At 70.2% G+C, this 54,267-nt stretch carries 56 protein-coding genes, 1 tRNA gene and 1 riboswitch (1 of these 58 cut by a window edge); of the genes, 27 read left to right on the top strand and 30 right to left on the bottom strand.

The window, feature by feature from the left end; genetic code table 11:
- Nucleotides 1-239 precede the first annotated feature (239 nt).
- Nucleotides 240-1,028: a phosphatase PAP2 family protein gene (locus tag VEA98_RS02965; RefSeq protein WP_324810984.1), complete on the top strand. Its 789-nt coding sequence runs from the start codon at nucleotides 240-242 to the stop codon at nucleotides 1,026-1,028.
- Between the two features lie 130 nt (nucleotides 1,029-1,158).
- On the opposite strand, the gene VEA98_RS02960 is transcribed toward VEA98_RS02965, so the two are convergent.
- Together VEA98_RS02960 and VEA98_RS02955 are read right to left on the bottom strand one after the other, a co-directional pair.
- Nucleotides 1,159-1,584: a hypothetical protein gene (locus VEA98_RS02960; protein WP_324810983.1), complete on the bottom strand. Its 426-nt coding sequence runs from the start codon at nucleotides 1,582-1,584 to the stop codon at nucleotides 1,159-1,161.
- Between the two features lie 110 nt (nucleotides 1,585-1,694).
- Nucleotides 1,695-2,423 (bottom strand): glycosyltransferase family 2 protein, encoded by a 729-nt coding sequence (locus VEA98_RS02955; protein WP_324810982.1) that lies wholly within the window; start codon nucleotides 2,421-2,423, stop codon nucleotides 1,695-1,697.
- Between the two features lie 79 nt (nucleotides 2,424-2,502).
- Between VEA98_RS02955 and VEA98_RS02950 the strand changes: the two genes are divergently transcribed.
- From VEA98_RS02950 to VEA98_RS02940, 3 genes are all read left to right on the top strand, one after another.
- A complete protein-coding gene (locus VEA98_RS02950) occupies nucleotides 2,503-4,164 on the top strand; it encodes a glycosyltransferase family 39 protein (RefSeq protein ID WP_324810981.1) in 1,662 nt (553 codons plus the stop codon).
- The gene (locus VEA98_RS02945) at nucleotides 4,161-5,078 is read left to right on the top strand and encodes a hydroxymethylglutaryl-CoA lyase (protein ID WP_324810980.1); all 918 of its coding nucleotides are present in this window, start codon (nucleotides 4,161-4,163) and stop codon (nucleotides 5,076-5,078) included. Before VEA98_RS02950 ends, VEA98_RS02945 begins: the two co-directional genes overlap by 4 nt.
- A gap of 66 nt (nucleotides 5,079-5,144) precedes the next feature.
- A complete protein-coding gene (locus VEA98_RS02940; protein ID WP_324810979.1) occupies nucleotides 5,145-5,546 on the top strand; it encodes a GFA family protein in 402 nt (133 codons plus the stop codon).
- Here VEA98_RS02940 and VEA98_RS02935 read toward each other — a convergent pair.
- Nucleotides 5,543-6,754: a glycosyltransferase gene (locus tag VEA98_RS02935; protein ID WP_324810978.1), complete on the bottom strand. Its 1,212-nt coding sequence runs from the start codon at nucleotides 6,752-6,754 to the stop codon at nucleotides 5,543-5,545. The two genes, VEA98_RS02940 and VEA98_RS02935, sit on opposite strands and share 4 nt — an antisense overlap.
- 236 nt (nucleotides 6,755-6,990) lie before the next feature.
- On the opposite strand from VEA98_RS02935, the gene VEA98_RS02930 reads away from it, so the two are divergent.
- From VEA98_RS02930 to VEA98_RS02920, 3 genes are all read left to right on the top strand, one after another.
- Complete coding sequence (locus VEA98_RS02930; RefSeq protein ID WP_324810977.1) at nucleotides 6,991-7,698, top strand: hypothetical protein; 708 nt, start codon at nucleotides 6,991-6,993, stop codon at nucleotides 7,696-7,698.
- A gap of 102 nt (nucleotides 7,699-7,800) precedes the next feature.
- Entirely contained in the window at nucleotides 7,801-8,097 is a 297-nt protein-coding gene (locus VEA98_RS02925; protein WP_324810976.1) for a hypothetical protein, read from the top strand.
- Nucleotides 8,098-8,115: 18 nt separating this feature from the next.
- Nucleotides 8,116-8,685 carry a hypothetical protein gene (locus tag VEA98_RS02920; RefSeq protein ID WP_324810975.1) on the top strand — a complete coding sequence of 190 codons (570 nt, stop codon included), beginning with the start codon at nucleotides 8,116-8,118 and terminating at the stop codon, nucleotides 8,683-8,685.
- Nucleotides 8,686-8,835: 150 nt separating this feature from the next.
- Here the strand turns inward: VEA98_RS02920 and putA are convergent, their stop codons facing one another.
- The gene (putA, locus tag VEA98_RS02915; RefSeq protein WP_324810974.1) at nucleotides 8,836-12,012 is read right to left on the bottom strand and encodes a bifunctional proline dehydrogenase/L-glutamate gamma-semialdehyde dehydrogenase PutA; all 3,177 of its coding nucleotides are present in this window, start codon (nucleotides 12,010-12,012) and stop codon (nucleotides 8,836-8,838) included.
- 114 nt (nucleotides 12,013-12,126) lie between these two features.
- On the opposite strand from putA, the gene VEA98_RS02910 reads away from it, so the two are divergent.
- A complete protein-coding gene (locus VEA98_RS02910) occupies nucleotides 12,127-13,212 on the top strand; it encodes a glycosyltransferase family 1 protein (RefSeq protein ID WP_324810973.1) in 1,086 nt (361 codons plus the stop codon).
- 52 nt (nucleotides 13,213-13,264) lie between these two features.
- Here VEA98_RS02910 and VEA98_RS02905 read toward each other — a convergent pair whose 3' ends face one another.
- From VEA98_RS02905 to VEA98_RS02885, 5 genes are all read right to left on the bottom strand, one after another.
- The gene (locus VEA98_RS02905; protein ID WP_324810972.1) at nucleotides 13,265-14,317 is read right to left on the bottom strand and encodes a substrate-binding domain-containing protein; all 1,053 of its coding nucleotides are present in this window, start codon (nucleotides 14,315-14,317) and stop codon (nucleotides 13,265-13,267) included.
- A 233-nt stretch (nucleotides 14,318-14,550) separates the two neighbouring features.
- The gene (gene lpdA / locus VEA98_RS02900) at nucleotides 14,551-15,945 is read right to left on the bottom strand and encodes a dihydrolipoyl dehydrogenase (RefSeq protein ID WP_324810971.1); all 1,395 of its coding nucleotides are present in this window, start codon (nucleotides 15,943-15,945) and stop codon (nucleotides 14,551-14,553) included.
- Between the two features lie 174 nt (nucleotides 15,946-16,119).
- The gene (locus VEA98_RS02895) at nucleotides 16,120-17,835 is read right to left on the bottom strand and encodes a 2-oxo acid dehydrogenase subunit E2 (RefSeq protein WP_324810970.1); all 1,716 of its coding nucleotides are present in this window, start codon (nucleotides 17,833-17,835) and stop codon (nucleotides 16,120-16,122) included.
- Nucleotide 17,836: 1 nt separating this feature from the next.
- A complete protein-coding gene (locus tag VEA98_RS02890) occupies nucleotides 17,837-18,904 on the bottom strand; it encodes an alpha-ketoacid dehydrogenase subunit beta (protein ID WP_349255646.1) in 1,068 nt (355 codons plus the stop codon).
- A 59-nt stretch (nucleotides 18,905-18,963) separates the two neighbouring features.
- Nucleotides 18,964-20,199 carry a 3-methyl-2-oxobutanoate dehydrogenase (2-methylpropanoyl-transferring) subunit alpha gene (locus VEA98_RS02885; RefSeq protein WP_324810968.1) on the bottom strand — a complete coding sequence of 412 codons (1,236 nt, stop codon included), beginning with the start codon at nucleotides 20,197-20,199 and terminating at the stop codon, nucleotides 18,964-18,966.
- 145 nt (nucleotides 20,200-20,344) lie between these two features.
- On the opposite strand from VEA98_RS02885, the gene VEA98_RS02880 reads away from it, so the two are divergent.
- The 4 genes from VEA98_RS02880 (at nucleotide 20,345) to VEA98_RS02865 (ending at nucleotide 24,176) form a co-directional block, all read left to right on the top strand.
- Nucleotides 20,345-20,833, top strand: a complete 489-nt coding sequence (locus VEA98_RS02880; RefSeq protein WP_324810967.1) for an Lrp/AsnC family transcriptional regulator — start codon at nucleotides 20,345-20,347, stop codon at nucleotides 20,831-20,833.
- 77 nt (nucleotides 20,834-20,910) lie between these two features.
- Complete coding sequence (locus tag VEA98_RS02875; protein ID WP_324810966.1) at nucleotides 20,911-22,194, top strand: hypothetical protein; 1,284 nt, start codon at nucleotides 20,911-20,913, stop codon at nucleotides 22,192-22,194.
- 12 nt (nucleotides 22,195-22,206) lie between these two features.
- The gene (locus tag VEA98_RS02870; RefSeq protein WP_324810965.1) at nucleotides 22,207-23,148 is read left to right on the top strand and encodes a pirin family protein; all 942 of its coding nucleotides are present in this window, start codon (nucleotides 22,207-22,209) and stop codon (nucleotides 23,146-23,148) included.
- A gap of 41 nt (nucleotides 23,149-23,189) precedes the next feature.
- The gene (locus VEA98_RS02865; protein ID WP_324810964.1) at nucleotides 23,190-24,176 is read left to right on the top strand and encodes an LLM class flavin-dependent oxidoreductase; all 987 of its coding nucleotides are present in this window, start codon (nucleotides 23,190-23,192) and stop codon (nucleotides 24,174-24,176) included.
- On the opposite strand, the gene VEA98_RS02860 is transcribed toward VEA98_RS02865, so the two are convergent.
- From VEA98_RS02860 to rpmH, 5 genes are all read right to left on the bottom strand, one after another.
- A complete protein-coding gene (locus tag VEA98_RS02860; protein ID WP_324810963.1) occupies nucleotides 24,173-25,138 on the bottom strand; it encodes an alpha/beta hydrolase in 966 nt (321 codons plus the stop codon). The genes VEA98_RS02865 and VEA98_RS02860 overlap by 4 nt on opposite strands.
- Nucleotides 25,139-25,326: 188 nt before the next feature.
- Nucleotides 25,327-25,968 carry a ribosome biogenesis GTP-binding protein YihA/YsxC gene (gene yihA, locus VEA98_RS02855; RefSeq protein ID WP_324810962.1) on the bottom strand — a complete coding sequence of 214 codons (642 nt, stop codon included), beginning with the start codon at nucleotides 25,966-25,968 and terminating at the stop codon, nucleotides 25,327-25,329.
- 1 nt (nucleotide 25,969) lies between these two features.
- Entirely contained in the window at nucleotides 25,970-27,772 is a 1,803-nt protein-coding gene (yidC, locus tag VEA98_RS02850) for a membrane protein insertase YidC (protein ID WP_324810961.1), read from the bottom strand.
- A 5-nt stretch (nucleotides 27,773-27,777) separates the two neighbouring features.
- Nucleotides 27,778-28,182, bottom strand: coding sequence for a ribonuclease P protein component (gene rnpA, locus VEA98_RS02845; RefSeq protein WP_324810960.1), 405 nt, complete (start codon nucleotides 28,180-28,182; stop codon nucleotides 27,778-27,780).
- A 25-nt stretch (nucleotides 28,183-28,207) separates the two neighbouring features.
- On the bottom strand, nucleotides 28,208-28,342 hold the full coding sequence (gene rpmH, locus VEA98_RS02840; protein ID WP_003164000.1) for a 50S ribosomal protein L34: 135 nt from the start codon (nucleotides 28,340-28,342) through the stop codon (nucleotides 28,208-28,210).
- A 119-nt stretch (nucleotides 28,343-28,461) separates the two neighbouring features.
- Between rpmH and VEA98_RS02835 the strand changes: the two genes are divergently transcribed.
- The 5 genes from VEA98_RS02835 to VEA98_RS02815 all read left to right on the top strand — a co-directional run bounded on the left by VEA98_RS02835 (nucleotide 28,462) and on the right by VEA98_RS02815 (nucleotide 32,889).
- Entirely contained in the window at nucleotides 28,462-29,184 is a 723-nt protein-coding gene (locus VEA98_RS02835) for a TVP38/TMEM64 family protein (RefSeq protein WP_324810959.1), read from the top strand.
- A 40-nt stretch (nucleotides 29,185-29,224) separates the two neighbouring features.
- Nucleotides 29,225-30,685 carry a HAMP domain-containing sensor histidine kinase gene (locus VEA98_RS02830; RefSeq protein WP_324810958.1) on the top strand — a complete coding sequence of 487 codons (1,461 nt, stop codon included), beginning with the start codon at nucleotides 29,225-29,227 and terminating at the stop codon, nucleotides 30,683-30,685.
- A gap of 104 nt (nucleotides 30,686-30,789) precedes the next feature.
- Nucleotides 30,790-31,248 carry a cell wall hydrolase gene (locus VEA98_RS02825; protein WP_324810957.1) on the top strand — a complete coding sequence of 153 codons (459 nt, stop codon included), beginning with the start codon at nucleotides 30,790-30,792 and terminating at the stop codon, nucleotides 31,246-31,248.
- Nucleotides 31,249-31,318: 70 nt separating this feature from the next.
- Nucleotides 31,319-32,134 carry a cytochrome b/b6 domain-containing protein gene (locus VEA98_RS02820; protein WP_324810956.1) on the top strand — a complete coding sequence of 272 codons (816 nt, stop codon included), beginning with the start codon at nucleotides 31,319-31,321 and terminating at the stop codon, nucleotides 32,132-32,134.
- A complete protein-coding gene (locus VEA98_RS02815) occupies nucleotides 32,131-32,889 on the top strand; it encodes a molybdopterin-dependent oxidoreductase (RefSeq protein WP_324810955.1) in 759 nt (252 codons plus the stop codon). Before VEA98_RS02820 ends, VEA98_RS02815 begins: the two co-directional genes overlap by 4 nt.
- Nucleotides 32,890-32,899: 10 nt before the next feature.
- Here VEA98_RS02815 and VEA98_RS02810 read toward each other — a convergent pair whose 3' ends face one another.
- Nucleotides 32,900-33,946 (bottom strand): ribonucleotide-diphosphate reductase subunit beta, encoded by a 1,047-nt coding sequence (locus tag VEA98_RS02810; protein WP_324810954.1) that lies wholly within the window; start codon nucleotides 33,944-33,946, stop codon nucleotides 32,900-32,902.
- Between the two features lie 257 nt (nucleotides 33,947-34,203).
- Between VEA98_RS02810 and VEA98_RS02805 the strand changes: the two genes are divergently transcribed.
- On the top strand, nucleotides 34,204-34,854 hold the full coding sequence (locus VEA98_RS02805) for a glutathione S-transferase family protein (RefSeq protein WP_414642130.1): 651 nt from the start codon (nucleotides 34,204-34,206) through the stop codon (nucleotides 34,852-34,854).
- Between the two features lie 254 nt (nucleotides 34,855-35,108).
- Here the strand turns inward: VEA98_RS02805 and VEA98_RS02800 are convergent, their stop codons facing one another.
- Nucleotides 35,109-37,292, bottom strand: coding sequence for a response regulator (locus VEA98_RS02800; RefSeq protein ID WP_324810953.1), 2,184 nt, complete (start codon nucleotides 37,290-37,292; stop codon nucleotides 35,109-35,111).
- Between the two features lie 141 nt (nucleotides 37,293-37,433).
- Here VEA98_RS02800 and VEA98_RS02795 point away from each other — a divergent pair, with 141 nt between their 5' ends.
- Complete coding sequence (locus VEA98_RS02795) at nucleotides 37,434-38,210, top strand: hypothetical protein (RefSeq protein ID WP_324810952.1); 777 nt, start codon at nucleotides 37,434-37,436, stop codon at nucleotides 38,208-38,210.
- A gap of 60 nt (nucleotides 38,211-38,270) precedes the next feature.
- A complete protein-coding gene (locus VEA98_RS02790) occupies nucleotides 38,271-39,044 on the top strand; it encodes a metallophosphoesterase family protein (RefSeq protein WP_324810951.1) in 774 nt (257 codons plus the stop codon).
- Here the strand turns inward: VEA98_RS02790 and VEA98_RS02785 are convergent.
- The 5 genes from VEA98_RS02785 to trhA form a co-directional block, all read right to left on the bottom strand.
- Nucleotides 39,023-39,388, bottom strand: a complete 366-nt coding sequence (locus VEA98_RS02785; RefSeq protein WP_324810950.1) for a VanZ family protein — start codon at nucleotides 39,386-39,388, stop codon at nucleotides 39,023-39,025. The two genes, VEA98_RS02790 and VEA98_RS02785, sit on opposite strands and share 22 nt — an antisense overlap.
- Nucleotides 39,389-39,422: 34 nt before the next feature.
- Nucleotides 39,423-39,986 (bottom strand): TMEM165/GDT1 family protein, encoded by a 564-nt coding sequence (locus VEA98_RS02780; RefSeq protein ID WP_324810948.1) that lies wholly within the window; start codon nucleotides 39,984-39,986, stop codon nucleotides 39,423-39,425.
- Between the two features lie 183 nt (nucleotides 39,987-40,169).
- A riboswitch (yybP-ykoY riboswitch) is annotated at nucleotides 40,170-40,270 on the bottom strand.
- A gap of 160 nt (nucleotides 40,271-40,430) precedes the next feature.
- Complete coding sequence (locus tag VEA98_RS02775; protein ID WP_324810946.1) at nucleotides 40,431-40,781, bottom strand: hypothetical protein; 351 nt, start codon at nucleotides 40,779-40,781, stop codon at nucleotides 40,431-40,433.
- Between the two features lie 2 nt (nucleotides 40,782-40,783).
- Complete coding sequence (phaR, locus tag VEA98_RS02770) at nucleotides 40,784-41,380, bottom strand: polyhydroxyalkanoate synthesis repressor PhaR (protein WP_324810944.1); 597 nt, start codon at nucleotides 41,378-41,380, stop codon at nucleotides 40,784-40,786.
- A gap of 57 nt (nucleotides 41,381-41,437) precedes the next feature.
- Nucleotides 41,438-42,139: a PAQR family membrane homeostasis protein TrhA gene (trhA, locus tag VEA98_RS02765; protein WP_414642129.1), complete on the bottom strand. Its 702-nt coding sequence runs from the start codon at nucleotides 42,137-42,139 to the stop codon at nucleotides 41,438-41,440.
- 194 nt (nucleotides 42,140-42,333) lie between these two features.
- Between trhA and VEA98_RS02760 the strand changes: the two genes are divergently transcribed.
- Entirely contained in the window at nucleotides 42,334-43,512 is a 1,179-nt protein-coding gene (locus VEA98_RS02760; RefSeq protein WP_324810940.1) for an acetyl-CoA C-acetyltransferase, read from the top strand.
- 13 nt (nucleotides 43,513-43,525) lie between these two features.
- Here the strand turns inward: VEA98_RS02760 and VEA98_RS02755 are convergent, their stop codons facing one another.
- The gene (locus tag VEA98_RS02755; RefSeq protein ID WP_324810938.1) at nucleotides 43,526-44,230 is read right to left on the bottom strand and encodes a Crp/Fnr family transcriptional regulator; all 705 of its coding nucleotides are present in this window, start codon (nucleotides 44,228-44,230) and stop codon (nucleotides 43,526-43,528) included.
- Nucleotides 44,231-44,354: 124 nt separating this feature from the next.
- Nucleotides 44,355-44,912 carry an inorganic diphosphatase gene (gene ppa / locus VEA98_RS02750; RefSeq protein ID WP_324810936.1) on the bottom strand — a complete coding sequence of 186 codons (558 nt, stop codon included), beginning with the start codon at nucleotides 44,910-44,912 and terminating at the stop codon, nucleotides 44,355-44,357.
- 219 nt (nucleotides 44,913-45,131) lie between these two features.
- Here ppa and VEA98_RS02745 point away from each other — a divergent pair, with 219 nt between their 5' ends.
- Nucleotides 45,132-45,830, top strand: a complete 699-nt coding sequence (locus tag VEA98_RS02745; protein ID WP_324810934.1) for a DUF599 domain-containing protein — start codon at nucleotides 45,132-45,134, stop codon at nucleotides 45,828-45,830.
- A 233-nt stretch (nucleotides 45,831-46,063) separates the two neighbouring features.
- Here the strand turns inward: VEA98_RS02745 and VEA98_RS02740 are convergent, their stop codons facing one another.
- On the bottom strand, nucleotides 46,064-46,939 hold the full coding sequence (locus VEA98_RS02740; RefSeq protein WP_324810932.1) for an N-formylglutamate amidohydrolase: 876 nt from the start codon (nucleotides 46,937-46,939) through the stop codon (nucleotides 46,064-46,066).
- Between the two features lie 137 nt (nucleotides 46,940-47,076).
- Between VEA98_RS02740 and cpdR the strand changes: the two genes are divergently transcribed.
- From cpdR to VEA98_RS02725, 3 genes are all read left to right on the top strand, one after another.
- Nucleotides 47,077-47,433, top strand: a complete 357-nt coding sequence (cpdR, locus tag VEA98_RS02735) for a cell cycle two-component system response regulator CpdR (RefSeq protein ID WP_056616494.1) — start codon at nucleotides 47,077-47,079, stop codon at nucleotides 47,431-47,433.
- A 167-nt stretch (nucleotides 47,434-47,600) separates the two neighbouring features.
- Nucleotides 47,601-47,675 (top strand) — tRNA-Val (locus tag VEA98_RS02730).
- A gap of 59 nt (nucleotides 47,676-47,734) precedes the next feature.
- Nucleotides 47,735-48,880 (top strand): DNA cytosine methyltransferase, encoded by a 1,146-nt coding sequence (locus VEA98_RS02725; RefSeq protein ID WP_324810930.1) that lies wholly within the window; start codon nucleotides 47,735-47,737, stop codon nucleotides 48,878-48,880.
- Here VEA98_RS02725 and VEA98_RS02720 read toward each other — a convergent pair whose 3' ends face one another.
- Both VEA98_RS02720 and VEA98_RS02715 read right to left on the bottom strand, forming a co-directional pair.
- Entirely contained in the window at nucleotides 48,881-49,120 is a 240-nt protein-coding gene (locus VEA98_RS02720) for a DUF6894 family protein (protein ID WP_324810928.1), read from the bottom strand. It abuts the gene before it with no gap.
- Nucleotides 49,121-49,122: 2 nt separating this feature from the next.
- Nucleotides 49,123-49,371 carry a DUF6894 family protein gene (locus tag VEA98_RS02715; RefSeq protein ID WP_324810926.1) on the bottom strand — a complete coding sequence of 83 codons (249 nt, stop codon included), beginning with the start codon at nucleotides 49,369-49,371 and terminating at the stop codon, nucleotides 49,123-49,125.
- Between the two features lie 189 nt (nucleotides 49,372-49,560).
- Between VEA98_RS02715 and VEA98_RS02710 the strand changes: the two genes are divergently transcribed.
- Together VEA98_RS02710 and VEA98_RS02705 are read left to right on the top strand one after the other, a co-directional pair.
- Nucleotides 49,561-50,283 carry a Crp/Fnr family transcriptional regulator gene (locus VEA98_RS02710; protein ID WP_324810924.1) on the top strand — a complete coding sequence of 241 codons (723 nt, stop codon included), beginning with the start codon at nucleotides 49,561-49,563 and terminating at the stop codon, nucleotides 50,281-50,283.
- A gap of 198 nt (nucleotides 50,284-50,481) precedes the next feature.
- A complete protein-coding gene (locus VEA98_RS02705) occupies nucleotides 50,482-51,216 on the top strand; it encodes a Crp/Fnr family transcriptional regulator (protein ID WP_324810922.1) in 735 nt (244 codons plus the stop codon).
- Between the two features lie 6 nt (nucleotides 51,217-51,222).
- Here the strand turns inward: VEA98_RS02705 and VEA98_RS02700 are convergent, their stop codons facing one another.
- The 4 genes in view from VEA98_RS02700 to VEA98_RS02685 are tightly spaced (at most 6 nt apart) and all read right to left on the bottom strand, a layout consistent with a single transcriptional unit that may run on beyond the window.
- Nucleotides 51,223-52,245, bottom strand: coding sequence for a Gfo/Idh/MocA family oxidoreductase (locus VEA98_RS02700; RefSeq protein ID WP_324810920.1), 1,023 nt, complete (start codon nucleotides 52,243-52,245; stop codon nucleotides 51,223-51,225).
- Nucleotides 52,242-53,228, bottom strand: coding sequence for an MDR/zinc-dependent alcohol dehydrogenase-like family protein (locus tag VEA98_RS02695; RefSeq protein ID WP_324810918.1), 987 nt, complete (start codon nucleotides 53,226-53,228; stop codon nucleotides 52,242-52,244). Before VEA98_RS02695 ends, VEA98_RS02700 begins: the two co-directional genes overlap by 4 nt.
- On the bottom strand, nucleotides 53,221-53,772 hold the full coding sequence (locus VEA98_RS02690) for a DUF1003 domain-containing protein (RefSeq protein ID WP_324810916.1): 552 nt from the start codon (nucleotides 53,770-53,772) through the stop codon (nucleotides 53,221-53,223). The genes VEA98_RS02695 and VEA98_RS02690 overlap by 8 nt, the downstream gene beginning before the upstream one ends.
- A 6-nt stretch (nucleotides 53,773-53,778) precedes the next feature.
- Nucleotides 53,779-54,267, bottom strand: the final stretch of a protein-coding gene (locus tag VEA98_RS02685) for a bifunctional glycosyltransferase/UDP-glucuronate decarboxylase (RefSeq protein WP_324810914.1). It continues 1,623 nt past the right edge of the window; 489 of the gene's 2,112 nt are visible here — the last part of the coding sequence; its start codon lies off the right edge, out of view — the gene reads right to left on this strand; it ends in the stop codon at nucleotides 53,779-53,781.

The following is a 54,267-nucleotide window of genomic DNA, read 5'->3' as shown; positions in this document are numbered from 1 at the left end:
AATGGTCACTGCCCTGAACTGATCGAATAAGTCGCTCGCACCGCCGACCACATCATGTAGTGGCCGAAGTGCTCCCCAAGCCCACATATGGGGCGCAGATGGCTAACGACCCGTCAACGGGGTTGACGATCACTTTCTGGGCGAATCGGCTTCAAGGCGGGGGATGAGCCTGTGGACAGGCCGCACGGACGGGCGTCACAGGGGTGTCACGCCGGCGCCCGATTTTCGATCACGAACGCGTGAGGGGAACGTCCCGCAAGCGGGACCGTTTCGGCCCGATGACCCCCGACCAGATCGCCGCCTTCGCCCGACGCGCCCTTCGCATCGCGCGCACCGAGATCGCCGCGGTCAGCGCCCTGTTCATCGTCGCCCTGGGGGTGATGACCTTCGTCGAACTGGCCGACGACATGACCGAGGCCGACGGCCGGGCCTTCGACCAGGGGGTGCTGGAGGCGATGCGGCCGCATGCCATCGCCGATCCATGGGGCCCGGGCTGGCTGGAGACGGCGGCGATGGACCTAACCGCCTTGGGCGGCACGGCGGTGCTGAGTCTGTTCGCGGTGATCGTCACCGGTTTCCTGATTCTGCAGCGCAAGCGGCTGTCGGGCCTGCTGCTGGCCCTGGGCCTGATCGGCGGCGTCGCCCTGAGCGAGGGACTGAAGGCGCTGTTCGGCCGCGACCGGCCGCCGGAGGCGCTGCGGGCGGTGGAGACGATGAGCGCCAGCTTCCCGTCGGGCCACAGCCTGCTGTCGGCGGTGTTCTACCTGAGCATCGGGGTGATGCTGACCCGGGCCTTCCCGCAGAAGCGGCTCAAGGCCTATGTGATCGCGGTGGCGGTGCTGCTGACGCTGCTCGTCGGCCTGACCCGGGTCTATCTGGCGGCGCACTGGGCCACCGACGTGCTGGCCGGCTGGAGCGTCGGCGCGGCCTGGGCCATGGCGCTGTGGCTGATCGCCTACGGCCTGCAGCGGCGCCAGACGGCGCGGCCGCAGGCGCCGCATGTGTTGCCGGTGGATGAGGAGGGGTAGGCAGCAGGCAACAGGCAGCAGGCAGCAGGACGAGCGCGGTTTCTTCGCTTGCCCCGTCCACCGGCCAATGAGGATTCTGCTGCCTGCTGCCTGCTGCCTGCTGCCTGCTGCCTGCTGCCTGCCGCCTGCCTCAGCCCGCCCCGAACTCCAGGTCCTTGCGGGCCGAGATGATGGTGACGATGAAGCCGGCGAGGACGTCGAGCATGATCATGGTCAGGATCAGGAAGAAGGTCGAGGTGGCGAAGCCCTTGATCAGCAGGAAGGCGACCAGGCAGGCCACGAACAGGATCATCGACAGGGCGTGATTGACGATGGCGACCTTCTGGCTGGAGGTCGACTTGAGCAGTTCGAAGAACAGCAGGATCAGGGCCAGGAACAGGATCAGGTCGCCGCTGCCGATGTTCCAGCCGCTGCCCGAGACCATCGGAATGGTGAAGATCGGATCGCGCAGGGCCTGTTCGGCCGCCGCGACGCCGCCGGTTCCAACCACGCCGCTGAGGATGACGACGGCGTAGATGACCACCGGAATGATGAGCAGCGGCAGGGCGATCAGCATGGCTGGGGCTCCAGGACGTCGGCGCGGGGCGCGATACGGTCGCGCTTGTTAACGATGAATACCCCTGTTCGCTCCGTACCGCTACGGTTGCTCGCCTGAGGGGCGAGCGGTCAGAATTCGGAAATGGCGCCGGGCCGTCGCGAGCGCGACTTCAGCCACATGACGCCGAGCAGGTCGGAGAGCGAGGCCACCAGCCGTCCCCAGTTGGTGTATTTCGATCGGCCGGTCTCGCGATGGCGATGGCCGACGTCGAGATAGCGGTTCTCGAACCCCTCGCGGATCATCAGCGCCGGCAGGTAGCGGTGGACGTGATCGAAATAGGGCAGGCGCAGGAAGACCTCGCGGCGGAAGGCCTTGAGGCCGCAGCCGGTGTCGTCGGCGTCGTCGGCGAGCAGGCGCTTGCGGATGCGGTTGGCCCAGCGCGAGGCCCAGCGCTTGGCCTCGGAATCCTGGCGGCTGGCGCGCACGCCGCCGACCAGGGCGACGGTCGAGGGCGAGGCGGCGAGCAGGTCGGCGAGGCGGGGCGCATCGGCGGGCGGGTTCTGGCCGTCGCCGTCGAGGGTGACGACGATGGCCCCGCGGGCGGCCAGCACCCCGGTGCGGACGGCGCGGCTCTGGCCGGCGTTGGCGCCGTGGCTGAGCACGCGCAGGGCCGGCAGTTCGGCCATCAGGCCGCGCAGTTCGGCCAGGGTGCCGTCGCGGGAGGCGTCGTCGACGAAGACCATCTCATAGGCGCGCCCGGCGAAGGCGGCGGCGATCTCGCGGGCCAGCGGGCCGGCGGCGCCCTCCTCGTCATGCACGGGAACGACGACGGAGATGTCGGGAGCGGCTTCGATCATTCAGGCTGTCTAGCGGGTTTCGCGGCGGCGGGGGAGGGATGGCTGACGCGGGCCGAAGCGGCGTGTTAGGAAGATGAACATGACGCGCCCCGATCTCGACCGATTCATCGCCGGCTGGCGGGGCCCCGTGATGGCGGCCTTCATCGCCCTGTTGGCCGGGCTGCCGGTGCTGGCGCTGCTGCCGCCGCTGGACCGCGACGAGAGCCGCTACGCGCAGGCGACCTCGCAGATGCTGGAGAGCGGCGACTACGTCGACATCCGCTTCCAGGACGAGCCGCGCTGGAAGAAGCCGGTCGGCATCTACTGGATGCAGGCGGCGGCGGTGGCGGTGACCTCCAGCGTCGAGAACCGGGACATCCAGGCCTACCGCATCCCGTCGATCCTCGGAGCCATGCTGGCGGCGGCGGCCTGCGCCTGGGCCGGGGCGGCGATGTTCGGCCAGAGGGCCGGCTTCCTGGCCGGGGCCATGCTGGGGGCGACCTTCCTGCTCTCGACCGAGGCGGGCATCGCCAAGACCGACGCCATGCTGTGCGCGGCGGCGACCCTGGCCATGGCCGGGCTGGCGCGCATCTATCTGGCGACCAGGGCGGGGGCGGCGCCGCGAAGGCCGCACAAGCTGATGTTCTGGCTGGGGGTCGGGCTGTCGATCCTGATCAAGGGGCCGGTCGGGCTGATCGTCGTGGTTCCGGCCATCCTGCTGCTGTCGCTGTGGGACCGGGACGTGAAATGGCTGGGCCGGCTGGGCTGGGGCTGGGGCCTGCCGCTGACGGCGCTCATCGTCGGGCCGTGGGCCATCGCCATCACCATCGCCACCGACGGCGGCTTCTGGCGCGAGGCGATCATGGGCGACCTGGCGCCGAAGCTGGCGGGCGGGCACGAGAGCCACGGGGCGCCGCCGGGGTATTTCCTGCTGCTGGCGCCGGTGCTGCTGTTCCCGATGGCGCTGCTGCTGCCGGCGGCGCTGGCGACGGGCTGGCGCCGGCGGGCCGAGCCGGCGGTGCGCTTCCTGGTCTGCTGGCTGGTCCCGGCCTGGCTGATCTTCGAGCTGACCCCGACCAAGCTGCCGCACTACACCCTGCCCACCTTCGGGGCGATCGCCCTGCTGGCGGCGGCGGCGCTGACCCGGCCGATCGGCTCGATCTCACGCTATTCCGGGGCCGTGCTGTCGGTGATCAGCGGCCTGGCCATCGCCGCCGTCACGGTCTACGGCCTGACCGAGTTCGGGCGCTCGACGGCGCAGACCTGGGCGACCATCACCATCGTCTTCGCCGTGCTGGCGGCGCTGATCGGGGCCTTCCTGCTGCTGCACCGGGCGGCGGTGACGGCGGTGGTCGTGTCGATCGCGCTGGGGCTGGTCGCCCATGCGGGCCTGGCCGGGACCCTGCGCCAGCTGAGGCCGCTGGCCGTGGCGCCGCAACTGCAGAAGGTGCTGGAGCGGGCCGATCTGCATCCGCGGCAGGGGCGGCCGGGGCCGGTGGCCATCACCGGCTTCCATGAGCCCAGCTTCGTCTTCCTGACCGGCCGCGAGACCGAGCTGACCGACGCGGCGGGCGCGGCGCGCGCGCTGGCCGAGGGCCGGCCGGTGATCGTCGAGGGACGCGACGCCGACGCCTTCCGCCAGGCCTCGGCCGAGCTCGGCGTGACCGGGCGGGCGGTCGGGGTGGTGAACGGCCACAACTATTCGCGCGGCGACGACGTCAGCCTCACCGTCTATGCGCCGTCGGGGACAGGTCCGCAGTGAGCCGCCGCATCACCCTCGTCGAGGTCGGGCCGCGCGACGGGCTGCAGAACGAGAAGGCGGTGCTGGAGCCCGCCGTCCGCGCCGACCTGGTGCGGCGGCTGGAGGCGGCGGGGGCGCGGCGCATCGAGGCGGTCAGTTTCGTGCATCCGAAATACGTGCCGCAGATGGCCGGCGCGGAGGAGGTCATGGCCGCCCTGCCGCATGAGGCCCGGCGCAGCCGCATCGGACTGGTGCTGAACGGCAAGGGCTACGACCGGGCGCTGGGCACGGCGGTGGACGAGGTCAATGTGGCCATGTCGGCGACCGACGGCTTCGGGTTGAAGAACCAGGGCATGGGCGTCGACCAGCAGGTGCAGATGCTGGCGGACATCGTCGCGGGGCGGGCCAACGCGGCCGGGCAGCCGGGGGCGACGCCGTCGCTGTCGGCGACGCTCAGCTGCGTCTGGGGCTGCCCGTTCGACGGCGAGGTGTCGGTCGATCAGGTCGCCGATCTGGTCGGCCGGATCGGCGAGCTCGGGGTGGCCGAGATCGCCCTGGCCGACACCATCGGCGTGGCCGATCCGTGGCGCGTGACCAAGATGGTCGAGGCCGCCCGCAAGGCCGCGCCCGACGCCGTCCTGCGGCTGCATTTCCACGACACCCGCAACACGGGACTGGCCAACGCCTATGCCGGGGTGGAGGCGGGCGTCGATGTGCTGGACGCCTCGGTCGGCGGCATCGGCGGCTGCCCGTTCGCGCCGGGCGCCACCGGCAACATCGCCACCGAGGACCTGGTCTACATGCTGGAGCGGGCCGGGTTCGAGACCGGCTACGACCTCGACGCCCTGATCGAAACGGCGCGCTGGATCGGCGAGAAGATCGGCCGCCCGGCGCCGAGCGCGCTGAGCCGGGCGGGGGGCTGGCCCAAGCGATGAGCGGCGGAAGGGTCAGCTGACAGGCCGGACCCGGGTCCGGCGGTGCGATCGCGGAGGAGAGCGAGCATGGACCGGTTCACCGGCGGGTGCCTGTGCGGGGATGTGCGGATCGCGGCGACGGGGCGGCCGTACCGGGTCGGGCTGTGCCACTGCATGGATTGCCGCAAGCATCATGGGGCGCTGTTCTATGCGGCGGCGATCTTCCCCGAGGACGCCGTTACGATCGAGGGCGAGACGCGCGACTACGCGGGGCGGCATTTCTGCCCCCGCTGCGGCTCGTCGCTGTTCGCGCGCAGCGGGGATGAGGTCGAGCTGCATCTGGGGACGCTCGACGCGCCGGATCAGCTGACGCCGACCTATGAGAACTGGACCGCCCGGCGCGAGTCGTGGCTGCCGCCGTTTCCGGGGATGAGGCGGTATGAGCGCAACCGCACGGCGGCGGGCCGGCACGACGATGGGACCGGCTAGAGGGCGTCGAGCAGCCAGCGCGCCGCCACCGCCGCGCCGTCGGCGCGGATCGTCCCGGCCAGCCCGGCGGCGCGGGCGCGGGTCTGCGGGCGCAGCGCGATGTCCAGGGCGGCGGAGAGGGACCCGACCGTCGGCGTGGGGCCGTCATGCGCGGCGCCGACGCCGAGGGCGGCGACGCGGCTGGCGAAATACGGCTGGTCGGCGACCTGGGGGACGATGACCTGGGGCGCGCCCGCGCGGGCGGCGGCGGTGGTGGTGCCGGCGCCGCCGTGATGGATGACCGCCGCGACGCGCGGGAACAGGGCCTGCTGGTTGACGTCGCCGACCGCGAAGGCGTCGGCGCGGTCGTCTTCGAGGCCGAGTTCGGCCCAGCCGCGGGACAGGATCACGCGGCGGCCGTGGGCGCGGATGGCCTCGACCGCCATGCGGCCGGCCTGCTTCAGCGCCTCCATCGGCATGCTGCCGAAGCCGAGGTAGACGGGCGGTTCGCCGGCGTCGAGGAAGGCCAGAAGGTCTGACCCGAGCGGACGGTCGTCGGGCAGGATCCAGGCGCCGGTCTGGACCGGGTCGATGAGGTCGGTCGGCTCCCACGGCGCCAGCACCGGGTCGGCGGCCAGCAGGGGCCGGCGGGTGAAGACGCGGTCGCGGACGTGGTCGAGGACCGGGAGGCCGAGGGCGGCGCGGTGTCCGTTCACCGCCTCGCCGAACAGGGCGTCCATGGCTGTGTCGTTGAAGGCCCACAAGGCGGTGTTGTCGGTGACGCCGGGCGGGTTCGGATGGCCGGGATAGGACAGCGGCGGGTGATGGCGCGAGGGCAGGACGACGGGACAGAAGCTCGTCAGGACGAAGGGGACCCCGCGCGTCTCGGACACGGCCTGGGCGGCGGCTGTCGAGGGAAACAGGCCGGTGGCGACGATGGCGTCGCAGCCGTTGGCGGCGGCGTCGATCGCCTCATACTGGCCCCGCACCACCTCGGCGGCGGTCTGCGGCAGCTTCCAGCCGGAGCGGCGCGCCATCTCGACGAAGGCGCGGATCGGCATGAAGGCGGGGGCCAAGGGGACGCCGGCGCGGTCAAGGAGCCGGAGGAACTCGGGGTCTGCGGGGGCGGAGACGACGGCCTCAGCGCCGAGGGACTGGAGCGCCACGGCGAGCGCCGCGATCGGCTCGAGGTCGCCGCGTGATCCAAAGGTCGACAACAGTATGCGCATGGAACCCTCCCGTCCGGTTTTCGAGGGCTCGACAAACTGCGCATAAATCGTCGCGCCGCAATTCTTGAACTCAACTCATTGATCACCACTTCCAGTTCGGCCCGGAGCGGGAGGCGTGTTCACGCCCCGCCGGAGCCGCCCCCCTCAACCGTGTTTTCGCGCCGCCGTGATGGCGTTCGGGCGGGTTCGCCCCCAGGGTGCCAGGCGCGCGACCGGCGCGCGGCGCGGAGGGCGGCATGGGACGGCTGATCGAGGAACTGGACTATCGCCCCACGGCGATGGGGCCGCTGGTGCTGCGGCGGCGCTGGGTGGCGGCCATCGACCGGGACGTGGTCGAGGTGATCCTCGGCGACGAGCACCTGATGTCGAGCCTGTTCACGGTGGGGGAGATCGAGCTGGCGGTGCGCGGGCTGGCGGCGTCGCGGGGCGAAGGCCTGCGGGTGCTCGTCGGCGGACTGGGGCTCGGCTACACGGCGCGGGCGGCGCTGGCGCATCCGCGGGTGGCTTCGGTCGAGGTGGTCGATGCGCTGCAGCCGGTGATCGAATGGCACCGGGCGGGGCTTGTGCCGATCGGCGACAGTCTCGGGACCGAGCCGCGCTGCACCCTGTCGCACGGGGATTTCTTCGGCTGGTTCGATGCGCCGCGGAGCGAGGGGGAACGCTATGACGTGGTGCTGCTCGACATCGATCATTCGCCGCGCCAGCTGCTGCATCCCGAACATGCACGCTTCTATTCGCCCGAGGGGCTGGCGCGCGTGCGGGACGCCCTGAAGCCTGACGGGGTGTTCGCCATGTGGTCGGACGAGGGCCCGGACGACGATTTTCTCGCGGTGCTGGCGGCGGTGTTCCCGGCGGCGCGGGCCGAGGTGGTGGCGTTCGACAATCCGCTGACCGGAGGGGCCTCGACCTGCACGATCTATGTGGCGGGGCCGGCCGGGAGGTGAGGGAGTCCGGCGCGCTTTTCAGCGAGGCCTCACAATTCGCTCATGCTTCACAGGATGTCTCCCGGCACGGTCCGGACGTCAATCACGACGGGGAGACGAGCGATGAACGTGACGAACGAGGACCTGGATAGGCTGTGGGAGACGCTGCGGATGATCGGCTGGGGCGCCATCGCCCTGGTGATGCTGACGCCGGCGCTGGCCATGCAGTTCACCGAGGAGGTCAACTGGACCGGTGAGGATTTCGTCTTCGCCGGGGTGCTGCTGATCGGCGGCGCCGGCCTGATCGAACTGGTCGCCTGGCGGGTGCGCAACCCCGTGATCCGCATCGGCTTCGCCCTGTGCGTCGTCGCCGTGGTGGCCCTGATCTGGGTCGAGGCCGCGGTCGGCATATTCCACTAGCGGACGGGAGTTTCGGTCATGAACGGAGACGCGAAGATGGGGATTTCGGAGAGAGACGCGCGGCTGGCGCGGGCGCTGCGGGGGATTGTCTGGGGCGGGGCGGCGTTTGCCTGGCTCGTGCCGCTGGTCGCCCGGTTCACGGTGGACCTGCCGTGGACGACGGAGGATTTCGTCGCCTGGGGGATCATGCTGCTGGTCGCGGCGGGGGTCTGCGAGGTGGGGCTGCGGTTGTCGGGGCAGCTGGCCTACCGGGCCGGGGTGATCGTGGCGGTGGGGACCAGCTTCCTGATCACCTGGTCGAACCTGGCCGTCGGCATCATCGGCAACGAGAACAACCCGCTGAACCAGATCTTCTTCGGGGTGATCGCCATCGCCCTGATCGGGGCCTTTCTGGTGCGGTTCCGGGCGAGGGGCATGGCGCTGGTCATGGCGGTGACGGCGGCCGCCCAGTTCGGCACGGCCTTCGTCGCCCTGGCCTATGAGTACATCGTCTTCGGCATCGTCGGCGTGTTCGCGCTGGGCTGGCTGCTGTCGGCGTGGCTGTTCCGGGAGGCGGCGCGGGGGGAGGCGCGGGCGGCGGAGGTTTAGTCTCCTCACCCGCTCATCCCCGCAAAGGCGGGGACCCGGTTCTGTCCAGCGAGACGCCGGTGCTTCAGGACGGCCAGCGCCGCGCATCACCGCAACCGGTCACCCAAAGCACTGGGTCCCCGCCTTCGCGGGGATGAGCGGATCAGTTGGTCACAGGTTCAGCAGCGCCGGGTCGCCGCCCTGGGCGGAGATGTTGTTGCTGATGGCCTTTTCGGCGGCGTAGCGGATCAGGCTATAGGGGCCGCCGGCCTTGGGGCCGGTGCCGCTGAGGCCCTCGCCGCCGAAGGGCTGGACGCCGACGACGGCGCCGATGATTGAGCGGTTGATGTAGACGTTGCCGGCGGGGACGAGGCGGGCGACCTCGTCGGCGAAGGCCTCGATGCGGCTGTGCACCCCGAGGGTCAGGCCGTAGCCGCGCTCGGCCAGCTTGGACGCCGTCTGCTTGAGCTTCGACGGTTCGTAGCGGCAGACGTGCAGGATGGGGCCGAACACCTCGCGTTCCAGATAGTCGGGGGTCGGGACCTCGGCGATGGTCGGGGCGAACAGGTGGCCCTTGTCGGCGCCGGCGGGGAGTTCGGCGCGGGCGACAATCTTCGCATCGCCTTCCAGCCGCTTGAGGTGATCCTCGAGCATCTTCTTGGCGTCGGCGTCGATGACCGGGCCGATGTCGGTGGCGGGATCGGCGGGGTCGCCCACGACCTGAGCCGCCAGGGCGCCCTTGAGGCCCTCGATCAGGGCGTCGGCGGCGTCGTGCGGGACATAGAGCAGGCGCAGGGCCGAGCAGCGCTGGCCCGACGAGCCGAAGGCCGACAGGATGACGTCGTCGATGACCTGTTCCTTCAGCGCCGTGGTGTCGACGAACATGCCGTTGAGGCCGCCGGTCTCGGCGATGAAGGGGATGATCGGGCCGGGGCGATTGGCCAGCGAACGGTTGATCAGGGTCGCCGTGTCGGTGCCCCCGGTGAAGGCGACGCCATCGACCCCCGGGTGCGCCACCAGCTTGGCGCCGACGGTCTCGCCGCGGCCGGGGACGAGGGCCAGCAGGTCGGGGTTGAGCCCGGCCTTGTAGTAGAGGCGCACGGCCTCGGCGGCGACCAGCGGGGTCTGTTCGGCGGGCTTGGCCAGGACGGCGTTGCCGGCGGCGAGGGCGGCGGCGATCTGGCCGGTGAAGATGGCCAGCGGGAAGTTCCACGGACTGATGCAGGCGAAGACGCCGCGGCCGTGCAGGACCAGCTGGTTGATCTCGCCGACGGGGCCCTTGAGCTCCTGCGGCCCGCCGAAGTCGCGCTCGGCCAGCATGGCGTAGTAGCGGCAGAAGTCGGCCGCCTCGCGCACCTCGGCGACGCCGTCGTTGAGGGTCTTGCCGGCTTCGCGCGAGAGCAGGGCGACGAGGCGGTCCATGTCGGCCTCGAGCGCATCGCCCATGGCGCGCAGGATGGGGGCGCGCCCGGCGCCGCCGACGCGGTCCCACCTGACCTGGGCCCGGACGGCGAGGTCGACGGCGGCGTCGATGTCGGCCTCGGTCGCTTCCGAGACGTGGCCGAGCAGCTGGGTGGTGTCGAACGGGTTGGTGACCGGCTGGGGGTTGGTCCCGGCCTTGAGCTTGCCGCCGAGGATGGGGCCGGAGGTCAGCTTTTCGCTGTCGACCTTTTCGAGGGCGAGGACGTGCCGCTCGCGGTCGGCGGCCTGGGAGTAGTCGCGGCCCAGCGAGTTCTGGCGGTCCATGTACATGTCCTTGGGGGTCGGGATCTTGGCGTGGCGGTCGGGGTGGGCCTCGACGGACGAGATGGGGTCGGCGGCGACGGCGGCGGCGGGCACCCGCTCGTCGAGCAGGGCGTGGACGAAGGAGGAGTTGGCGCCGTTCTCGAGCAGGCGGCGGACCAGATAGGGCAGCAGGTCCTCGTGCCCGCCGACGGGGGCGTAGGCGCGGACGATGATGGTTTCTTCCGGCGGCCGCGAGGACCCGGGGGCCCGACCGCGGAAGCTGTCTTCAGCCGCATCGTAGAGGTCCTCTCCCATGCCGTGGAGACGCTGGAATTCGATTTGCACGTCAGCGTCGCTGGCCATCCGCCGCACCGCCGCGAGGGTGTGGGCGTTGTGGGTCGCGAACTGGGCGTAGAGGTGCGGAGCGGACTCGATCAGCAGGCGCGCGCAGACCAGGTAGTTGAGGTCGGTCGCCGCCTTGGTGGTGAAGACCGGATAGTCGGTGCGGCCGAACTGCTGGGCGCGTTTGATCTCGGTGTCCCAGTAGGCGCCCTTGACCAGCCGGACCATGATGCGCCGGCCCGAGGTCCGGGCCAGTTCGGCGACGCGGGACACCACTTCGGGCGCGCGCTTCTGATAGGCCTGCACCGCGAGGCCCAAGCCCTTCCAGTCACCCAGATCGGGATCGTTCGCCAGGCGGTCCAGGAGCTTCAGCGACAAGACCAGCCGGTCCGCCTCCTCGGCGTCCATGCAGAAATTGATGTCATACCGGGCCGCGATCATCGCCAGCCGCTTGACCCGGGGATACAGTTCTTCCCAGACGCGGGCTTCGTGGGTCGCCTCGTAGCGCGGCGACAGGGCCGACAGCTTGACCGAGACGCCGTGGCCGGTCTGGGGGCCGCGCATATCCGGCCGCTCGGGCATGGCCTTGCCGACCCCGTGGATGGCCTCGGCGTAGATGCGCTCGTAGCGTTCGGCGTCGGCGGCGGTGCGGGCGCCCTCGCCCAGCATGTCGAACGAGCACAGCCAGCCGTTCCGGTTGGAGCGCTTCAGGGCGGCCTCGATGGTGCGGCCGACCACGAACTGTTCGCCCATGATGCGGACGGCGGCGGCGACGGCCTCACGGATGACGGGCTCGCCGAGGCGGCCGACGATCCGTTTGAGGAAGCCGGGCAGGTCGGTCCTGGCCTCCTCATCGACATCGACGAGCTTGCCGGTCAGCATCAGGCCCCAGGTCGAGGCGTTGACGAACAGGCTGTCGGACTGGCCGAGGTGGCTGGCCCAGTCGGCCGAGCCGATCTTCTCGGCGATCAGGCGGTCGCGGGTGTCCTCGTCGGGGGTGCGCAGCAGGGCTTCGGCCAGGCACATCAGGGCCAGGCCCTCGCGGGTGCCGAGCGAGAACTCCTGCAGGAAGCTTTCGACCACGCCCTGTTTCTTGACGCTGGCGCGGGCGCGCTCGACCAGGTCGACGGCGCTGTTCAGGACCGCCGCGCGCTCGGCGGCGTCGAGCGGGATGCGGGCCAGCAGGCTTCGCACCGTGGCGGTTTCATCCGCGAACTTGCCCTGATCCAGCGCATCCCAATCCTGCGACAGCGGAAGGGGCGGAGAAACGTGTGCGTCCATGGCGCGCCTCCTAGCCCCTTTTGAGAGGAAACGGGAGAGGCTGCGGCGTCTCGCCAACGCCGTCGCAAACCGCTAGATCGGTTCCCCGATCAACGGCGGAGCCTTCCGGCCCACATGCGCATCGTTCTGGCCACCGACGCCTGGGAGCCCCAGGTCAACGGAGTCGTCCGCACCCTGACCCGGACCATCGCGGAATGCCGCGCCATGGGCCATGAGGTCGAGGTCATCGAACCGAGCCAGTTCAAGACCATCCCCTGCCCGACCTATCCGGAAATCCGTCTGGCGCTGGGGGCGGAGGAGGAGATCCGCGAGCGGCTGCGCGCCTTCGAGCCGGAGGCGGTGCACATCGCCACCGAGGGGCCGATCGGCATTGCCACGCGGCGCATCTGCGTGGAATGGAAGCTGCCGTTCACGACCAGCTACCACACCAAATTCCCCGAGTACGTCTCGGCCCGGTTCCCGATCCCGGTGCAGGTCGGTTACGCCTACATGAAATGGTTCCACAAGCCGTCGGGGCGGCTGATGGTGGCCACGCCGACGCTGCGCGACGAACTGCTGACGCACGGCTTCCGCAACGTCTCGCCGTGGTCGCGAGGGGTGGATACGGAGCAGTTCAATCCCGACCTGCCGCGCATCTATGACGAGATGGGCGGGAAGGACTGGCCGCGGCCGTTCTGGCTGAACGTCGGCCGGGTGGCGGTCGAGAAGAACATCGAGGCCTTCCTGCAGACCGACCTGCCGGGGACCAAGATCGTGGTCGGCGACGGACCGGCGCGGGCCGAGCTGGAAGCGAAATATCCGGAGGCGAAATTCCTCGGCGCGCGGTTCGGCGAGGAGCTGGCGCGCTGCTTCCGCGACGCCGACGTGTTCGTCTTCCCGAGCTGGACCGACACCTTCGGCCTGGTGATCCTGGAGGCCATGGCCACGGGCACGCCGGTGGCGGCCTATCCGGCGCACGGGCCGATCGACATCATCCCGGACTCGAACGCCGGGGCCATCGACAAGGACCTGCGGGTCGCCTGCCTCGAGGCGCTGAAATGCGACCGGGCGGCGGTGCGGGCCTATGCGGAGAAGTTCAGCTGGCGCGCCTCGGCGGAGCAGTTCGTGGAGAACCTGCAGCCGTATCCGGAGCCGGAGCGCGGGCGGTTCTGGCGCCGGCTGCGGCGGATCGCGCGGCTGCGGCGGAAGGCGGCGGCCTAGTCTCGCCCCCTCCCCATTCGCGTTGCAACGGGAGGAGACGCCGGTTGCGCTCCTACTCCCCCGGCGCTTCCATCACCGTCAGCTCCGTCGCGATCGCGCGCTGGGCGGCGAGCTCGTCCGCGGGCAGTGGGATCAGACCCCGGTCCTGCAGGTAGCCGCCGCGGCCGGCGGCGGCGTCGGACAGGAACTCCCGCACGAACTCGCGCAGGCCGGGGGTGACGCCGACGTGCTGCTTCTTGACGTAGATGAACAGGCTGCGGGCCAGCGGATAGGAGCCGTCGGCGATGGTCGCGGGCGAGGGGGCGACCCCGTCGATGGTCTCGGCCTTCACCGTGTCGAGGTTCTGCTCGAGGAAGGAGAAGCCGAACACGCCCAGCGAACCGGGGGTGCGGGTCAGGGTCTGGACGATGGCGTTGTCGTTCTCGCCGGCGTCGATCCAGGCGTTGTCCTCGCGCAGGGTGTGGGCGAGGGCCTCGAACCGGTCCTTGTCCTGGATGGCCGCGAGGGTCGGGATCCGCCTGGCGCCGGGGGCCATGCCGAGCTCGAGGAAGGCGTCGCGGGTGCCGGAGGTGGGCGGCGGGCCATACACCTGGATGCGCTGGGCGGGCAGGGCCGGGTTGACCTGGTTCCAGGCGGCGGCCGGGTTGGCGTCGAAGGCGCCGGTCGGCCCCGGCGTTTCTCCGGCCAGGGCGAGGTAGAGATCCTGCAGACGCAGGTCGAAACTCTCGCCGGTGCGGGCGGTGGCGATGACGATGCCGTCGTAGCCGATCTTGATCTCGACAATGTCGGCGACGCCGTTGCGGCGGCACAGCTCGAACTCGGACGCCTTCATCGGCCGCGAGGCGTTGGCGATGTCCGGCGTGCCGGGGCCGACGCCCTCGCAGAATTTCTGGATGCCGCCGCCGGTGCCGAGCTGTTCCACCCGCGGCGCCGCCCCGTCGAAGCTGCGGTCGAATGTCTCGGCCACCCGACTGGCGAACGGGAAGACGGTCGAGGAACCGACGGCGAGGATGCCGGCGGCGGGCCGGGCGGGGGGCTGCTGTTCGCCACAGGCGCCGAGGGCGAGCAGGGCGACGGCGGAAGCCGCGAGAAGGATGCGGGTCATGGATTCAGGCTCCGACGACGGTGGCTGTCGAAGCCGGTTGGACCACAGGATTGTGACGCGGGAACCGATGGAACGGTGACGGTTCTGTGAGGGAGCAGGCAGCAGGCAGCAGGCAGCAGGAAGAAAGAACCGGGCGTCGCAGGTTGTCGGGTCGAGCCGCGCTCAGGCCGTGCTCACCTGGCGCCTGCTGCCTGCTGCCTGCTGCCTGCTGCCTGCTGCCTGTCGCCTTGTCGCTAGATGTGGATCGCGTGCCCCAGCGCCCGCAGGCTGGCTTCGTGGAAGGCCTCGCCCAAGGTCGGGTGGACGTGGATGACGCCGGCGACGTCTTCCAGCACCGCGCCCATCTCCAGCATCTGGGCGAAGCTGTTGGACATTTCGGAGACGTGCTGGCCGACGGCCTGGACGCCGAGCAGACGGTGGTCGGTCTTTGACGCGAGAACGCGGACGAAGCCGCCGTCCTCGCCGGCCTCGATGGCCAGGGCGCGGCCGATGGCGGCGAGCGGGAAGACGGCGGTGAGGACGTCGTCGCGGCCCTCGACGTCCTGCGGGCCGAGGCCGGCGGAGACGATCTCCGGCTCGGTGAAGCAGACGGCGGCGATGGTGACCGGGTCGAACCGGCGGTCATGGCCGGCGATGATCTCGGCGACGACCTCGCCCTGCGCCGAGCCCTTGTGGGCCAGCATGGGTTCGCCGGTCAGGTCGCCGACGGCCCAGACGTTGCGCATGGAGGCAGCACACCGGTCGTCGATCTTGACGAACGGACCGTTCATGGCCACGCCCATGTTCTCGAGACCCCAGCCCTGCGTCCGCGCCTTGCGGCCGACGGTGACGAGGACCTTGTCGGCCTTGAGCTTGATCGCCTTGCCGTCCTTCGTCGTGACGTTGAGCTGGCCCTTTTCGAACGACCCGGCCTTGGCGCCGAGATGCAGTTCGACGCCGTGCTTCTCCAGCCATTTGGCGACCGGATCGGTCAGGGCCTTGTCGTAGAGCGGCAGCAGGCGGTCGGCCATTTCGACGATGGCCACCTCGGCGCCGAGCTTGCGGAAGGCGATGCCGAGCTCGAGTCCGATATAGCCGCCGCCGACGACCACCAGCTTGTTCGGGACCTTGTCCAGCGACAGGGCCTCGGTCGAGGAGATGACGTCGCCGCCGAAGGGCAGGAAGGGCAGTTCGACGGGCTCGGAGCCGGTGGCGAGGATGACGTGTTCGGCGGTGATGCCGATGTCGCCGTCGGCGGTCTTCACCGTGCAGGTCTTGGCGTCGGAGAAGGTCGCCCAGCCCTTGATGACCTTGACCTTGGCCTTCTTCAGCAGGGCGGCGACGCCGGCGTTCAGCTTTTTGACGATGCCGTCCTTCCACGCCACCGTCTGCGACAGGTCGACGGCGGGCTTGGACGCGGTGATGCCGAGCGTGCCGCCGTCGGCGGCCTTGGCCACCGTCTCGAATTTCGAGGCCGCGTGGATGATGGCCTTGGACGGGATGCAGCCGACGTTCAGGCAGGTGCCGCCCAGCCCGTCGCCGCCGTCGACCAGCACGGTGTCGAGGCCCAGCTGGCCGCACCTGATGCCAGCCACGTAGCCGCCGGTTCCGGCGCCGATGATCAGGACTTTGGTTTTGATCTGCTGCATCTCGCTCGCTCACCAGTCTGACCCCTCTCCCTGAGGGAGAGGGAGGGGCCCGACCGGCTTGTCCGGGCGGGAGGGTGTGGGGTTACGGCGCCAAGGGCGTCAGGCGCCGTAACCCCACATCCGACGGGGCTCCGCCCCGCCACCTTCTCCCTATGGGAGAAGGGAAGACAGCCTTCACCCCATCCACAGCGTCGCGGGATGCTCCAGCAGACCCTTGATGCGCTGGACGAAGACCGCCGCGTCATGGCCGTCGACGATGCGGTGATCGAAGCTGGAGGACAGGTTCATCATCTTGCGCACGACCATCTGGCCGTCCTTCACCACGACCCGCTCCTGAATCTTGTTGGGGCCGACGATGGCGACCTCGGGGTGGTTGATGATGGGGGTGTGGGTGATGCCCCCGAGCGTGCCCAGCGAGGTGATGGTGATGGTCGAGCCGGTCAGCTCCTCGCGGCTGGCCTTGCCCGACTTGGCGGCGGAGGAGACGCGGGCGATCTCGGCGGCGGTGTCGTACGGGTCGCGGGCCTCGGCGTGGCGGACGACGGGGACCATGAGGCCGTTCGGCGTCTGGGCGGCGATGCCCAGATGGACGGCGTTGTGCGTCGTCAGGACGCCGCCCTCGTCGTCGTAGTGCGAGTTGATCGTCGGCTGGTCGCGCAGGGCCACGACGATGGCGCGGGCGATGAAGGGCAGGACGTTGAGCTTGGGCTGGTCGGCCCTCCGCGTGGCGTTGAGGTGGGCGCGAAGCTCCTCCAGCGCGGTGACGTCGATCTCCTCGACATAGGTGATGTGGGGGATGCGGCGGACGGACTCGGCCATCTTCTCCGCGATCTTGCGGCGCAGGCCGATGATGCGGGTTTCGGTGGTTCCTTCGGCCGGGGCGTAGAGGGAGCCGGAGGAGGGGGCGGACCTAGAGGTCCGCGCTCCCTGGGCGACCCAGGCGTCGAGGTCACCGTGCTCGATGCGGCCGGCGGGGCCGGAGCCGGGGACGAACTGGAGCTCGACGCCGAGGGTGCGGGCGCGGTTGCGCACGGCGGGCGAGGCGAGCGGGCGTTCACCGCGGGCGGAGAGGGTGCGCGGAGGCTGGACCCCTCCACCGCCTTCGGCGGTCCCCCTCCCCGTTTCACGGGGAGGAGACGAGGCGGCCGGCTTGGTCTCCTCCCTGGCCGCGCTTGCGGCCAGGGAGGGGGACCGCGGAGCGGTGGAGGGGTCGGCCGCAGGCGCGGTGTTGCCCTTCCCTTCGACGCTGAACGAGACCAGCGGGCCGCCGACGGCGATCTGCCGGCCGGGCTCGCCGTGGAGGGCGACGACGGTTCCGGCGACGGGCGAGGTCAGTTCGACGGTGGCCTTGTCGGTCATGACGTCGGCGATGATCTGGTCTTCGGCGACCGTGTCGCCGACAGCGACGTGCCAGCCGACGAGCTCGGCCTCAGCGGTGCCTTCGCCGACGTCGGGGAGCTTGAAGACGTAGTTGGCGCCGGCGCTCGCAGCCGACCCCTCCACCGCTTCGCGGTCCCCCTCCCCACTGCGTGGGGAGGAGACAGGAGCGGCGACGGGGGTCGTCTCCTCCCCGTCCGCGCTTGCGGATGGGGAGGGGGACCCCGAAGGGGTGGAGGGGTTGTCGGCGGTCGCACTGGCGTTCCCCGCGCCCTCGACCTCGAACTCCACCAGCGGAGACCCCACCGCCAGCTGCTGGCCGGGTTCGCCGTGGGCGGCGGTGACCTTGCCGGCGACCGGGCTGGTCAGTTCGACGGTGGCCTTGTCGGTCATGACGTCGGCGAGGATCTGGTCCTCGGCGACCATGTCGCCGACCTTGACGTGCCAGGCGACCAGTTCGGCCTCGGCCGTGCCTTCACCCACGTCGGGCAGTTTGAAGACGAAGCGACCCATCTCAGCGGCCTCCCGACATGACGGACTTCAGGGCCGCGGCGACCCGTTCCGGACCGGGGAAATATTCCCACTCGAAGGCGTGCGGATAGGGGGTGTCCCAGCCGGTGACGCGCGCGATCGGCGCCTCGAGGTGGTAGAAGCAGCGCTCCTGAACCAGGGCCGAGAGCTCGCCGCCGAAGCCGGAGGTCTTCGGGGCCTCGTGGACGATGACGCAGCGGCCGGTCTTCTTCACGCTGGCCTCGATGGTCTCGATGTCGAGCGGCACGAGGGTGCGCAGGTCGATGACCTCGGCGTCGACGCCGGCGTGTTCGGCGCCCGCCAGCGACACCCAGACCATAGTCCCGTAGGCCAGGATGGTGACGTCGTTCCCCTCGCGCATGACGCGGGCCTTGCCGATCGGCTCGACGTATTTGCCGGTCGGGACCTGGGCCAGGTCCTGGGCCTTCCACGGCGACACCGGGTTCTGGTGCCAGCCGTCGAAGGGGCCGTTGTAGAGGCGTTTGGGCTCGAAGAAGATGACAGGGTCGTCGTCCTCGATGGCCGCCATCAGCAGCCCCTTGGCGTCATAGGGGTTGGACGGGATGACGACCTTGAGGCCGGCGATGTGGGTGAACAGGCTTTCCGGCGACTGGCTGTGCGTCTGGCCGCCGAAGATGCCGCCGCCGTAGGGCGAGCGCACCACGATGGGCGAGGTGAACTGGCCGGCCGAGCGGTAGCGCAGCTTGGCCGCCTCGGAGACGATCTGGTCGTAGGCCGGATAGATGTAGTCGGCGAACTGGATCTCGACGACGGGGCGCAGGCCGTAGGCGCCCATGCCGATGGCGGCGGCGACGATGCCGCATTCGCTGATCGGGGCGTCGAAGCTGCGGGTCAGGCCGTGCTTCTGCTGCAGCTGGTCGGTGACGCGGAAGACGCCGCCGAAATAGCCGGCGTCCTCGCCGAAGCTGAGGACGTTGGGGTCCTCGGCCATCTTGACGTGCAGGGCCGAGTTCAGCGCCTGGATCATGTTCATCGGCTGGACGCCCGAGGTCGGGGCCTCCGATTTCGGCGCGTGGTTCTGGTCGACCATGTCCGGCTCGACGCCGTCGGTGCGGTCGGCCTCGGTGAAGGTGGTTTGCTCGGCCATGCTCAGACTCCGACCTCGCGGCGCTGTTCGACGAGGCGCCAGTCCTCGGTGGCGTAGACCTCCTCGAACATTGTCTTCACCGAGGGGCGCGACTGGCCGAGGGCGCCGATGGCCTCGGACTCCTTGCCGGCGGCGCGGACCTGTTCGACGGCGTCCGCCTCGGCGGCGGTCTGCTGCTCGTCGGACCATTCGCCCAGAGCGATGAGGTGCTGCTTGAGGCGGGCGATGGGGTCGCCCAGCGGCCATTTTTCGTGCTCGTCGCCGGGGCGATAGCGGCTGGGATCGTCCGAGGTCGAGTGCGGGGCGCCGCGATAGGTGAACAGCTCGATGACGGTCGCGCCCTGGTTGGTGCGGGCGCGCTCTTCGGCCCACTGGGTCGCGGCCCAGACGGCGAGGAAGTCGTTGCCGTCGACGCGCAGGGCGGGAAGGCCGTAGCCGATGGCCTTGGAGGCGAAGGTGGTCTCCAGCCCGCCGGCGATGCCCATGAAGGACGAGATGGCCCACTGGTTGTTGACGACGTTGAGGATCACCGGGGCGCGGTAGACGGCGGCGAAGGTCAGGGCGTTGTGGAAGTCGCCTTCCGCCGTGGCGCCGTCGCCGATCCAGCTGATGGCGATCTTGTCATCGCCCTTGTAGGCGCTGGCCATGGCCCAGCCCACGGCCTGCGGCACCTGGGTGCCGAGGTTTCCCGAGATGGTGAAGAAGCCGTAGTCCTTCGCCGAATACATGATCGGCAGCTGGCGGCCTTTGATCGGGTCGGAGGCGTTGGAATAGATCTGGTTCATCATGGTCGCGAGCGGATAGCCGCGCGCGATCAGCAGGCCCTGCTGGCGGTAGGTCGGGAAGCCCATGTCCTCGCGGGACAGGATCATGCCCTGGGCGACCGCGATGGCCTCTTCGCCGGTGCATTTCATGTAGAAGCTGGTCTTGCCCTGGCGGTGGGCGCGATGCATCCGGTCGTCGAAGGCGCGGGTCAGGATCATCGCCTTGAGCCCCTTACGCAGGGTCTCGGCGTCCAGCTTCGGGTTCCACGGGCCGACGGCCTGGCCGTTGTCATCGAGGACCCGGACCAGCTTGAAGGCGTGGTCGCGCATGTCGAAGGGCGCGGTGGAGACGTCGGGGCGTTCGACCGCGCCGGGCGCGTCGAGCTTGAGGTGGCTGAAGTCCGGCCTGTCGCCCGGGCGGCCGGAAGGCTCCGGCACGCGCAGCGAGAGGGGCTGGGTGTTAGGCTTTTTCATTCCGTCCTGCCGTCCGGTTGATCCGACCGCGTTTCCTCCGGCGCCCTGTAGCACGGTCTTTCAGCCAAGGCTCGCTCGATTTTGACCTTGCATATGCCGGTTCACGGGTATTTTATTGCGCCATAAGTTGAACCGGAGAAACGCCTTGGCCGACGATCTGGATCCCGTGGACGCCCGCATACTGGACATCCTGCAACAGGACGCCGGACTGTCCGTGGCCGAGGTCGCCGAACGGGTGGGTCTGTCCGCCTCGCCGTGCTGGCGCCGGATCAAGAGACTGGAGGATACGGGCTTCATCCGCAAGCGGGTGACCCTGCTCGACGCCACCAAGCTGGGCCTGGACTTCGAGGTCTACGCCATCGTCAAGCTGAGCCTGCCCTCGACCGAGAACCTCGACGTCTTCGAGGCGGCCGTGGCCAACTGGCCCGAGGTGGTGCAGTGCGCCACCATCACCGGCCGTGAGGATTATGTGCTGCGCATCATCACCTCGGACATGCACGCCTTCGACCGGTTCCTGCGCGAGAAGCTGCTCAGCCTCGGCATCGTTTCGGACTGCGAGAGCCATATCGTGACCCGCGGGGTGAAGAACGTGACCTCCCTGCCGCTGGGCATCGTCACGCCGCACGTGGGCTGAGCGACATTACCGATCCTTGACTTGGCCGATGCCTCGGTCGGGCGGATAGTCGTGGCGGACCTTGGGAGGGGATCGTCATGCGCGTGACCGCAGCCATCGCATTGGCGGGCCTTCTGGCCTGCGCCGCGCCCGTTCTGGCGCAGGAGGCGGAGACCGACGTCGCGGCCTTCCAGCGGCTGCGCGCCGAGGCCGTGGCGGCGGCGAACGCGGACGACCTGGCGACCGCCGAACAGAAGCTGGCCGAAGCGGACGCGCGCATTCCCAATCATCCCGGGCTGATGCTGATGCGCGCCAGGCTGGCCGCGGCGGCCGGGCGGCCGGCGGACGCCGTCGCCCTGGCGCAGCGCTATGCCGACACAGGCCTGTCGATGAACCTCGGCGGCGACCCCGCGCTGGCCGCACTGGCGGAGCAGCCGGGGTTCGCGGCGCTGGAGGCGGCCGTGGAGGCCAACCGGACGCCGGCCGGGGCGGACCGTCTTACGCTGCTGGCGGCGATCCCGGGCGGCGGACTGGTGGAGAGCGTGGCGCGGGACGAGGCGCGCGGCCGGTGGCTGGTGGCGCAGGTGCGGGGGCGGACCATCGTGGCGCTGGACGATGCGGGCGCGGTGGCGCCGTTCCTGGCCGGTGCGGAGCTCAGCGGGGTTCTGGGGCTGGTCATGGATGCGCCGGCCGGGGTGCTGTGGGCCGCGACGGCGCCCGTGCCTCCGGCAGTGAACGGCCTGGCCGAAGGGGTTCCGCGGCCCGGGCCGGCCCTGCTGAAGATCGATGCGGCGAGCGGGCGGGTGCTGGCGCGCTATCCGGCTCCGGCGGACAACGGCTCGCTTGGCGATGTGGCGTTGGGTCCGGACGGGACCGTCTATGCCGCCGGCGGGGACCTGTTCCAGCTGCGGCCGGGCGGCGAGGCGCTGGAGGTGCTGCTGCCCTCGGGGCCGATGCGGTCGCCGCAGGGCATGGCGCTGACTCCTGACGGCGCGGCCCTGATCGTGGCGGACTATTCGTCCGGGATCTGGCGGGTGGACCGGGCGAGCGGGGCGGCGGTGCGGCTTTCGGCGCCGTCGAACGCCAGCCTGATCGGCATCGACGGCCTGATCTGCGACGGGCGGGTCCTCTATGCGCTGCAGAACGGCACGGCCCCGCAGCGGGTGCTGAGGCTGACGCCCGACCCCGACTGGAGCCGGATCGAGGCGGTGGAGGTGCTGGCGGCCAACCTGCCGGAGATTGTCGAGCCGACGACGGGTCTGGTCCACAACGGCGAACTGGTGTTCGTATCGCGCTCGCAGTGGAGCGATTTCGACCGGGAGGGGGCGCTGACGACGCCGGAGCCCGACCCGGCGCTGATCTCCCGGCTGCGGCTCGACTGACAGGATACGCAAATGATCGAGATGGTGATCGACGCCCGGCGCAAGGACCTCGGCGGGTTCGAGGTCGGACGGGTGCTGCCGTTCCATGCGCGGCGCATGGTCGGGCCGTTCATCTTCCTCGACCAGATGGGGCCGGCCGAGTTCGCGCCCGGGGCCGATGCGATCAACGTGCGGCCGCATCCGCACATCGGCCTGTCGACCCTGAGCTATCTGTTCGAGGGCGAGATCATGCACCGGGACAACACCGGCGCCACCCAGGCGATCCGGCCGGGCGAGGTCAACTGGATGACGGCGGGGAAGGGCGTGGTCCACTCCGAACGCACCGATCCGCTGAAGAAGAGCCGCGGCGGACCGATGCACGGCATGCAGGCGTGGATCGCCCTGCCGGTCGAGGCGGAGGAGGTCGATCCGTCCTTCCATCACCACGGCGAGGCGGACCAGCCGGCCTATGAGAACGGCGGCCTGTTCGCGCGGCTGGTGGCCGGCGAGGCCTATGGGGCCAGGGCGGCGGTCCCGACGTCCTCGCCGCTGTTCTACGTCCATTGGGAGCTGGCCGAGGGCGTGCGCACCACGCCGCCGCCGGGGCGGGGCGTGGCGGGCGGCTATTCGGAACGGGCCCTGTATGTGGCCAGGGGCGAGATCGAGGTCGGCGACCGCACCTTCCATGAGGGGCAGATGATCGTGCTGGAGCCGACCGCGGAGCCGACGGTGCGGGCGGTGCGGCCCTCGACGGTGATGGTGCTGGGCGGCGAGCCGGTCGGGCCCCGGCTGATCTGGTGGAATTTCGTCCATTCGAAACAGGAGCGGATCGACCAGGCCAAGGCCGACTGGAAGGCGGGCCGAATGGCCCTGCCGGCCGAGGACGACGGGGAGTTCATCCCCCTGCCGGACGTGCCGTCGACGCCGGAGCCGGCGCCGGAGGCGGTGAAGCCGGGGCCGACCGACCCGGTCTGAAGCCGGCTTGAATTCGGGGCCTGCGCGCCGATCTACCGGCCATGACCGCATTCTCCGTTCTCGACCTGTCGCCGATCGTGGAGGGCGGCGACGCCCGGCGCGCCCTGCTGGAAACCACCGAACTGGCGCGGGCGGCGGAACGGCTGGGCTACACCCGCTTCTGGCTGGCGGAACATCACAACATGCCGGGCATCGCCAGCGCCGCGACGGCGGTGGCCCTGGCCCATGTGGCGGCGGCGACGAAGACCATCCGGGTCGGTTCGGGCGGGGTGATGCTGCCCAACCACGCGCCGCTGGTGATCGCCGAGCAGTTCGGCACCCTGGAGGCTCTTCATCCGGGGCGGATCGACCTGGGGCTCGGCCGGGCGCCGGGCACGGACGGCGAGACGGCGCGGGCCCTGCGCCGCTATTTTGAGGCCGCCGACCAGTTCCCGAGGGACGTTCTGGAGCTGCAGGCCTTCCTCGCCCCGGCGGTCGAGGGCCAGCGGGTGGCGGCGTATCCGGGGCAGGGGTCGAAGGTTCCGCTCTGGCTGCTCGGCTCCAGCCTGTTCAGCGCCGAACTGGCGGCGCATCTGGGCCTGCCCTTCGCCTTCGCCAGCCATTTCGCGCCCGAGCTGCTGCTGCCGGCGCTGCGGACCTACCGCGAGGGGTTCCGGCCGTCGAAACAGCTGGAGCAACCTTACGCCATGGCGGCGTTCAACGTCTTCGCCGCCGATACGGACGCTGAGGCGCAGCGGCTGTCGACCTCGATGCAGCAGGCCTTCGCGGCGGTGGTGACCGGCAAGCCGGGCCGGCTGAAGCCGCCGGTCGACGACATCACGACGGTGCTGGACGCGCGGCAGATCGCGGCCGTGGAGAGCCGGCTGACCTATGCGGCCATCGGGGGCCGGGAGACGGTGCGGGCGCAGCTGGCCGAGTTCATCGGCCTGACCGGCGTGGACGAGGTCATGGTCACCGGCATGGTCCACGACCTGGACGCCCGCGTGCGCAGCCTCGAGGTCACGGCGGAGGCGGCCGAGGGGCTCTAGCCGCCAACCTGTCCGAGGAAGTCGAGCAGCAGGCGGTTCACCTCGTCGGGCCGCTCCTGCTGGATCCAGTGGCCGGCGCCGGGGACGACCTGCTGCATCCGCAGATCGGCAAGCCAGTCCTTCAGTCCGGCCTCGGCGGGGCCGGCGTAGTGGCGGACGGGGTCGCGCTCTCCGACGGCGAAGGCGGCGGGAACGCGGATGCGGGCGTCCTGCAGGAAGGCGGTGGCGGCCCAGTTCGCATCCAGATTTCGGTACCAGTCCACCGGACCCTTGAAGCCGCCGGCGGAGAAGGCGGCGACGTATTCGGCGAAATGGGCGTCGCTCATCCACGGCGGCAGGGTTGCGTCGTCGGGAATGGTGGAGAGCAGGGTCTGGCCTTCGGGGAAGAAGCCGGTCGACTGGCGGCCGTCCGGCGTGGCGCCGTCGTAGGCGTAGAAGGCCTTGCGCAGGGCCGTGGCCGGATCGGCGTCGAACGCCGCGTGGGCATCCGGTTCCTGGAACTGGTTGATGTAGAGCACGCCGAGCCCGGCCCGCCTGGTGATGGCGGTCATGGCGGCGGTGGGCGGGCCCTTCAACCGGCGCGGCTGGAAGGGCACCGACAGGCCGAAGACGGCCCGGAACACGTCCGGCCGGGTGAGGGCGCACTGCCAGGCGACGGCGGCGCCGAAATCATGGCCGACGACGACGCAGGCGGTCTCGCCCAGGGCCCGGACCAGATCGACCACGTCGCCGACCAGGTCGAGCATGCCGTAGGCGGTCGTGTCGGCGGGCTTGTCGGTTCCGCCGTAGCCGCGCATGTCGGGGGCGACGGCATGAAAGCCGGCGGCGGCGAGGGCCCCGACCTGGGCGCGCCAGCTGATCCCCAGTTCGGGGAAGCCGTGGATGAGCAGGACCAGCGGGCCGGTTCCGGCCTCGAGGATCTGCTGGTTCAGGCCATCGGTCTGGATGTGGCGGGTCTGCATCGGAGCAACGGATCATTTGCCGGCTTGTCGGGCAAGCGTCTCCTCCCTGTTCGCGCAGCGAATGGGGAGGGGGACCGCGAAGCGGTGGAGGGGTGTCCGCGGCGTCCCGGACCTCGAGCATGGAGCGACGCGGCGCCCCTCCACCATGCTTCGCATGGTCCCCCTCCCCGCAAGCGGGGAGGAGACGGCTACAGCGTCACGCCCGTCGTGCGCATGATCTCGGCGCGGAGTTCGGGCAGGCCGTCGCCCTTTTCGGCGGAGGTGACGATCACCGCCGGATAGGCGGCGGGGCGTTTGGCGATGGCCTTGAGGGTGGCGGCCTGGACCTTCTCGGCCTCGCCCTTCTTCAGCTTGTCGGCCTTGGTCAGGACGATCTGGTAGCTGACGGCGGCGAGGTCGAGGGCGTCGAGGGCCTCGTCATCGACCTTCTTGAGGCCGTGGCGGGCGTCGATCAGCAGATAGACCCGCTTCAGGGTGACGCGGCCGCGCAGGTAGTCGCGGCCGAGGTCCTGGAATTTCTTCACCGTCGACTTGGAGGCCTTGGCCCAGCCGTAGCCGGGCAGGTCGACCAGCCGCATCCGGCCGTCGAGATCGAAGAAATTGACCTCGCGCGTGCGTCCCGGCTCGTTCGAGGCCCGGGCCAGCTTGTGCATGCCGACGAGGCCGTTGATCAGGCTGGACTTGCCGACGTTGGAGCGGCCGGCGAAGGCGATCTCGGGCAGGTCCGGATCGGGCAGTTGCTCGATCTTGGCGCACCCCATGACGAAGGTGGCGGGACGCGCGAACAGGATACGCGCCTGCTCCAGTTCCTCGGGGGTGAAGTCGTCCAACTCAGGCCTTCGCCTTCTTCATGCGGTCGAAGAAGGTGTCGATCGGGTTCTCGGTCTTCAGCCGGTGCATGATCACGTACTGCTGCACGACGGTCAGGATGTTCGACCACGCCCAGTAGATCAGCAGGCCCGCCGGGAAGGTGGCCATGATGAAGGTGAACACGATCGGCATGAACTGGAAGATGCGGCGCTGCATCGGATCGGGCGCCGGCGGGCTCATCGACATCTGCAGCCACATGGTCAGGCCGTAGAAGATGGCGAGGACGCTGAGGGCGAAGGTGCCGGCCAGGTAGGTCCCGATCACCGGCGTCGAGGCCGGATCCCACGGCAGCAGGCCGAACAGGTTCCAGATCGTCGTCGGGTCCGGGGCCGAGAGGTCGCGGATCCAGCCGAAGAAGGGCTGGTGGCGCATCTCGATGGTCACGAACAGCATCTTGTAGACGGCGTAGAAGACCGGGATCTGGAGCAGCAGCGGCAGGCAGCCGGCCAGGGGATTGATCTTCTCCCGCTGGTACAGGGCCATGATCTCCTGCTGCTGCTTCTGCGGCTCGTCGGGATGCTTCTTCTTGATCTCCTCCATCTTCGGCTGGAGGTTCCGCATCTTCGACATGCTCGCGTAGCTCTTGTTGGCGAGCGGGAACATCACGAGGCGGACGAGCAGGGTCAGGCCGAGGATGGCGAGGCCGAAATTCCCCAGGAGGGCGTAGAGCTGCTCGACGATCCAGAAGATCGGCCGGGTCAGGAAGAACAGGAAGCCCCAGTCGATGGCGTAGACGAAGCGCGGCAGGTCGAGGGACTCCTCGTAGCCCGAGAGGATCTCGTTGCGCTTGGCCCCGGCGAACAGGCGCTGGGTCTCGGTGATCTGGGTGTTCGGCTGGATGGTGTGGGCCTCGCCCAGCATGCCGACGATGTGAGCCCGCTCGGCAGCCTCGCCCGGCCCGCTGACGCGGAACTCGGCGTTGATGCGCTCGGACTGGTCCGGGATCAACGCGGCCATCCAGTATTTGTCCGTAATGCCCAGCCAGCCGCCGACGGACTCGTGCTCCTCGGGCCCCTTCTTCTTGGCCCAGCCGCCATATTTGAGCTGGGTCGTCGAATAGGCCTCGCCGTCGCCGAAGGTGCCGATGGCGCCCTCATGCAGGACCTGGTTCTTGCCCAGGGTGGTCGGCACACCCTGGCGCAGCACGGTGGCCGCCGGGGTCATGGTCACCGGCTGGGCGCTGTAGTTGGCGACCGTATCGGTGATGGTGAACATGTACTGCTCGTCGACGCTGACCCGGCGCGTGAAGCGCAGGCCGGCGCCGTTGTCCCAGGTCAGGACGACGGGCGTCGCCGGCGTCAGGGTCGAGCCCTGGGTCAGCCGCCACGGCGTGGCCGGCCCCGGGACGCCGCCCGGGATGTTCGGGCCGCTCCAGCCGAACTGGGCGAAGAAGGCGTGCTTCATGCCCTCGGGGCGGAACAGTTCGACGGCCGGCGCGCCGGCGTCGATGCTCTCGCGGTATCGGGTCAGGAACAGGTCGTCGATACGGCCGCCGGTCAGCGACAGCGAGCCGGTGAGGGTGCCGGTGCGGATCGGCACCCGGGCGCCGTTGCGCGCGAGGGCGACGGTGCGGTCCTCGGTGAAGACGGCGGCGCTGGGCGAGGGGGCGGTGACCGGCGCCGCGGCCTGTGACTCGGCGGCCGCCTGGGCCGCGCGCCGCTGCTCGGTCTGCGGCTTCATCACGAAGTAGCTGTAGGCGGCCAGCATGAGGCCCGCGATCACGAGGAAGATGATCGTGTTGCGGCTATTTTCTTGGGGGGGCATGGAGGTCAGTGGTCCTGGCCGGCGGGCGATGTCGGTGCGTGGCGCGCGACATGAGGCGCCGACCGCGGGGTCGCGAGCCTTGTAAGCGCCGATTTCACATCGTCAAGCAAACGGTCCCACGGACGGTCCGCCGTGCCCATGCGGGCGATGAAGACATAGTCGCTGCCGGGACGGGCCAGGTCGGGGGCGAGGGCGCGGGCGGCCTCCCGGAGCCGGCGCTTGGCGCGGTTGCGGACCACCGCGCCGCCGACCTTGCGCGTGGCGGTGAAGCCCAGCCGCACGGTGGGGTCGCCGTCGCCGCGGTCCAGCCGCTGGACGACCACGGCGCCGCGAGCCTCTGAAACGCCTTTCGCGGCCGCCAGAAACTGGGGCCGCGATTTCAGGCGCTCGATTTTGAACGATTCGGCCATGCGCCCTGCACAGGCGCCGGACGACTTAGGCCGTCAGGCGCTTGCGGCCCTTGGCGCGGCGGCGCGCAACGATCTTCTGTCCGTTCTTGGTGGCCATCCGCGAACGGAAGCCGTGACGGCGCTTGCGCACGAGTCGCGACGGCTGATAGGTCCGCTTCACGGTCGGCTCCTGGGACTGAAAACAAGGTGGGCGGCGGAAAGAGGTCCGTCGCGGGAAGGGCGGGCGTATAAGCGGGGAAGCCCGTGGTGTCAACGCCGCGAGCGGTCAGCGGAGAGACGATGCACCGGGTGAAACGCTTCCTGCCCCTCATCGCGCTGGCTTGCGTGATCACCCTGATCTTCGCCATGGGCTGGAACCGCTACCTGTCGCTCGACACCCTGCGCGACCATGGCCAGACCTTCCGCGACTTCACGGCGCAGAACTATGTCCTGAGCCTGCTGATCCTGATGCTGCTGTTCGCCGCCCTGACGGCCAGCGTGGTGCCGGGCGTCTTCTTCGTCACCATCACCGCCGGCTATCTGTTCGGTCCGTGGATCGGCGGGGTTTCGACCTCGATCGCGGCCACGGGCGGCGCCCTGGTCGTCTACGCCGTGACCCGATCCGCCCTGGGCGAGGCGCTGCGGCGCAAGGCGGAGCGGGACCAGGGCCTGATGCAGAAGGTCTGCGCCGCCATAGACAAGGATACGTTCTGGTACGTGCTGGCCTCGCGGCTGGCCGTGGTGGTGCCGTTCCACATGATCAACATCGCCGCCGGCATGATGGCCGTGCGGCTGCTCCCCTACACCGTCGCCACGGTGATCGGCCTGCTGCCGGCGCACATCATCTACTGCTGGATCGGGGCGCGGCTGAACACCCTGCTGGTCAGCGACCCTGACCCCGACTTCCAGGCGCTGTTCAACCAGTTCTGGGCCCCGATGGCCGGGGTTTTCGTGCTGGCCGTGGTGCTGCCGTTCGCGATGAAGGCGGTCCAGGCGGCGCTGCGGCGGCGGGGCGCGGCGTGAGCAACGCAGCCATTGGCCCAAGCTTTGCGTTAGGCCCTGCATGAGCGAGGCGCGTCCCCTGCTGAGCGATGTGCGGCGCGGCCTGCGCCTGCCCGCCGACTGGCGCGAACGGCTGCGCATCCACGCCCCTGACGCCCTGGCGTGGCGGCTGCTGGCCCTGACCTTCATCTTCACCGTCGTCGTCGAGGTGCTGATCATCGCTCCCAGCGCCGCCAGCTTCCACGAGCGCTGGCTGCTGGACCGGCTGCAGTCGGCCGAACTGGCCTCCGTCGGCGTCGAGGCCCTGCCCTATTCCGCGGTCGAGGACGATGTGGCCGAGCAGCTGCTGGCCATCGGCGGGGTGCAGGCGGTGGTCGTCGGCGACCAGGGCGTGCGCCGCCTGCTGCTGCAGGCCCCGAACCTGCCGCGCACGCCGGACCTGATCGACCTGCGCCAGAACCGGCCGGTGACGCGGATCCTCGATCCGTGGCGGACGCTGTCCGGCCACCCCGACCGGTCGATCCGGGTCCAGGCCCGGCCCCGGTACCGCTCGGGCGACTTCATCGAAATCCTCGCCCCGGCCCAGCCGCTGAAGATGGAGCTGCGCGCCTTCCTGCTGAACAGCCTGCTGATGTCCCTGCTGATCTCGCTGGTCGCGGGCGGCCTGCTGTACGGCGGTCTCGCCTTCCTGGTGCTGCAGCCGCTGCGGCGGGTGACGCGGTCGATCGAGCGGTTCGCCCTCGATCCCGAGGCGGAGGGCGATCCGCCCGGCGACCGCCACGACGAGATCGGCCGGGTCGAGCGCGAACTGGCGCGGATGCAGGACGAGGTGCGCCAGTCGCTGCGCTCACGGGCCCGGCTGGTGGCGCTGGGCGAGGCGGTGGCCAAGATCAACCACGACCTGCGCAACATGCTGACCTCGGCGCAGATCGCCTCCGAGCGGCTGGCGGATTCTCCTGACCCGATCGTGGCCAAGGCCCTGCCGCGGCTGGAGCGGGCGCTGGGCCGGGCGGCGGCCCTGTCGCGCAATGTGCTGGAATATGGCCGCAGCGAGGAGCCGGCGCCGCAGCGGACGCGCTTCGCCCTCGCCCCCGCCGTGGCCGTGGCGGCCGAGGACTCCGGCCTGTCGGACGAGGGGGTGCGGCTGAGCAAGGCCATTCCGGCCCGGTTCACCGTCCACGCCGACCCGGACCAGCTGCACCGCATCCTGGTCAACCTGATGCGCAACGCCCGCCAGGCCATCGAGGGCGACACGAGCCGCGTCGGCCGCAAGGGTCTGGTCAAGGTCAGCGCCGTCCACCAGGACGGGACGGCGGTGGTGCGCATCGCCGACGACGGACCCGGAATCCCGCCGCGGCTCTCCGACCAGCTGTTCGAGCCGTTCGTCAGCGGGAGGAGCTCTGACGGGACGGGGCTGGGCCTGACCATTTCGCGCGAACTGGCGGTTCGCCACGGCGGCGACCTGGCCCTGGTCGACACGGGGCCGCAGGGGACGACCTTCGAGCTTCGCCTGCCGGACTGACGGGCGGGCCGCGGCTCCAAATCGCGCGACCGGCGTTATCAGTCGTAGATCGCCGCGAAACGGCCCAGCTTGCTGGCCAGGCCTTTGCACGAAGGAGCCCCGCTATGACCCGACTGATCCTGACCGCCGCCACCGCCCTGGCGCTCGCCGCCGGGCCCGTCCTGGCGCAGACCGCCCCGACCAAGCCGGCGGCGACCGCCGAAGCCGGCTCCGCGGAATGGCTGCGGCTGCGGGGCGAACAGTATCACCGCGCGCCGGACTCCGAGCAGGACCCCGTCGAGGTCGCCGCCACCGCGCGGCTGAACGCGGAGATCGCCGCCCGCAACGCCGCGGCCGCGGAGGCCGAGACCCAGGGCGCCGCCGCCTTCGAGGAGCGCAACGCCCAGTGGCGCTCTGAAACCGCCCGGCTCGAGACGGAGCGCGCCCAGTGGGAAGCGAACAACGCGGCCGCCAACGCCGCCCGCGCCCAGTGGGAGCGCGACAACGCCGCCTGGGAGGCGGAGATGGCCGCCTGCCGCCGGGCCGGGCGGGTCTGCATCACCACGCCGCCGCCCCGTCCCTGATCCGCGCGGCGTTGCGGAGCGCCGGCGCGCGTGACACCCTCGGCGGGCCGCCCGCCGGGGGACCGCCGCCATGTCAGACGCCGTCGCCGATCCGCCCGCCCAAGCGACGCCGTCCCGCCTGGACCGGCGCGCGGACCGGGGCCTGGCCGGCGGACGCACCGACGTCTGGCGGCACCCGGCCGCCGTGCGCATCACCCACTGGCTCAACGTCGCGGCCGTGGCCGTGCTGCTGATGAGCGGGCTGAATATCCTGGCGGCCCACCCGCATCTCTACTGGGGCCTGCGCTCGACCTTCGCCGACCCCTGGCTGAGCACGCCGGCGGTTCCCGACTGGCTGCTGATCCCGCAGGGGCGCAACCTGGCTGAGGCGCGCAACTGGCATTTCCTGTTCGCCTGGGTGTTCGTGATCAATGGCCTTGTCTACCTCGCCTACAGCCTTGTGACCGGGCGGTTCAGACGCCGACTGGCGCCGACCGGGGCCGAGCTGCGCGGCTTCTGGGCCTCGATTAGGGCGCACGCCCGCTTCCACTTCCCGACCGACGATCACGCCCGCGCCTACAACGTCATCCAGAAGCTGACCTATCTGGCGATGGTGCTGGTCATCCTGCCGCTGATGCTGGTCACGGGCCTGTCGATGTCGCCCGGCTTCAACGCCGTCGGCGGGGTGCTGCTGGACGTCATGGGCGGGCGGCAGTCGGCGCGCACGCTGCACTTCATCTCGGCGGGGCTGATCGTCGGCTTTATCGTCATCCACGTCGGACTGGTCACCTGGACCGGCTTCTTCAATAACATGCGCTCGATGATCACCGGCTGGTTCGTGATCCAGCCGCCGGGCTCCGTGGCGGGGCCGAGGCTCCGGCGGCGGGATGAAGGAGAGGCGCCATGAACCGTCGCCGCTGGCTGGGCGGGGCGCTGGCGAGCGCCGCCGCCTCCTTCGTCGCCGCCTGCGGGCAGAGCGGCGGACGGCTGTCGGAACAGGCCCGGCGCATGGGCGAGGGGCTGACCCGGCGGGTGCAGCGGCTGCTGATCCCGCGCGACGCCCTGGCGCCGACCTACAGCCGGGCGGAGATCTCGCCGGATTTCCGGGCCAACGGCTCGATCGATCCGGCGGCGTCGGACTACAAGGCGCTGAAGGCGGAGGGGTTCTCGGGCTACCGGCTGGTCATAGACGGGCTGGTCGAGCGCCCTTTGGCGCTGAGCCTGGCCGAGCTGAGGGCGCGGCCGGCGCAGAGCCAGATCACCAAGCACGACTGCGTCGAGGGCTGGACCTCGATCGGCGAATGGACCGGCGTGCGGCTGGAGACCCTGCTGGACGAGGCGGGGCTGAAGCCCGAGGCCAAATATATCGTCTTCCACTGCTTCGACGCGCTGGATCAGCGGGAGGACGGGGAGCGGTATTACGAAAGCATCGACCTGATCGACGCCCGGCATCCGCAGACGATCCTGGCCTACGGGATGAACGGCGAGGTCCTGCCGGTCCCGCACGGGGCGCCGCTGAGGCTGAGGGTCGAGCGGCAGCTGGGCTACAAGCACGCCAAATACATCCGCCGGATCGAGGCGGTGGAGAGCTTCGCCCACCTCGGCCGGGGCAAGGGCGGCTACTGGGAAGACCGCGGCTACGAGTGGTACGCGGGGATCTGAGCGTCGCGCCTCAGATCTCCGCCGGTTCGTCCTGCCGCTTCTTCATCAGGGCGTCGAAGCTGTCCCAGACGCCCGCGGCGCCGTGCCAGGAGCCCTTGGTGGCGGCCTTTGAGTATTCGGTGGCCCGGGCCTCAAAGAAGTTGGCGTGTTCGACGCCCGACAGCATCGACTGCAGCCACGGCAGGGGGTTTTCCTTGACCCCGAACAGCTCGGGCAGGTGCAGCTGGCGCAGGCGCCAGTCGGCGATGAAGCGGATGTAGGCCTTGATGTCGGCGGGCGTCATGCCGTCCACCGGGCCCATCTCGAAGGCCAGGTCGATGAAGCGGTCCTCCATCTCGACCACGGTGCGGCAGCATTCGACGATGTCGTCCGCGACCGCCTTGGTGACCGCGCCGGTCTCCTTGTTGAAGGCGTGGTACAGCTTGATGATGCCCTCGCAGTGCAGGCTCTCGTCGCGCACCGACCAGCTGATGATCTGGCCCATGCCCTTCATCTTGTTCTGGCGGGGGAAATTCATCAGCATCGCGAACGAGGCGAACAGCTGCAGGCCTTCGGAGAAGCCGCCGAACATGGCCAGGGTGCGGGCGATGTCGCCGTCGGTCTCGACCCCGAACTTGCCCATGAAGTCATGCTTGTCGCGCATGGCCTCGTATTCCATGAAGGCGCCGAACTCGCTCTCGGGCATGCCGATGGTCTCGAGCAGCAGGGCGTAGGCGGCGATGTGGATGGTCTCCATGTTGGCGAAGGACGCCAGCATCATCTTGACCTCGGTCGGTTTGAACACCCGACCGTAACGCTCCATGTAGTTGTCCTGGACCTCGATGTCGGCCTGGGTGAAGAAGCGGAAGATCTGCGTCAGCAGGTTGCGCTCGCTGTCGGTCAGATTGGCCGCCCAGTCCTTGCAGTCCTCGCCCAGCGGCACCTCTTCGGGCATCCAGTGGACCTGCTGCTGCTTCTTCCACATGTCGAACGCCCACGGGTAGCGGAACGGCTTGTAGGCGGCCGAGGCGGTCAGCAGACCAGGCGTCGAGGGCAGGATCGGGGCGTGCGCGTTCATCGAAGCAACTCTGTCGGCGAATCCGGAAGGGTGGCGTTCACCATGCGACTCCGATGGCCGGGCGCCAAGCCGAAATGCGGCTATATTGCGATCACTTTTTCCGCGACCGCTAGATGTGGTAGGCCCGGCCAAGACTTCTGGGGAGAAGCTGGGGACGAACCGCGCCCCAAAACGGCAAGGGAGGCTTATGCCTTCGCGCGCAAATCTCGCGGGTCGCCTGGCGCGTTCAGGCGCACAGAGGGTCCGAGGAGATCGACATGACCTACACAGTCTATGGCGCGGCCGGATCCGGCTCGGTCCCGGTCGAGGCGGCGCTGACGCTCATCGGGGCGCCGTTCGAGGTGGTCGAGGCGGTGACCTGGGAGGGCGAGGCCGAGCGCGACAAGGTGGCGGCGGTCAATCCGATGCGGCAGATCCCGGCGCTGGTGACGGCTGACGGAGAAACGATCACCGAGAGCGCCGCGATCCTGATCTGGCTGGCGGAACGGCATCCGGAGGCGGCGCTGGGGCCGGAGCCGTGCGATCCGCGACGGGCCCAGTTCCTGCGCTGGATGACCTTCGTTCCGGCCTCGATCTATTCGATGTTCTGGGTGCGGGACGAGCCGAGCCGGCTGGCCGGCGACGATCCGGCGGCGCAGGCCACGATCAAGTCGCGGACGGCGGACCGGATCGCCGAGTGCTGGGGGCGGATGGAGAGCCAGATCGCGCCGGACCGCTTCCTGCTGGGACCGGAGCTGACGGTGCTGGACCTGTATGTCGCCGTGGCCAGCCGCTGGACGCCGCACCGGGCGCGCTTCCATCAGGTCGCCCCGCGCATGGGCGAGGTCATGCGGCGCGTCGACGCCCTGCCGGAGCTGCGCGACTTCTGGGCGCGGCGGTTTCCGTTCGAGGGGAGGTACGGGGGCTAGGGGCTAGGGGCTAGGGGCTAGGGATTAGGGGCGAGCGACGAGGGACGAGGGACTAGGGACTAGGGGCTAGGGACTAGGGGGCTAGGGATTAGGGATGAGCGATTGGGGATCACGGATCGGAGTCGCCCATTCACGCGCGCAAACCGAGCTCGAACCATCAACGCGGAAATGGGTCCGGAGGCTTTCTCTTCCCTAGCCCCTAGCCCCTAGCCCCTAGCCCCTAGCCTCTAGCCCCTGGTCCCTGGCCCTGATCCCTAGGCCGCCGCCGTGACCGCCGCTGCGGGGAGGTCTCCCGACAGGGCGCGGGCGACGGTGGCGAACAGCGAGGCCTGATTGACCGGCTTGGCGAGGTGGGCGTTCATGCCGGCGGCGAGGCAGCGGGACACGTCCTCCGGCATGGCGTCGGCGGTCATGGCCACCACCGGAACGACGCCGCGAGCCGCGGGCAGGACGCGGATGCGGCGGGTCGCCTCGAGCCCGTCCATGCGCGGCATGCGCACGTCCATCAGCACCAGGTCGAGCGCCTGTTCGCCGGCGAGCTGAACCGCCTCCTGGCCGTCGCAGGCCTCGACCACCTCGCAGCCGAAGGCCTGGAGCATGATGCGGGCGACCTCGCGGTTGACCGGATGATCGTCGACGACCAGCACGCGGGGGCTCGGAGCGGCCGTGCGGGCCGGCGCCGGCGCCGGACCCGTCAGGGAGTCCGCGGCGGCGACAGGGTCGGGCGCGGCGGCGGGGGCGGGCGGCTCGACGGGGGCGTCGGGCGCGCGGGTCAGGGGCAGGTGCAGGGTGAAGGTCGAGCCCTCGCCCGGCCGGCTGTCGACCTCGACCCGGCCGCCCAGGCGGCGGGCGTGGCGGGCGACCAGGGCGAGACCGAGCCCCGCGCCCTCGTGCAGGCGGGTGGTCGAGGCGTCGGCCTGGGAGAAGGCTTCGAACAGCTGGGCATGGTGGGCCGGTTCGATGCCGCAGCCGGTGTCGGAGACCCGGATGGCGGCGCCGTCGGCGGTGCGGTCGAGGCGGATGGAGACGCCGCCCTCGGTGGTGAATTTCACCGCATTGGCGATCAGAGGATGCAGGGCCTGGCGCAGGGCGCGGCGGTCGCAATTGAAGCGCGAGCGGGGCGGCAGCCGGTCGTCGATGGTCAGGGCCAGGCCGAGGGCGTCGGCGGCGGCGCGGCTGGGGCCCATGGCTTCGCGCGCCACGGCGGCGAGGTCGAGCGGCTCGGGCGAGACGGCGTGTTCGCCCCGCGCGAAGTCGAGGACGTCCTCGACCAGCATCAGCAGGCCGTCGCTGGACTCGCGGATCTGGCGCGCCTGACGCACCGCCTCGGGGTCGAGGTCGGCGCGGCCGGCGAGCAGGTCGGCGAAGCCGGCGACGCCGTTGAGCGGGGTGCGCATCTCATGGCTCATCATGGCGAGGAAGCGGGCCCGGGCGGCGGCGGCGTCCTCGGCCACCCGGCGGGCCTCCTGGGCGGCGGCGGTGCGGCTCCGCAGCCGGGCCTCCAGCTGGCGGCGCTCGGTCATCACCGTGCTGATCGGCAGGACGGTGACGACCACGGCGAGCAGGAACAGGTTGTAGACCCCGAGCCGGCGGACCAGCGGCGGGACGTCCTCAAGTCCGGGGATGTCGGCCAGCTGGGTGAGCTGGACCGGGCCGTGCCCCATCAGGGTGGCGGCGCCGCTGACGGTGGCGAGACCGATCAGGGCGGCGGCCGACAGCGTCGGCGACAGTCGCAGGCCGATCAGCATCATCGGCAGGAAGACGAGGAACATCAGGGGCGCGTCGCTCTGCCAGAACACCCCGGCGGTGACGACCAGCATCAGGCCGATGAGGCTGGCGGCCTCGGTGCGGGAGGCCCGGGTGGCCCCGGCGAAGCGGTGGCGGCGGGCCAGCAGCAGCAGGATCGGGGTGACCAGCAGCAGGTCCAGCGCCTCAACGGCGATGTAGCTCTGGAAGTCGAACAGCCAGATCACCCAGGGCCGCGGCGAGACCAGGGCGAGGGTGACCATGCTGAACAGGGCCGCGGCGACCGTGGCCGGCGCCACGGCCAGGACCGCGAAGCGGATCAGCCGGCCGGGCCTGCGCAGGTCGAGGGCGGCGCCGCAGACGCGCCGGGCGAGCACGGCGGCGCCCAGGGCCATGCCGAAATTGAACGTGATATTGGCCGCCAGATAGACCACGGGCGCGCCGCGCAGGCTGTTGGTCGCGATATCGAGCGCGATGCAGGCTCCGACCACCACCAGGGCCGGGCGGCGGTGCAGCTGCAGCAGGGCCGCGGTGATGACGCCGTTGGCCAGCCACACGGTCGCCGTCCCGAACCGGGCCATGGTCCAGTAACCGATCGCCACGGCGGTCGCGTACAGCAGGACATAGACGAGCGCCGGCGGACCCGCGACGCGACCCGCGTCGTGCCTGAACAGACGCCAACGACCTTTCAAGCGGACCCCTCCCGGCCACCATCGAAACCCGATGTCTAGGGCCGACCCGTAAACAAATCAGATGCATGGCGCGGCGCCGGAGACGGAACCGCGCGCCAACCGCGACCGTTTCCAAACCCTCGCCTCCAGAGGGTCCGGACCATGTCAGACACCGTCACCGACCCGAGCTTCGATCCGCCGGAGGAGGCCGTGGCCTTCTACGAGGAGGCGCTGGGGCTGCTGAAGCAGAGCGGCATTCCCTTCCTGCTGTCCGGGACCTATGCGGTGACCGCCTATACGGGCATCCGGCGGCCGACCAAGGACCTCGACGTGTTCTGCAAGCCCGGGGACTATCCGCGCATCCTCGCCTTCTTCCAGGCCCGCGGCTACCGGACCGATGTGGAGGACGAGCGCTGGATCGCCAAGGTCTGGAAGGACAAGCATTTCTTCGACGTGATCTTCGCCATGTCGAACGGCACCATCGCGGTCAACGACAGCTGGTTCGGCCCGGACACCATCGAGGTCTACGGCCACACCGTGGGCATCACGCCGCCGACGGCGCTGATCCTGTCCAAGGTCTTCATCCAGGACCGCTACCGCTACGACGGGGCCGATGTGAACCACGTCATCCTGAAGCAGTCGGAGGCGATCGACTGGAAGTCGCTGCTGGACCAGATGGACCTCTACTGGGAGGTGCTGATGTCGCACCTGCTCAATTTCCGCTTCGCCTATCCGACCGAGCGGGGCCGGGTGCCGACGTGGCTGATGACCGAGCTGAGCGAGCGGCTGCTGGCCCAGGTCGACCTGCCGGCGCCGCGGATCAAGGTGTGCCGCGGCCGGCTGTTCAGTCCGCGCGACTATATCGCCGACATCACCGAGTGGGGCTTCGGAGACGTCGTCGGCAAGGGGCTGGAGGAGCGGCATGACCCGATTCATTGATCGAGGGCGCCATGCTCGCGGCGCGGTCGCTCGCGGCTTGAGCGCGAAGGAGGCGGCGCGGTGACCGACGGGCATCCCGATCCGCAGACGCCGCAGCCGGGGCTGGAGCCGGGGCCGGCGAAGAAGCTGCGCGTGGCGGCGGTGGGCGACCTGCACGTCGGCGAGGCGCACGAGCGGCCGCATCGCGAGCTGTTCGACCGGGTTCACGAGGACGCGGACGTGCTGTGCCTGTGCGGCGACCTGACCAATTTCGGCAAGACCCGCGAGGTCGAAGTCCTGCTGGAGGACCTGCGCGGCTGCAAGATTCCGATGGTCGGGGTGCTGGGCAATCACGAGCACGAGTGCGGCCATCCGGAGGTGGTGACGCAGATGCTGTGCGACGCCGGGGTCAAGATGCTGACCGGCCAGGCCTATGAGATCGACGGCGTCGGCTTCGCCGGCGGCAAGGGCTTCATCGGCGGCTTCGGGCGCTATATGCTGAGCCCGTTCGGCGAGGCCTCGATCAAGGCCTTCGTGCAGGAGGCGGTCGACGACGCCAACCACATCGAGAACTCGATCCGCATGCTGAGGACCGAGCGCTCGGTGGTGCTGCTTCACTATTCGCCGGTGGCCGAGACGGTGATGGGCGAGCCGCCGGAGATCCACGCCTTCCTCGGCTCGTCGCGGCTGGGGGAGACCATCGACCGCTACGACAACATCAGCCTGGTCGTGCACGGCCATGCGCACAGGGGCGCGCCGGAGGGACGCACCACCAAGGGCGTGCCGGTCTACAATGTCGCCCTGCCGGTGCTGAAGACGCTGGGCGAGACGCCCTATCGGGTGTTCGAGGTCTGAAACGCCTCGCGGGTGCGGAATCCGCGCCAGATCGCCCAGAGCAGGAGCGCGGCCGTCACGCCCAGGCTGTCGGCCGCGAGGTCGAGCCAGTCGGCGTCGCGGCCGACCATTCCCTGCACCACTTCGACCATCCCCCCGAGTCCTATCGCCAGCAGCGCCGCCCCCAGCCGCGGAAGACGGCGGAACAGCACGCCGAAACTCCACAGGATCAGACCGAAAACGGCGAAATGGGCGACCTTGTCCGAGACCCCGCTGGCCGCCTCAGCGCCGCCGAACGGCCCCAGCATCAGGACCAGGGAGACAACGAGAATGGCGACCGCGACGAGGCGGAGGACGCGGGACATGGGAGGCCGGGGTTTCGAGGAAAGGCCCTGTCTATCAGCCGGCGAGCAGAACCCAAACGCCCGTCGCCGCGAAACCGAGCGCCGCGGCGAAGCGGATCCATTTCAGCGGCAGCCGCCGCGCCGCCGCCTCGCCCAGCAGCACCGCGGGTCCGTTGACGAGCATCATGCCCAGGGTCGAGCCGGCCACGACCAGCGGCAGGGACTGGAACTGGGCGGCGAGGACGGCGGTGGCGACCTGGGTCTTGTCGCCCATCTCGATGACGAAGAAGGCGGCGGCGGTGGTCCAGAACACGCCCGCGAAGGTCTTTTCGGTGGTGTCGGGCCGCTCGTCGAAACGGTCGGGGATCAGGGCCCAGACGGCGAAGCCGAGGAAGGCCAGGCCGATCACCCAGCGCACCCAGCCGCCCTCCATGAAATGGCCCAGCACCGTGCCGGCCAGGGCGGCGAAGGCGTGGTTGGCGATCGTCGCGGCCAGGATGCCGAGCAGGATCGGCAGCGGCCGGCGCCACGCCGCCGCGAGCATGATGGCCAGCAGCATGGTCTTGTCCCCGATCTCCGCGATGGAGACGAGGCCGGTCGAAATCAGGAAGGCGTCCAACGTGTCTTCGTGCGCGGAGCCTCGGCGGACAGACCTGTGGCGTTCGCAGCCGGGCTCCGCGTGGAAATCCCCTGCGAATGCCAGCGGTCTTGCCATGTTTCGCAGGGTCCTACCGCTCGCGCCGCGGGCGCTCGCTGCTTGAGGACGACGCCTTCAAGCCGGCGCGCACCGCGTGCGCGCCATAGGGCCACTGGAAACCTTTCGCGCCATCCTCTCCGGGAGAGGAAGTGTGTTGACGCGAACCCCGCTGGAGATGCGGGCGGCTACTCCCCGATGACGGCGGGGTCTCTAGCGGCGGCGGCGCCCTGGCGCAAGCTCAGCTGAAGGCGACGAAGATCAGGGCGACGACGGTGACGTCGACGGTGCGGGCGAGGAAGGTCAGCATGGCGGCGGTCCCGGACGGAGGCGTTTGCCCCTCTCGTCGGCAAGGACCGTGCCGCGAGCTCAGACGTCCGTGTCGGTGGCCTTGCCGGGTTTCGGACGGCGTTCGGCCGCGCCCGAATAGGCGTTCCCCAGATAGGTGGAGCGGGCCGCGTCCAGCACCGGAGGTCCGCCCTTCAGGCCGCGCCGCTGCCCGCTCTGACCGATGACCTGGGCGGCGAAGGCGGCGGCGGAGGCGTCGGCGGGCGGCGTGGGGGCAGGTCTTGCCGGGGCGTCGGCAGGCTCGGCCGGAAAGTCCATGGGAACGAGGTCGCGCGAGGCCGAGGCGGCGCGGCGTTCGGCGGAGCGGCGGTCCGACTCGCGGCGATCGTCGCGGCGTTGCACCCGGCCGACGGGACGGACCTCGTCGGTCATGGTCAGCCCGCCTTGCCGGGCGGCTGGGACATCCGGTCGAGCTGGGCGCGCATCTCGTCCATCTGGCGGCGCATCTCCGCGAGGGGATCGGCGGCCTGTTCGGGCGGCGGAGGGGCCGCGGGGCGCGCTGCGGCGGCGTTGAAGCCCGGCCACATCTTCATCGCCTCGGCGAACATGGCCATGTTGCGCTTGACCGCCTCGTCGAGCAGGCCAGCTCCTGGCGCGGCGCCGAAGGCCTTGGAGAACTGGCCGCGCATCTGCTCCTGCTGACGGGCGAAGCTGTCGAGGGACATTTCGAGATAGGACGGCAGCACGCCCTGCATCTGGCCACCGTAGAAGCCGATCAGCTGGCGCAGGAACTGGACCGGCAGCAGGGCCTCGCCGCGGCTCTCTTCCTCGAAGATGATCTGGGTCAGGATCTGGCGGGTCAGGTCGTCGTTGGTCTTGGCGTCATAGACCACGAACTCGACGCCTTCGCGCACCATGCGGGCGAGGTCCTCGAGGGTGACATAGGCGGAAGTGGCGGTGTTGTAGAGCCGCCGGTTGGCGTATTTCTTGATGACGACGGTGTCGCCGGCTCCGGGCTTCTTGTCGGCCACGCGCAGTCCCCGATCCTGTTGCAACGCCGCACTATGCTGCGCTGCGGAGGGGAATGTCTAGCCGAGGGCGGCGGGGGCCAGGACCACGCCGACCAGCACCGCGGCCCAGTGGGTCATGGCGCCGGTGACCACGAAGCCGTGCCAGATGGCCCGGCGGAACTTCACCTTGGGGCTGATGAAGACGAAGACGCCGGCGGTGTAGATCAGGCCGCCGGCGACCAGCAGGGCCAGGGCGATCGGGTGGACGGTGTCGATCATCGGCTTGAGCGCCAGCACGGCCAGCCAGCCGAAGCCGATGTAGACCATGCTCCAGAAGGCGTCCGAAAGGCGAGGGGCGACCAGTTTGACGGCGACCCCGCCGAGGGCGACGGCCCAGACCAGCAGGGTGAAGCCGACGGCCCAGGCGCCCTCGAAGCGCTGGGTGGTGAAGGGGGTGTAGCTGCCGGCGATCATCAGGAAGATGGCGGCCTCGTCCATGCGGCGCAGGATGGGCCGGGCGGCGCAGGGGCGGGTCTGGTTGTAGATGGTCGAGACCGTCAGCATGGCGATCAGGCACAGGGCGTAGGCCGCCGTGGCCACCACCGTCCCGACTCCGGAATACAGGGCGGCGAGCACGGCCAGGACGATGCCGCCCACCGCCGCTAGGGTCAGGCCGACCACATGCACGACGAGGTCGGCGGTCTGTTCGGCCGGCGTCCGGTAGTGTTCGACCATGTCGAGCTCGTCGGGGACGCAGACCCGGCCGAACAGTTTCTTCATCCGCATGAGCATGGCCCCATCAAGCCTTTCGCTCCTTTTTCGTTCCCGACAGGATGCGGGCGGGCCGATGACCATCCGCTGAATGGCGGCTTGCGAGGGTGACGAAAGGTTCGGGATGCGGCAGAAACGGCACGAATTCTTTCCCGCGGCCTAACGCCTCCCCCTTCGTACGGCCGCTTCCCCGAGGTCAGTCAATGTCTGTCGAAGTGGTCATCGTCTCCGCGGCGCGCACGCCGGTCGGATCGTTTCTCGGCGCGCTCTCGTCCCTGCCCGCGTCGAAGCTGGGCGAGGTCGCGATCCGGGCGGCGCTGGAGCGCGCCGAGGTGGCCGCCGACGAGGTCGATGAGGTGATCCTGGGCCATGTGCTGCAGGCGGCGGCGGGTCAGGGCCCGGCGCGGCAGGCGGCCATGGGCGCCGGCATTCCAAAGGAGGTTCCGGCCTGGAGCCTGAACCAGATCTGCGGCTCCGGCCTGCGCGCCGTGGCCATCGCCGCCCAGCAGATCGCCCTCGGCGACGCCCGCATCGTCGTCGCCGGCGGCCAGGAGAGCATGAGCCAGGCGCCGCACGCCCAGCAGCTGCGCACCGGCCAGAAGATGGGCGACCTCGCCCTGGTCGACACCATGATCCGGGACGGGCTGTGGGATGCCTTCAACGGCTATCACATGGGCCAGACGGCCGAGAACATCGCCGACCGCTTCCAGATCAGCCGCACCGACCAGGACGCCTTCGCCGTGGCCAGCCAGCACAAGGCCGAGGCGGCGCAGAAGGCTGGCCGCTTCGACGCCGAGATCGTTCCGGTGACCATCCCCGGGCGCAAGGGCGACGTCGTCGTCGACACGGACGAATACATCCGCCACGGCGCGACGCTTGAGGCCATGGCCTCGCTGCGCCCCGCCTTCTCGAAGGAGGGCACGGTGACGGCGGCCAACGCCTCGGGCCTGAACGACGGCGCCGCGGCGCTGGTGCTGATGAGCGCGGACGACGCGAAGGCGCGGGGACTGGAGCCGCTGGCCCGGATCGTCTCGTCGGCCACGGCGGGCGTCGATCCGGCCATCATGGGCACGGGGCCGATCCCGGCCTCGAGGAAGGCGCTGGAGAAGGCCGGCTGGAGCGTCGGCGACCTCGATCTGGTGGAGTCGAACGAGGCGTTCGCGGCGCAGTCGCTGTGCGTGCTGAAGGAACTCGGCCTCGACCCCGACAGGGTTAACGTCAATGGCGGCGCCATCGCCATCGGCCATCCGATCGGCGCCTCGGGCGCCCGCATCCTGACCACCCTGCTGCACGAGATGAAGCGGCGCGATGCGAAGAAGGGCCTCGCCACCCTGTGCATCGGCGGCGGCATGGGCGTGGCGATGTGCGTCGAGCGGCCCTGAGGCTCCGGTCCCGTCAGAGCTGCCGGGGGATGTCCAGAATGTCCCGACGGCCGGCGGTGTAGCATTCGCAAGCGGCCCGCTCGAGGGCGCTGCGATCCAGAATGGTCACCCGGCCGCGGGAGTAGCTGATGGCGCCGGCCTTCTGCAGGCCCTGGGCCGCCTCGTTGACGGTGGTGCGCTGCGAGCCGAGCAGGCTGGCCAGATATTCCTGGGTCAGGTGCAGGGTGTCGCCGTCGAGGCGGTCGTGGCAGCGCAGCAGCCATTTGGCGAAGCGCTGGTCGGCGCGGTGCAGGGCGTTGCAGGCGCCCGACTGCTCCAGCTCGCCCTGCAGGCCGGCGGCGTAGAGGGCGATGACCGAGCGCAGCTCCGGCCGCTCATCGCACAGCGCCCTCAAGCGGCCGACCTCGATCCGGCGCGTCTCGCCCGTGGACTGCCCGACCAGGCGGGAATAGGTCCGCACGGGGACGTTGATGGCTCCGGGCGTCGTGACGCCCTCGCGGCCGACCATGAAGGTCTCGACGGTGCGGCCGTCCTGCATGCCGGCCACCGCCGAGATGATGCCGCTGAGCACGAAGTGGACGTGGACGACAGTGTCTCCGGCCTCGGAGAAAACATGACCCAATTCAAACTCGAACGGAGTCGAGGCGGAGAGGACCGCGGCGCGGTCTTCAGGGGACAGGCGGTCGAGGAGATGGTTGCGAAGCACGGCCGAAGGCATGTTCGCGGCTTAGGGGAAAGCTGAACGATCCGTCCGCCGGAAATCGACTTAACCGGACCGATCCGTTGGCCCTGCGGAAACTCAACGCTAGGCCGTTGTGGAGGTTGCGCAACAGGCGGGCGCGTCAGGCGGCGTTGGCGGCCTTCGACTTCAGCTTGTCCTGATGGGCCCGCATTCCCGCGGCGATCAGTTCGGCGGCCTCGCCGGCGTCGCCCCAGCCCTTGACCGTGACCGACTTGCCCTTCTCCAGATCCTTGTAGCGGGTGAAGAAATGCTCGATCTGCTCGACCAGGATGGCGGGCAGCTGCCGGTAGCTGGCGATGTCGGTGTAATAGGGGTTCAGCTTGTCGACCGGCACGGCGAGGATCTTCTCGTCGCCGCCGGCCTCGTCTTCCATCTTCAGCACGCCGATCGGGCGCGAGCGGATGATGCAGCCCGGCACCACCGGCGTCGGGTTCAGCACGATCACGTCGCAGGGGTCGCCGTCGTCCGACAGGGTGTGCGGGATGAAGCCGTAGTTGCCCGGGTAGTACATGGCGGTGTGCAGGAAGCGGTCGACGAACAGCGCGCCCGACGCCTTGTCCATCTCGTATTTGACCGGCAGGCCGCCCTGCGGGATTTCGATGACCACGTTGACGTCCCAGGGCGGGTTGGGGCCGGCGGGAATGGCGTCGATGTTCATGACGGGAACTCGTCTATGGTGCAGTGCGGTAGCGGGAGGCGGGGGTGATAGGCGCGCACGGCGCCCGAAGCAAGGCGGACTTGGCGCGGGACGTTCCAACCTGCCGTTGGGGCGGTCGGGTGCTAGTGCTAGTGAGCAAGGGGTGAGCAGGACGGAGTGGGCGGTCACGCCAGCGGCTCACCCCTTGCTCACTAGCACTAGCACTGAAGAGAGCTCCGGATGACGATCTTCGAAGGCGCGGCGCTGGCCTTGTTCTTCCTCTGCTGGCTGGGCTACGGCCCGCTGCTGGCGTTGCTGGCCAGGCGCAGCGGCTCGCTCAACGACGACATGATCATGGTGCGGCGGGCCTGGATGATGGCCATGACCCACCGCGAGGTGCGCATCGTCGACAGCCAGCTGATGGGCCACACCATCAACTCGGCCGGCTTCTTCGCCTCGACCAGCCTGCTGCTGATCGCGGCGGTGGCCAGCGTGCTGTTCGGCGGCGATCAGGCGCTGCAGGGCGTGGCCCTGATCGACGAGGGGGGCGCCTCGACCCGACTGCTGGAGGCCAAGCTGGCGCTGGTGCTGCTCTGCCTCGCCCGCGGCCTGCTCGATTTCATCTGGTCGATTCGCCAGATGAATTACGCCCTGGCGCTGATCGGGGCGGCGCCGGAGCTGCATGCCGAGGCCGACCGGGTGGCGCTGGGCGAGGCGGCGGGGAATCTGCTCAACCCGGCCCTGAGCGCGTTCAGCCAGGGCGTGCGGGGTTATTATTTCGCCCTGGCGGCGGCGGCGTGGCTGTTCGGGCCGCTGTGGCTGGCGATCGGCGTGGCGCTGGTGTTCTGCCTGCTGGTCTGGCGGCAGGCGGCGTCGCCGGCGGCGCGGGCGGTGCGGACGGCGCGGCGGCTGCTGGAGCCGCACCTGCCGGCGCAGTGACGCTGTTTCGCACTCGCGCACCGGAAGAGGTGAAGTTCACCGCTGAAAGCGGTTACGAGGCCGGGCGCGGGATGAAAGTTGGCGTTACAGGGCGTGATCGCGGGTGCGAACTCTGCAGTTGACGCATGGTGCACCGCACACTAACTTGATGGTCGACGCCTGAGGGCGTCATGCCCTTCCTGGGCGTTTCCTCCCTAAAGACTTTTATGCCGCGCCTTCGGGCGCGGCTTTTTTTACGCCCGGCCGAGGGGAGTCCCGTCGCCGAGCAGATCGTCGATGACCCGCGCCACCCCGGCCGCGCAGCGCGACCAGCCGAGGCCCGGCTGCAGGGTGGCCTCGTCGAGGTACAGCGCCCGGTTCAGTTCGATCTGGACGGCGTGGAACCCCTCGGCCGGGCGTCCCCAGCGCTGGGTGGTCCAGCCGCCGGAATAGGGCTGGTTCAGGGCCACCCGCCAGCCCAGCGCCTCGAACGCCCGCCGCAGCCGCCGCGTCAGGGCCGCGGCGCAGGACGAGCCGTGCCGGTCGCCCAGCACCACGTCCGGTCCGCGCGCGCCGCCGATCCCCTGGGTCGCCCGCGCCGGCATCGAGTGCCAATCGACCAGAACCGCCTCGCCGTGGCGGTCGTGGGCCGCCGCCATCAGGTCCGCCAGCGCGGCGTGATAGGGGGCGTGGACCCGGTCGATCCGCGCCCGGGCCTCGCCCAGCCCCAGCCGCCGGCCGTAGAGCGGGCGGGCGTCGCCGGTCAGACGCGGAATGACGCCATAGCCGGCCGTGGTGCGCGGCGAGGCGGTCGGCCCCTCCAGCCCCTCGATCAGGGCCGGGTCGAGGTCGTCGGGATCGCGATTGAGGTCGACATAGGCCCGCCCCAGCCGGCCGAGCAGCAGGGCCGCGCCGCGCTCCGCTCCCGACGCGATCAGCCGATCGACGAGCGCGTCCTCGGCGCTGCGCAGGCTGGCGACGTCGAGACCGGGGGCGGTGTTCATGTCGGCCGGATAGACGTCGCCGGAGTGGGGCGAGGCGAACACGAAGCGGCCGGCGGCGGGCGGCATGACGACGGCGAACGGGGCCTCGCCCGCCTCGACCGCCGTGTGCTCAGGTCCGTCCGCCATGGGCGCTCCATACCGTGTTTCGTGCATCGATCCACAGGTTCGCGCGTCCGGAGCGCCTCGCCCGAACAGGGATTTTCATGGCGGGTTTACCGATCGGGTCGTAGCGTCACGGCAACAAGACGGGGCGAAGACATTTCATGGCGCGCATTCTCCTGGCCGAGGACGATCATTCGCTTCGGGGTTTCCTGACGCGGGCGCTCGAGCGGGCCGGCCATTCGGTGGTCGACTGCGAGAACGGCGACGACGCCATAGACGCCCTCGACCAGGGGCCGTGGGACCTGCTGCTGACCGACATCGTCATGCCCGGCGCCGACGGCATCGAGGTGGCGCGCGTCGCCGCCGCCCGCCAGCCGGGCATCCGCATCATGTTCATCACCGGCTTCGCCGCCGTCGCCCTGTCGGCGGCCCAGGCCAGCCCGCAGGCCAAGGTGCTGTCCAAGCCGGTTCACCTGCGCGACCTCGTCGGCGAGGTCGAGCGGATGGTCGCGGCCTGATATGAAGAAGGGGCGCTGACGCCTCGCCGCGCGCCCCGGCCTTCGCCGGGAGGACGAGCCGCGCGGCTTGAGCGCGTTCGGGTCGTTTGGGCCTTGCAGACTGCAAAGGGGCCGGGTTATAGACCGCGCCTTCCTGCCCCCGGGGGTGACCCTGGGGCCGTCACGGCGGACGCGTAGCTCAGCGGGAGAGCACTTCGTTGACATCGAAGGGGTCACAGGTTCAATCCCTGTCGCGTCCACCATTTCCTCCCCCCAGCGACACACTGTAGGCTCCGGGTCCGCTTCGGTCCGGGGATGACGCTTGCCCAGCTTCTATGAGTTCTTCGCCGGGGGCGGCATGGCGCGGGCGGGGCTGGGCGAGGGGTGGACCTGCCTGTTCGCCAACGATTTCGACGCCCGCAAGGGCCTCGCCTATCAGGCCAACTGGGGCACGGGCGGAGAGTTGACCGTCGGCGACATCCGCGGACTGGCCGTCGAAGCCATGCCCGGCGACCCGGACCTGGTCTGGGGCAGCTTCCCCTGCCAGGACCTGTCGCTGGCGGGCGCAGGGGCGGGGCTGAAGGGCGAGCGCTCGGGGACCTTCCACGCCTTCATGGACATCGTCGGCCGGCTGGCGGAGCAGGGCCGGGCGCCGCGGCTCGTCGCGGTCGAGAACGTCTGCGGGACCCTGACCTCGCATGGCGGCAAGGATTTCGAGGTTATCTGCCGGGGGGTCGCCGCGGCCGGCTATCGCTACGGCGCCCTGGTCATCAACGCCGAGCTGTTCGTGCCGCAGAGCCGGCCGCGGCTGTTCGTCATCGGCGTGCGTGACGCGGTCGAGGTTCCGCCGGCGCTGCTGGCGCCGGGGCCGGTCGAGCCGTTCCACACCCGCGCCCTGCGCACGGCCGTGGCCGGACTCCCCGACGATCTGCGGGACCGGCTGCTGTGGTGGAATGCGCCCACGCCCGAACGGCGGCGGACGACCTTCGCCGATCTGATCGAGGAACACCCCGAGGGCGTGGAGTGGCATAACCAGGCCGAGACGAAACGGCTGCTGGACCTGATGTCGCCGGTCAATGCGGCCAAGGTCGAGGCGGCGCAGCGGGCCGGGCGCCGCATGGTCGGGGGCGTCTATCGCCGGACCCGCATCGACCCCTCAGGGGCGAGGGTGCAGCGCGCCGAGGTGCGGTTCGACGACGTCGCCGGCTGCCTGAGGACGCCCGCCGGCGGGTCGAGCCGCCAGATCATCCTCGTGGTGGACGGTCCGACGGTGCGCTCGCGGCTGATCTCGGCGCGGGAAACGGCGCGGCTGATGGGGCTGGCCGACGACTATGTGCTGCCGCGGAATTACAACGACGCCTATCACCTGACCGGCGACGGGGTGGCGGCGCCGGTGGTGCGCCATCTGGCGCGGCATCTGTTCGAGCCTCTGGCCGACCCGGCCCGGTCGGCGCGCCGCGCGGCCTGATCAGACCGGCTGGGTCCGGGTAGTCAGGCGGCACTCCAGTTCGTGGACGGTCGCCCCCTGTTCGTCGCGGACGGTGATCGCGACCCGGCCGGTCTGGGCGAGTTGGCGCGAGTGAACCGGCAACAACTCGGCGGCGATGCGGATGGCCATGTCCCGGGCGGCTTCGCTATCGGGCAGATCCTCGCCGTCCTCGTCGCGGATCGCGTGTTCGGAGGCGATGTCGAAGAAGTAGCGCGGCACCGTCAGCAGTCCCCGCCGACGATCTCGACCGCCCCGTCGAAGGGCTGGCTGTGGACCACCTGTCCGTCGGCGTCCTCGACGTCGATGCGCTGGTCGAGGCGGATGCGGCCCAGCCGGGCTTCGTCGCTGATCAGGGCGCGGGCCTCGGCCAGGGCGGCGCGCGCGATGGCGTCAGCGCCGTTCAGGTCACGCCCGTCCGGATCGAGGAGGGTGTCGTGGCCGTCCCGGAGATGGAAAAAATAGACCGGCATGCAAACCTTCGCACTGGGCGAAGATTGCTCAGCAGGATCAAACATAACACAAGTTAAGACGACCGGCATGACTTATGTTATTGTAGAGTATCACCGAACGGTTATCCGGGCTTCGGCGACAGAGAGTTTCCATGTGCTCCCGCCCCTAATGCCGGAGCCGCCATGCCTCTCGATGACACTCCCCTTCGAATGCTTTTGCGAAGACTGGAGCTGATCGTCGACCTGCCGGAGGTGGATCGGCAGGCCGTTCTGAGCCTGCCCCATCGCACGCGGACGATGGAAGCCTCAACCTACCTGACCCGCGAAGGCGACGTCCCGGCCCTGTGTGGCGTGATCGGCTCGGGTTTCGCCTATCGGCAGAAACTGACCGGCGAGGGCGTCCGTCAGATCGTCGCCCTGCACATCCCCGGCGACGCCGTGGACCTGCAGCACCTGTTCCTCGATGTCGCCGACCACAGCGTGCAGATGCTGACCCGCGGCGAGGTCGCCTTCGTCCCCCGCAAGGACCTGCTCGACCTGGTCGACGCGCGGCCCCTTGTCCGGCAGGCGGTCATGACCAGCGTCCTCGTCGAGGGCTCGATCTTCCGCGAGTGGGTGCTGAACGTCGGCCGGCGCGACGCGCGCACCCGTCTGGCGCATCTGCTGTGCGAGTTCGCCAGCCGCATGGAGGCGCAGGGCCTGGTCGACGGCGGCGGATTCGAACTGCCGATCACCCAGGAACAGCTCGCCGACGCGGTCGGCCTGACCCCCGTGCACGTGAACCGGACGCTGAAGGCGCTCGAGGCCGACGGGCTGATCACGCGCAACAAGCGCAACATCGTGTTCCCGTCCTGGCAGCGGATGCGCGACGAGGCCGACTTCAACCCGCGCTACCTGCACCTGGAGCGACAGCACTCCGCCCAGGCGCTCTGAGGATGCCCCGCGCCGTTCGCCGGACGCCGCCGCCGCCGACGCCCGGGCGCCAGGAACCTGCCGGATCTTGATGCAGGTTAAAAACCGGCCGCACCACTGGTGATATCCTGACCGGCCCGGCTGCTGGAGCCGACGAACCGGAATCCAGCCGCCGCCCTTGCCGTATGTCCTGGTCGGAACTGCATGATTCTGGAACCCATGGAGTCTGTCGAATTGGGAGCCCCCGCGGCCCTGCGAAACCGGCTTTTGCTTGCGCTGTATCGCGCCGATCCTGGCGTCCTGGGTCAGGTTCGCCCACTGTCGCTGCTGAACGGCGATACGGTGTTCGAGGAGGGCGCGGTTCCCCACGCCGTCATCTTTCCGGAAGGCGCCCTGCTGTCGAGCCTCGCCGCCATGGCCGACGGTCGGACGGTCGAGGTCGCCTCGCTGGGCCAGGACGACGCCGTCGGCCTGCTGTCCTGCCTGACCTCGGAACCCGAGACCTGTCGCACCGTAGTCAGGATCAGCGGCCCGGCGAGGGCCATTCCCGCGCCGCTGCTGAGGGCCGCGGCCGACGAGAACGAGGGGCTGCGGCGGCTGCTGCTGCGGATGGTGCGCAAGGCGGCGGTCCGGGCCGAGCAGGAACTGGCGTGCGGGGCCGTCCACGATGTGGCCGCGCGGCTGGCCAAATGGCTGCTGCTGACCTGCGCCCGGACCGGCGAGACTCGCCTGCCCCTGACCCAAGACGACATGGCGGTGATTCTGGGGGTGCAGCGGACCACGCTCAACGCCAGCGCCCTGCAGATGAAGGCGTCGGGGGCGCTTCGCTACAGCCGGGGAGTCGTGCAGGTGCTCGATCCCGAACGGCTCGAGGCGCACGCCTGCGAATGCTACGCCCATGCCCTGCGCGACTTCGAGCCGGACGACGTCGCCCGCTCCCGGCGGTTCGCCTGAGGCCGCTTACCGCCGGTAGATGCGGTCCAGGGCGCGCGCGACCGGGACCAGGCCCTCGACGCCCGGGTCGAACCGCTCCCCCGCGGCGAGGCGCCGGGCCCAGTCGGCCGCGGCGCGCCCTCCCCATTCGTCCGGCGGCGAGGCGAGCACGCGGCGGGCGGTGCCCTCGAACTGCTCGGCGGTGAAGTCGTAGAAGGAGCCATCGACGTTGCGCAGACCGGCCCCGCCACGCTCGCCGTACAGGTTGGCGGAGATGACCGCGTCCTGGCCCGCAGGCAGGCGCCACGAACAGGCCAGACGCACCACCGCGCCGGTGTCGAGCGTGAGGGTGGCCACGGCGTAGTCCTCGGCGACCCGGGGGTCGTCGGTCAACCGGCCGCCGGCGAACAGGTGCGACGAGACATCGGTCACCGTCGCGTCGCCGAGCAGCCACAGGGCCAGATCGACGAGGTGGACGCCAAGGTCCATGACGCAGCCGCCCCCGGACAGGGCGGGATCGTAGAACCACGGCTTGTCCGGCCCATAGGCGTTGTGGAAGGTCAGGTCGACGGCGTGGACCCGGCCGAGTTCGCCGGCCTCGACCAGGGCGCGGACAGCGCGCGCCGCCTCGGTGAACCGGTAGCTGAGATCGACGGCGAGCAGGCGGTCGGCGCGGCGGGCGGCGTCGATCACCTCGCGCACCTCCGCCTCGGTCCGGCCCAGCGGCTTCTGGCAGAAGACCGCCATGCCGCGGGCGAGGGCGCGCCGCGCCTGTTCGGCGTGCAGGGCGCTGGGGGTGGCGATGACGACGCCGTCGAGGTCGTGCTCCAGCAGGGCGTCGAAGCCGCCGACCCGGGGCGCCTCGGGGGCCAGGCCGGCGGCGTCGGCCCGCATCGCGTCCGAAGGATCGGCGATCACGGAGGCCTCGACCGCGCCGGTCGCCAGCATGGCCTCCATCCGGTGACGGCCGATCCAGCCCACGCCGAGGAAGCCGATCCGCGGCTTGTCAGTCGCCGCCCGCCGGGATCGTTCGAGCAGGGCGTCGGTCATGTCATCATCACCAGCGCCTTGACGAAGCCGTCGGGTTTGTCGCGCGTGGCGTCCAGCGCCTGGTCCAGCTGATCCAGCCGGTAGACGTGGGTGAGCAGGGGCGCAGGGTCGAGACGGCCGGCGACCACCGCATCCACGGCCTCGCGCAGGCCCTGGACATAGACCGCGGCGTCGCGCTCGTGCGCGTTGACGACGTCGAGACCGCGCCAGTTCCACAGCTGCATGTTGACCTGCCGCGGGCCGTCCTGGTGGTAGCCGGCGATGACCAGCCGGCCGCGTTCCTTCGTCAGTTCGGCCGAGAGATCGAGCGGCCACTGCTTGCCGACCGCCTCGATGACCACGTCGCAGAAGGCGCCGCCGGTCAGCTGCGACACGTGCGAGATGATCCCGTAGTGATCCTCCATCGGGAGGGTCTCGGCCGCGCCCATCCGGCGGGCGAGATCGAGGGAGGAGGGGCGGCGCGAGATGGCGATCACCCGCGCCCCGGCCTCGGTCGCCAGTCGGGTCAGCACGGCGCCGAGGAAGCCCACGCCGACAATGGCCACGGTCTGCCCGGCCTCGATGGCGCTGCGGCGGAAGATGTTGAAGGCGCAGGCGAAGGGCTCGCCGGGGAAGGGCTGGCCGTCGAGGTCCGGCGGCAGTTTCACCGCCGACGCGGCGTCGGCGATGTCGTATTCGGCGTAGGCGTGGCCCGACAGGAAGGCGACCCGGTCGCCGACCTTCAGGCCCGCGACGCCTTCGCCGACTGCGTCGACCACGCCCCAGCCCTCGTGCCCCATGCCCCCCGGTTCGGTCGGGAAGGTCATCCATTCGGGTCCGGCCCAGGGCGTCAGATTGGAGGCGCAGACGCCGCAGCCCTCCAGCCTGACGCGCAGCTGTCCGGCGCCGGGCTGCGGCAGGGCGGTCTCGCGCAGCTCCAGCCGGCCGGGGCCGGTGACCACGGCGGCGCGCATGGTGCGGGTGTGGTTCAGGACGTCAGTCATGTTCATGTCCGGCGACAGGCGGGTCCTGCGGTTCGGCGAGGGTGTCGAGAACGGCGCCGGGAGCTACGTCGCGGCGCAGTTCGTCGAGGTCCGCGTCGCGGGCCGGCACTTCGAGGCGTTCGGCGATGCGGGTGACGAGGTCGATCAATCGGGTCACCTCATGCTCGGCGAGAAGGTTGATCTGAAGGTCGAGTTCCGCGCGTCGGCGCTCGGCGGCGGAGATGCGGTTCTGGCTGATCAGGATGAAGGTCGACAGGAAGATGGCCTCCACGGAGGCCGCCATCGCCAGGACGACGAGACTGGGATCGAACCGCCAGCCCGCGGGGCCGAGCGTGTTGACCAGGATCCAGCCGCCGAACAGCAGAAGGTGCAGCAACACGAACCGCAGGCTTCCGGCGAAGTCGGTGATCCCCTCGGCCAGCCGTTCGCTGGCCGGCGCGGTGCGCTCGGCGCTCTCGCGGCGCTCGCGCATCTCGGCGATGTTCCGCCGCAGGACGGACGCCAGTCCCTCGGCGGCCGCCGTCGTCGGTCCCCTGCCGGTCATCGGTCCTCACGCGCTGATCGCCGCGGCCGGCTCCCGCCCGCCGCGCAAGCGCTCGCCGTCGAACCAGTCGATGGTCCGGCGCAGGCCCTCCTCCAGCGGGGTGGCGGGGCTCCAGCCGAGCACCTCGGCGGCGCGGGCGATGTCGGGCCGGCGGCGACGCGGATCGTCGACCGGCAACGGCCGGTGGACCACGCGCGACGCGGAGCCGGTCAGGTCCAGCACCACCTCGACCAGTTCGGAGACGGTCATCTCGACCGGATTGCCGAGGTTGACCGGGCCAGGCTGGGGCCCGTCGTGTTCCATCAGGGCGATCAGGCCGCCGATCATGTCGTCGACGTAGCAGAACGACCGCGTCTGGCTGCCGTCGCCGAAGACGGTGATGGGCTGGTCGGCCAGGGCCTGGCTGATGACATTGGAGACCACGCGGCCGTCGGCGGCGGACAGGCGGGGGCCGTAGGTGTTGAAGATGCGGGCCACCCGCACCTCGCCCCGCCC

Source organism: Brevundimonas sp., from assembly GCF_035627055.1.
Taxonomy (GTDB): Bacteria; Pseudomonadota; Alphaproteobacteria; order Caulobacterales; family Caulobacteraceae; genus Brevundimonas.
The sequence above is the reverse complement of the archived record's forward strand: the minus strand, read 5'-3'. Positions and strand labels throughout refer to the sequence as shown.

Coding starts and splice junctions, on each gene's coding strand:
- VEA98_RS02760 (WP_324810940.1), top strand. CDS start 42,334: ATGTCTGTCGAAGTGGTCATCGTCTCCGCGGCGCGCACGCCGGTCGGA.
- rnpA (WP_324810960.1), bottom strand. CDS start 28,182: ATGGCCGAATCGTTCAAAATCGAGCGCCTGAAATCGCGGCCCCAGTTT.
- VEA98_RS02710 (WP_324810924.1), top strand. CDS start 49,561: ATGCTTTTGCGAAGACTGGAGCTGATCGTCGACCTGCCGGAGGTGGAT.
- VEA98_RS02925 (WP_324810976.1), top strand. CDS start 7,801: ATGAACGTGACGAACGAGGACCTGGATAGGCTGTGGGAGACGCTGCGG.
- putA (WP_324810974.1), bottom strand. CDS start 12,012: ATGGACGCACACGTTTCTCCGCCCCTTCCGCTGTCGCAGGATTGGGAT.
- VEA98_RS02785 (WP_324810950.1), bottom strand. CDS start 39,388: ATGTCCCGCGTCCTCCGCCTCGTCGCGGTCGCCATTCTCGTTGTCTCC.
- VEA98_RS02905 (WP_324810972.1), bottom strand. CDS start 14,317: ATGACCCGCATCCTTCTCGCGGCTTCCGCCGTCGCCCTGCTCGCCCTC.
- VEA98_RS02875 (WP_324810966.1), top strand. CDS start 20,911: ATGCGCGTGACCGCAGCCATCGCATTGGCGGGCCTTCTGGCCTGCGCC.
- VEA98_RS02860 (WP_324810963.1), bottom strand. CDS start 25,138: ATGCAGACCCGCCACATCCAGACCGATGGCCTGAACCAGCAGATCCTC.
- VEA98_RS02935 (WP_324810978.1), bottom strand. CDS start 6,754: ATGCGCATACTGTTGTCGACCTTTGGATCACGCGGCGACCTCGAGCCG.
- cpdR (WP_056616494.1), top strand. CDS start 47,077: ATGGCGCGCATTCTCCTGGCCGAGGACGATCATTCGCTTCGGGGTTTC.
- VEA98_RS02870 (WP_324810965.1), top strand. CDS start 22,207: ATGATCGAGATGGTGATCGACGCCCGGCGCAAGGACCTCGGCGGGTTC.
- VEA98_RS02865 (WP_324810964.1), top strand. CDS start 23,190: ATGACCGCATTCTCCGTTCTCGACCTGTCGCCGATCGTGGAGGGCGGC.
- VEA98_RS02895 (WP_324810970.1), bottom strand. CDS start 17,835: ATGGGTCGCTTCGTCTTCAAACTGCCCGACGTGGGTGAAGGCACGGCC.
- VEA98_RS02940 (WP_324810979.1), top strand. CDS start 5,145: ATGGACCGGTTCACCGGCGGGTGCCTGTGCGGGGATGTGCGGATCGCG.
- VEA98_RS02835 (WP_324810959.1), top strand. CDS start 28,462: ATGCACCGGGTGAAACGCTTCCTGCCCCTCATCGCGCTGGCTTGCGTG.
- VEA98_RS02795 (WP_324810952.1), top strand. CDS start 37,434: ATGTCAGACACCGTCACCGACCCGAGCTTCGATCCGCCGGAGGAGGCC.
- VEA98_RS02815 (WP_324810955.1), top strand. CDS start 32,131: ATGAACCGTCGCCGCTGGCTGGGCGGGGCGCTGGCGAGCGCCGCCGCC.
- yidC (WP_324810961.1), bottom strand. CDS start 27,772: ATGCCCCCCCAAGAAAATAGCCGCAACACGATCATCTTCCTCGTGATC.
- VEA98_RS02920 (WP_324810975.1), top strand. CDS start 8,116: ATGAACGGAGACGCGAAGATGGGGATTTCGGAGAGAGACGCGCGGCTG.
- VEA98_RS02890 (WP_349255646.1), bottom strand. CDS start 18,904: ATGGTCGACCAGAACCACGCGCCGAAATCGGAGGCCCCGACCTCGGGC.
- lpdA (WP_324810971.1), bottom strand. CDS start 15,945: ATGCAGCAGATCAAAACCAAAGTCCTGATCATCGGCGCCGGAACCGGC.
- VEA98_RS02745 (WP_324810934.1), top strand. CDS start 45,132: ATGACGATCTTCGAAGGCGCGGCGCTGGCCTTGTTCTTCCTCTGCTGG.
- VEA98_RS02690 (WP_324810916.1), bottom strand. CDS start 53,772: ATGACCGGCAGGGGACCGACGACGGCGGCCGCCGAGGGACTGGCGTCC.
- VEA98_RS02820 (WP_324810956.1), top strand. CDS start 31,319: ATGTCAGACGCCGTCGCCGATCCGCCCGCCCAAGCGACGCCGTCCCGC.
- VEA98_RS02695 (WP_324810918.1), bottom strand. CDS start 53,228: ATGACTGACGTCCTGAACCACACCCGCACCATGCGCGCCGCCGTGGTC.
- VEA98_RS02810 (WP_324810954.1), bottom strand. CDS start 33,946: ATGAACGCGCACGCCCCGATCCTGCCCTCGACGCCTGGTCTGCTGACC.
- ppa (WP_324810936.1), bottom strand. CDS start 44,912: ATGAACATCGACGCCATTCCCGCCGGCCCCAACCCGCCCTGGGACGTC.
- VEA98_RS02960 (WP_324810983.1), bottom strand. CDS start 1,584: ATGCTGATCGCCCTGCCGCTGCTCATCATTCCGGTGGTCATCTACGCC.
- VEA98_RS02930 (WP_324810977.1), top strand. CDS start 6,991: ATGGGACGGCTGATCGAGGAACTGGACTATCGCCCCACGGCGATGGGG.
- VEA98_RS02825 (WP_324810957.1), top strand. CDS start 30,790: ATGACCCGACTGATCCTGACCGCCGCCACCGCCCTGGCGCTCGCCGCC.
- VEA98_RS02705 (WP_324810922.1), top strand. CDS start 50,482: ATGGAGTCTGTCGAATTGGGAGCCCCCGCGGCCCTGCGAAACCGGCTT.
- trhA (WP_414642129.1), bottom strand. CDS start 42,139: ATGAAGAAACTGTTCGGCCGGGTCTGCGTCCCCGACGAGCTCGACATG.
- VEA98_RS02805 (WP_414642130.1), top strand. CDS start 34,204: ATGACCTACACAGTCTATGGCGCGGCCGGATCCGGCTCGGTCCCGGTC.
- VEA98_RS02740 (WP_324810932.1), bottom strand. CDS start 46,939: ATGGCGGACGGACCTGAGCACACGGCGGTCGAGGCGGGCGAGGCCCCG.
- VEA98_RS02830 (WP_324810958.1), top strand. CDS start 29,225: ATGAGCGAGGCGCGTCCCCTGCTGAGCGATGTGCGGCGCGGCCTGCGC.
- VEA98_RS02955 (WP_324810982.1), bottom strand. CDS start 2,423: ATGATCGAAGCCGCTCCCGACATCTCCGTCGTCGTTCCCGTGCATGAC.
- VEA98_RS02885 (WP_324810968.1), bottom strand. CDS start 20,199: ATGAAAAAGCCTAACACCCAGCCCCTCTCGCTGCGCGTGCCGGAGCCT.
- VEA98_RS02715 (WP_324810926.1), bottom strand. CDS start 49,371: ATGCCGGTCTATTTTTTCCATCTCCGGGACGGCCACGACACCCTCCTC.
- VEA98_RS02700 (WP_324810920.1), bottom strand. CDS start 52,245: ATGACCGACGCCCTGCTCGAACGATCCCGGCGGGCGGCGACTGACAAG.
- VEA98_RS02950 (WP_324810981.1), top strand. CDS start 2,503: ATGACGCGCCCCGATCTCGACCGATTCATCGCCGGCTGGCGGGGCCCC.
- VEA98_RS02910 (WP_324810973.1), top strand. CDS start 12,127: ATGCGCATCGTTCTGGCCACCGACGCCTGGGAGCCCCAGGTCAACGGA.
- VEA98_RS02775 (WP_324810946.1), bottom strand. CDS start 40,781: ATGACCGACGAGGTCCGTCCCGTCGGCCGGGTGCAACGCCGCGACGAT.
- VEA98_RS02755 (WP_324810938.1), bottom strand. CDS start 44,230: ATGCCTTCGGCCGTGCTTCGCAACCATCTCCTCGACCGCCTGTCCCCT.